At 33.7% G+C, this 57,671-nt stretch carries 55 protein-coding genes and 1 pseudogene (1 of these 56 running past the window's edge); 21 read left to right on the top strand and 35 right to left on the bottom strand.

Annotation, left to right across the window (positions count from 1 at the left end; genetic code table 11):
* The 4 genes in view from ABZC13_RS07275 to ABZC13_RS07260 are tightly spaced (at most 45 nt apart) and all read right to left on the bottom strand, a layout consistent with a single transcriptional unit that may run on beyond the window.
* A protein-coding gene (locus ABZC13_RS07275) for a carbon-nitrogen hydrolase family protein (protein WP_373001924.1) crosses the window boundary here: on the bottom strand, positions 1–428 show its 5' portion. The gene continues 325 nt to the left of window position 1, outside the view; 428 of the gene's 753 nt are visible here — the first part of the coding sequence; its start codon is at positions 426–428; its stop codon lies beyond the left edge, outside the window.
* 45 nt (positions 429–473) lie between these two features.
* Positions 474–1,277, bottom strand: coding sequence for a peptide deformylase (locus ABZC13_RS07270; protein WP_373001844.1), 804 nt, complete (start codon positions 1,275–1,277; stop codon positions 474–476).
* 25 nt (positions 1,278–1,302) lie between these two features.
* Positions 1,303–1,746, bottom strand: a complete 444-nt coding sequence (locus ABZC13_RS07265) for a DsrE family protein (RefSeq protein ID WP_373001842.1) — start codon at positions 1,744–1,746, stop codon at positions 1,303–1,305.
* On the bottom strand, positions 1,746–2,276 hold the full coding sequence (locus ABZC13_RS07260; RefSeq protein ID WP_373001840.1) for a carboxymuconolactone decarboxylase family protein: 531 nt from the start codon (positions 2,274–2,276) through the stop codon (positions 1,746–1,748). Before ABZC13_RS07260 ends, ABZC13_RS07265 begins: the two co-directional genes overlap by 1 nt.
* A gap of 112 nt (positions 2,277–2,388) precedes the next feature.
* On the opposite strand from ABZC13_RS07260, the gene ABZC13_RS07255 reads away from it, so the two are divergent.
* The gene (locus ABZC13_RS07255) at positions 2,389–3,072 is read left to right on the top strand and encodes a MerR family transcriptional regulator (RefSeq protein WP_373001838.1); all 684 of its coding nucleotides are present in this window, start codon (positions 2,389–2,391) and stop codon (positions 3,070–3,072) included.
* Here the strand turns inward: ABZC13_RS07255 and ABZC13_RS07250 are convergent.
* Entirely contained in the window at positions 3,069–4,091 is a 1,023-nt protein-coding gene (locus ABZC13_RS07250) for a ribonucleotide-diphosphate reductase subunit beta (RefSeq protein WP_373001836.1), read from the bottom strand. The two genes, ABZC13_RS07255 and ABZC13_RS07250, sit on opposite strands and share 4 nt — an antisense overlap.
* 89 nt (positions 4,092–4,180) lie before the next feature.
* Between ABZC13_RS07250 and ABZC13_RS07245 the strand changes: the two genes are divergently transcribed.
* From ABZC13_RS07245 to ABZC13_RS07225, 5 genes and pseudogenes are all read left to right on the top strand, one after another.
* The gene (locus tag ABZC13_RS07245; RefSeq protein WP_373001834.1) at positions 4,181–5,155 is read left to right on the top strand and encodes a hydrolase; all 975 of its coding nucleotides are present in this window, start codon (positions 4,181–4,183) and stop codon (positions 5,153–5,155) included.
* A 216-nt stretch (positions 5,156–5,371) separates the two neighbouring features.
* Positions 5,372–6,223, top strand: coding sequence for a bifunctional methionine sulfoxide reductase B/A protein (locus ABZC13_RS07240; protein WP_373001922.1), 852 nt, complete (start codon positions 5,372–5,374; stop codon positions 6,221–6,223).
* A gap of 84 nt (positions 6,224–6,307) precedes the next feature.
* Positions 6,308–8,092, top strand: a complete 1,785-nt coding sequence (locus ABZC13_RS07235; protein ID WP_373001832.1) for an EAL domain-containing protein — start codon at positions 6,308–6,310, stop codon at positions 8,090–8,092.
* Positions 8,093–8,275: 183 nt separating this feature from the next.
* Positions 8,276–8,941 (top strand): annotated as a pseudogene (locus ABZC13_RS07230) (methyl-accepting chemotaxis protein); the annotation flags it as partial.
* A 42-nt stretch (positions 8,942–8,983) separates the two neighbouring features.
* Complete coding sequence (locus tag ABZC13_RS07225) at positions 8,984–9,370, top strand: CZB domain-containing protein (RefSeq protein WP_373001920.1); 387 nt, start codon at positions 8,984–8,986, stop codon at positions 9,368–9,370.
* Between the two features lie 55 nt (positions 9,371–9,425).
* Here ABZC13_RS07225 and typA read toward each other — a convergent pair whose 3' ends face one another.
* Complete coding sequence (gene typA / locus ABZC13_RS07220) at positions 9,426–11,228, bottom strand: translational GTPase TypA (RefSeq protein ID WP_373001830.1); 1,803 nt, start codon at positions 11,226–11,228, stop codon at positions 9,426–9,428.
* Positions 11,229–11,491: 263 nt separating this feature from the next.
* Between typA and ABZC13_RS07215 the strand changes: the two genes are divergently transcribed.
* Entirely contained in the window at positions 11,492–12,742 is a 1,251-nt protein-coding gene (locus ABZC13_RS07215) for a CCA tRNA nucleotidyltransferase (RefSeq protein WP_373001829.1), read from the top strand.
* Here ABZC13_RS07215 and ABZC13_RS07210 read toward each other — a convergent pair.
* The 6 genes from ABZC13_RS07210 to dnaA form a co-directional block, all read right to left on the bottom strand.
* The gene (locus ABZC13_RS07210; protein WP_373001827.1) at positions 12,729–13,199 is read right to left on the bottom strand and encodes a hypothetical protein; all 471 of its coding nucleotides are present in this window, start codon (positions 13,197–13,199) and stop codon (positions 12,729–12,731) included. The two genes, ABZC13_RS07215 and ABZC13_RS07210, sit on opposite strands and share 14 nt — an antisense overlap.
* Before the next feature lie 41 nt (positions 13,200–13,240).
* Positions 13,241–13,618, bottom strand: coding sequence for a preQ(1) synthase (gene queF / locus ABZC13_RS07205; RefSeq protein ID WP_373001825.1), 378 nt, complete (start codon positions 13,616–13,618; stop codon positions 13,241–13,243).
* A 15-nt stretch (positions 13,619–13,633) separates the two neighbouring features.
* On the bottom strand, positions 13,634–15,043 hold the full coding sequence (locus ABZC13_RS07200; RefSeq protein WP_373001823.1) for an EAL domain-containing protein: 1,410 nt from the start codon (positions 15,041–15,043) through the stop codon (positions 13,634–13,636).
* A 25-nt stretch (positions 15,044–15,068) separates the two neighbouring features.
* Entirely contained in the window at positions 15,069–17,378 is a 2,310-nt protein-coding gene (gene gyrB, locus ABZC13_RS07195) for a DNA topoisomerase (ATP-hydrolyzing) subunit B (RefSeq protein WP_373001821.1), read from the bottom strand.
* A gap of 142 nt (positions 17,379–17,520) precedes the next feature.
* Complete coding sequence (gene dnaN / locus ABZC13_RS07190) at positions 17,521–18,588, bottom strand: DNA polymerase III subunit beta (RefSeq protein ID WP_373001819.1); 1,068 nt, start codon at positions 18,586–18,588, stop codon at positions 17,521–17,523.
* Positions 18,589–18,766: 178 nt separating this feature from the next.
* Complete coding sequence (gene dnaA / locus ABZC13_RS07185) at positions 18,767–20,074, bottom strand: chromosomal replication initiator protein DnaA (RefSeq protein ID WP_373001817.1); 1,308 nt, start codon at positions 20,072–20,074, stop codon at positions 18,767–18,769.
* A 177-nt stretch (positions 20,075–20,251) separates the two neighbouring features.
* On the opposite strand from dnaA, the gene ruvC reads away from it, so the two are divergent.
* The 3 genes from ruvC to ABZC13_RS07170 all read left to right on the top strand — a co-directional run bounded on the left by ruvC (position 20,252) and on the right by ABZC13_RS07170 (position 22,161).
* The gene (gene ruvC / locus ABZC13_RS07180; protein ID WP_373001815.1) at positions 20,252–20,728 is read left to right on the top strand and encodes a crossover junction endodeoxyribonuclease RuvC; all 477 of its coding nucleotides are present in this window, start codon (positions 20,252–20,254) and stop codon (positions 20,726–20,728) included.
* A gap of 126 nt (positions 20,729–20,854) precedes the next feature.
* On the top strand, positions 20,855–21,811 hold the full coding sequence (locus ABZC13_RS07175) for a DUF438 domain-containing protein (RefSeq protein WP_373001813.1): 957 nt from the start codon (positions 20,855–20,857) through the stop codon (positions 21,809–21,811).
* A gap of 38 nt (positions 21,812–21,849) precedes the next feature.
* A complete protein-coding gene (locus ABZC13_RS07170; RefSeq protein ID WP_373001811.1) occupies positions 21,850–22,161 on the top strand; it encodes a pyrimidine/purine nucleoside phosphorylase in 312 nt (103 codons plus the stop codon).
* Positions 22,162–22,178: 17 nt separating this feature from the next.
* Here the strand turns inward: ABZC13_RS07170 and ABZC13_RS07165 are convergent, their stop codons facing one another.
* The 7 genes from ABZC13_RS07165 to purB form a co-directional block, all read right to left on the bottom strand.
* Positions 22,179–23,459: a citrate synthase gene (locus ABZC13_RS07165; protein ID WP_373001809.1), complete on the bottom strand. Its 1,281-nt coding sequence runs from the start codon at positions 23,457–23,459 to the stop codon at positions 22,179–22,181.
* A 35-nt stretch (positions 23,460–23,494) separates the two neighbouring features.
* A complete protein-coding gene (gene trxC, locus ABZC13_RS07160) occupies positions 23,495–23,917 on the bottom strand; it encodes a thioredoxin TrxC (RefSeq protein ID WP_373001807.1) in 423 nt (140 codons plus the stop codon).
* Positions 23,918–23,926: 9 nt separating this feature from the next.
* Positions 23,927–25,282 (bottom strand): trypsin-like peptidase domain-containing protein, encoded by a 1,356-nt coding sequence (locus ABZC13_RS07155; RefSeq protein WP_373001805.1) that lies wholly within the window; start codon positions 25,280–25,282, stop codon positions 23,927–23,929.
* An 85-nt stretch (positions 25,283–25,367) separates the two neighbouring features.
* Positions 25,368–25,754: a flagellar assembly protein FliW gene (gene fliW, locus ABZC13_RS07150; RefSeq protein ID WP_373001803.1), complete on the bottom strand. Its 387-nt coding sequence runs from the start codon at positions 25,752–25,754 to the stop codon at positions 25,368–25,370.
* A gap of 11 nt (positions 25,755–25,765) precedes the next feature.
* On the bottom strand, positions 25,766–26,131 hold the full coding sequence (locus ABZC13_RS07145; protein WP_373001801.1) for a hypothetical protein: 366 nt from the start codon (positions 26,129–26,131) through the stop codon (positions 25,766–25,768).
* Position 26,132: 1 nt separating this feature from the next.
* Positions 26,133–28,496 (bottom strand): ribonucleoside-diphosphate reductase subunit alpha, encoded by a 2,364-nt coding sequence (locus ABZC13_RS07140; protein ID WP_373001918.1) that lies wholly within the window; start codon positions 28,494–28,496, stop codon positions 26,133–26,135.
* 220 nt (positions 28,497–28,716) lie between these two features.
* Complete coding sequence (purB, locus tag ABZC13_RS07135) at positions 28,717–30,048, bottom strand: adenylosuccinate lyase (RefSeq protein WP_373001799.1); 1,332 nt, start codon at positions 30,046–30,048, stop codon at positions 28,717–28,719.
* Positions 30,049–30,242: 194 nt separating this feature from the next.
* Between purB and ABZC13_RS07130 the strand changes: the two genes are divergently transcribed.
* Positions 30,243–31,169: an RluA family pseudouridine synthase gene (locus tag ABZC13_RS07130; RefSeq protein ID WP_373001797.1), complete on the top strand. Its 927-nt coding sequence runs from the start codon at positions 30,243–30,245 to the stop codon at positions 31,167–31,169.
* Between the two features lie 444 nt (positions 31,170–31,613).
* On the opposite strand, the gene ABZC13_RS07125 is transcribed toward ABZC13_RS07130, so the two are convergent.
* The 4 genes from ABZC13_RS07125 to hisF all read right to left on the bottom strand — a co-directional run bounded on the left by ABZC13_RS07125 (position 31,614) and on the right by hisF (position 34,522).
* Positions 31,614–31,856, bottom strand: a complete 243-nt coding sequence (locus ABZC13_RS07125; RefSeq protein ID WP_373001795.1) for a hypothetical protein — start codon at positions 31,854–31,856, stop codon at positions 31,614–31,616.
* Between the two features lie 286 nt (positions 31,857–32,142).
* A complete protein-coding gene (gene rlmN / locus ABZC13_RS07120) occupies positions 32,143–33,219 on the bottom strand; it encodes a 23S rRNA (adenine(2503)-C(2))-methyltransferase RlmN (RefSeq protein ID WP_373001793.1) in 1,077 nt (358 codons plus the stop codon).
* The gene (locus ABZC13_RS07115; RefSeq protein ID WP_373001791.1) at positions 33,219–33,761 is read right to left on the bottom strand and encodes a purine-nucleoside phosphorylase; all 543 of its coding nucleotides are present in this window, start codon (positions 33,759–33,761) and stop codon (positions 33,219–33,221) included. Before ABZC13_RS07115 ends, rlmN begins: the two co-directional genes overlap by 1 nt.
* Before the next feature lie 2 nt (positions 33,762–33,763).
* On the bottom strand, positions 33,764–34,522 hold the full coding sequence (gene hisF, locus ABZC13_RS07110; protein ID WP_373001789.1) for an imidazole glycerol phosphate synthase subunit HisF: 759 nt from the start codon (positions 34,520–34,522) through the stop codon (positions 33,764–33,766).
* A gap of 199 nt (positions 34,523–34,721) precedes the next feature.
* Between hisF and ABZC13_RS07105 the strand changes: the two genes are divergently transcribed.
* From ABZC13_RS07105 to fliI, 5 genes are all read left to right on the top strand, one after another.
* Positions 34,722–35,186: a CZB domain-containing protein gene (locus ABZC13_RS07105; protein WP_373001787.1), complete on the top strand. Its 465-nt coding sequence runs from the start codon at positions 34,722–34,724 to the stop codon at positions 35,184–35,186.
* A gap of 76 nt (positions 35,187–35,262) precedes the next feature.
* Positions 35,263–36,039 carry a 16S rRNA (adenine(1518)-N(6)/adenine(1519)-N(6))-dimethyltransferase RsmA gene (gene rsmA, locus ABZC13_RS07100; protein WP_373001784.1) on the top strand — a complete coding sequence of 259 codons (777 nt, stop codon included), beginning with the start codon at positions 35,263–35,265 and terminating at the stop codon, positions 36,037–36,039.
* Positions 36,040–36,054: 15 nt separating this feature from the next.
* Entirely contained in the window at positions 36,055–38,010 is a 1,956-nt protein-coding gene (locus ABZC13_RS07095) for a ribonuclease J (protein WP_373001782.1), read from the top strand.
* 23 nt (positions 38,011–38,033) lie between these two features.
* Positions 38,034–38,618 (top strand): GTP cyclohydrolase I FolE, encoded by a 585-nt coding sequence (gene folE / locus ABZC13_RS07090; RefSeq protein ID WP_373001780.1) that lies wholly within the window; start codon positions 38,034–38,036, stop codon positions 38,616–38,618.
* 7 nt (positions 38,619–38,625) lie between these two features.
* A complete protein-coding gene (fliI, locus tag ABZC13_RS07085) occupies positions 38,626–39,942 on the top strand; it encodes a flagellar protein export ATPase FliI (RefSeq protein ID WP_373001778.1) in 1,317 nt (438 codons plus the stop codon).
* Here fliI and ABZC13_RS07080 read toward each other — a convergent pair.
* The 6 genes from ABZC13_RS07080 to ABZC13_RS07055 form a co-directional block, all read right to left on the bottom strand.
* Entirely contained in the window at positions 39,929–42,052 is a 2,124-nt protein-coding gene (locus tag ABZC13_RS07080; protein WP_373001776.1) for a WD40 repeat domain-containing protein, read from the bottom strand. The two genes, fliI and ABZC13_RS07080, sit on opposite strands and share 14 nt — an antisense overlap.
* 79 nt (positions 42,053–42,131) lie before the next feature.
* A complete protein-coding gene (locus ABZC13_RS07075) occupies positions 42,132–42,455 on the bottom strand; it encodes a cytochrome C (RefSeq protein ID WP_373001774.1) in 324 nt (107 codons plus the stop codon).
* Between the two features lie 165 nt (positions 42,456–42,620).
* Entirely contained in the window at positions 42,621–44,111 is a 1,491-nt protein-coding gene (locus ABZC13_RS07070) for an NAD(P)/FAD-dependent oxidoreductase (RefSeq protein WP_373001772.1), read from the bottom strand.
* Positions 44,112–44,405: 294 nt separating this feature from the next.
* Complete coding sequence (locus ABZC13_RS07065) at positions 44,406–45,821, bottom strand: DUF3373 family protein (protein WP_373001770.1); 1,416 nt, start codon at positions 45,819–45,821, stop codon at positions 44,406–44,408.
* A 127-nt stretch (positions 45,822–45,948) separates the two neighbouring features.
* The gene (recJ, locus tag ABZC13_RS07060) at positions 45,949–47,538 is read right to left on the bottom strand and encodes a single-stranded-DNA-specific exonuclease RecJ (protein WP_373001768.1); all 1,590 of its coding nucleotides are present in this window, start codon (positions 47,536–47,538) and stop codon (positions 45,949–45,951) included.
* Entirely contained in the window at positions 47,528–49,147 is a 1,620-nt protein-coding gene (locus tag ABZC13_RS07055; protein ID WP_373001766.1) for a CTP synthase, read from the bottom strand. The genes recJ and ABZC13_RS07055 overlap by 11 nt, the downstream gene beginning before the upstream one ends.
* A gap of 122 nt (positions 49,148–49,269) precedes the next feature.
* On the opposite strand from ABZC13_RS07055, the gene ABZC13_RS07050 reads away from it, so the two are divergent.
* The gene (locus tag ABZC13_RS07050; RefSeq protein WP_373001764.1) at positions 49,270–50,892 is read left to right on the top strand and encodes a cation:proton antiporter; all 1,623 of its coding nucleotides are present in this window, start codon (positions 49,270–49,272) and stop codon (positions 50,890–50,892) included.
* A gap of 9 nt (positions 50,893–50,901) precedes the next feature.
* On the opposite strand, the gene ABZC13_RS07045 is transcribed toward ABZC13_RS07050, so the two are convergent.
* The 4 genes from ABZC13_RS07045 to secG all read right to left on the bottom strand — a co-directional run bounded on the left by ABZC13_RS07045 (position 50,902) and on the right by secG (position 52,978).
* A complete protein-coding gene (locus tag ABZC13_RS07045; protein ID WP_373001762.1) occupies positions 50,902–51,210 on the bottom strand; it encodes a hypothetical protein in 309 nt (102 codons plus the stop codon).
* Positions 51,211–51,236: 26 nt separating this feature from the next.
* Complete coding sequence (gene pyrE, locus ABZC13_RS07040; RefSeq protein WP_373001760.1) at positions 51,237–51,845, bottom strand: orotate phosphoribosyltransferase; 609 nt, start codon at positions 51,843–51,845, stop codon at positions 51,237–51,239.
* A gap of 117 nt (positions 51,846–51,962) precedes the next feature.
* Positions 51,963–52,520, bottom strand: a complete 558-nt coding sequence (gene frr, locus ABZC13_RS07035) for a ribosome recycling factor (protein WP_373001758.1) — start codon at positions 52,518–52,520, stop codon at positions 51,963–51,965.
* A 119-nt stretch (positions 52,521–52,639) separates the two neighbouring features.
* On the bottom strand, positions 52,640–52,978 hold the full coding sequence (secG, locus tag ABZC13_RS07030) for a preprotein translocase subunit SecG (protein WP_373001755.1): 339 nt from the start codon (positions 52,976–52,978) through the stop codon (positions 52,640–52,642).
* Positions 52,979–53,108: 130 nt separating this feature from the next.
* On the opposite strand from secG, the gene ABZC13_RS07025 reads away from it, so the two are divergent.
* Genes ABZC13_RS07025 through ABZC13_RS07010 form a run of 4 tightly spaced genes read left to right on the top strand, consistent with a single transcriptional unit; the run spans position 53,109 to position 56,292 of the window.
* Positions 53,109–54,041, top strand: coding sequence for a metal ABC transporter substrate-binding protein (locus ABZC13_RS07025; protein WP_373001753.1), 933 nt, complete (start codon positions 53,109–53,111; stop codon positions 54,039–54,041).
* Positions 54,038–54,802, top strand: a complete 765-nt coding sequence (locus ABZC13_RS07020) for a metal ABC transporter ATP-binding protein (RefSeq protein WP_373001751.1) — start codon at positions 54,038–54,040, stop codon at positions 54,800–54,802. Before ABZC13_RS07025 ends, ABZC13_RS07020 begins: the two co-directional genes overlap by 4 nt.
* 9 nt (positions 54,803–54,811) lie before the next feature.
* Complete coding sequence (locus ABZC13_RS07015; RefSeq protein WP_373001749.1) at positions 54,812–55,609, top strand: metal ABC transporter permease; 798 nt, start codon at positions 54,812–54,814, stop codon at positions 55,607–55,609.
* Positions 55,606–56,292, top strand: coding sequence for a methyltransferase domain-containing protein (locus tag ABZC13_RS07010; RefSeq protein ID WP_373001747.1), 687 nt, complete (start codon positions 55,606–55,608; stop codon positions 56,290–56,292). The genes ABZC13_RS07015 and ABZC13_RS07010 overlap by 4 nt, the downstream gene beginning before the upstream one ends.
* Here the strand turns inward: ABZC13_RS07010 and ABZC13_RS07005 are convergent.
* Both ABZC13_RS07005 and ABZC13_RS07000 read right to left on the bottom strand, forming a co-directional pair.
* Positions 56,279–56,692, bottom strand: a complete 414-nt coding sequence (locus ABZC13_RS07005) for a thiamine-phosphate pyrophosphorylase (protein WP_373001745.1) — start codon at positions 56,690–56,692, stop codon at positions 56,279–56,281. The two genes, ABZC13_RS07010 and ABZC13_RS07005, sit on opposite strands and share 14 nt — an antisense overlap.
* Positions 56,682–57,380 carry a Bax inhibitor-1/YccA family protein gene (locus ABZC13_RS07000; RefSeq protein ID WP_373001743.1) on the bottom strand — a complete coding sequence of 233 codons (699 nt, stop codon included), beginning with the start codon at positions 57,378–57,380 and terminating at the stop codon, positions 56,682–56,684. The genes ABZC13_RS07005 and ABZC13_RS07000 overlap by 11 nt, the downstream gene beginning before the upstream one ends.
* Positions 57,381–57,671 lie beyond the last annotated feature (291 nt).

The raw sequence follows: 57,671 nt of genomic DNA, 5'->3' as shown, positions 1-57,671 counted from the left end.
ATGCCATCAACTTCGACTATCTCTATAGGGTCATCAGTTCCTTCGCTCATGTACTTATGCTCATCACCAAAACGAAAGAGTCTCGCTTTTGCTCTCTCATAGACTACTTTACCATTGTGAAAGATCTTAGCAAAGTTAAAAACCTCACCATCACGTCTCTCCATCATTGTTAAAATGATTATTTTATTGTGTGACGCTTTTTTTATCGCCTTATTAGCTACATGAGCAAATTCTAGGGCTTCATCAAAATTATCGTAGTCGTAACTTGTAAGACAGACTTCAGGCGCAACGATAATAGACTTCTCAGATGCTTGATCTATAAGTTTTAGTAGTGTTTGCAGGTTAGTGTTATAGTCAGGGGTTACTGTATCAAAGAGAAGTGAGCAGAGTTTGTGCCCGCTCTCTTTATTTGCGTTATTTGAGTTAATAATCTTTCTCCAAAAATAAATTTAGATTACAATTATATCTTAACTCTATAGTAAAAAATAACTCGCTAAAAACAAGGCTAACAGTTTTAATAGTGAGACTATACAAGTACCGATAATATTTCCTATCTGACAAGATGTACAATGCTTATACTGTCTACCTTCATATTGAGCATAAAAGAAATAGATAACAATAAGACCAAGCATTGAAGCCATGATATAGTTCTCAGTACTTACTAAAGTCGCTAAGTTCTCCTCGCTCACAAAAAAGCCGGCTATAACTCCAAGAAGTCCAAAAACAAAAAGAAACTTAAAAATTTGAAGTATTTTATCTCTCTTAAAGACTGTAGGGCAGTCATTTTTAGTAATAGCGTCTGTGCCAAACTCCAGTTTTGAGTCAAAAAGTTTTTGCTCCTCAGGATCTAGTCTAAATCTAAAGTGAGAACCGAATGTATAGTCTACTTTTCTCTGAAGTGTTATAGCTAACTCACCTTCAGCTTCTAAAAACTTTTGAGTAGCATCTCTATCTTCATACATCAGAATTATCTTCGCATACCTCTTTGTCTTGGCACTCATTCCAGGAAAGTAAGCAGTAGTCTCTACAGGTTCAACACTGCCTTCTCTTTTTAAGACTCTTGGGTTAATAAGCTCTAAAAATTCTCCACCTTTTTTAACTACAATGATACTAAGAGGAGAACCTATCTGAAATGCTGCAAGTGCATCTAGGCTGTTCACTTCTATCGTGTCTTTTAGGTCTTGAATCAATGTGAATAACTCATCATTAAAAAATCTGACATTAGCACCAAACTCTAAACTTGGTGTTGTTGGATATTTTGTAATCTCTTTTACCATTTGTGACCTTCTTAATATAAAAAATTTACTTAAATGTCATAAGCGCGTAACCATCGTTTTGCAAGCCGATAGTATCTATGAAGCTATTAGGTGAAATATCAACGAAATCAACTACATCTTTTCTAGCTATTGCATTAGATGCTAGACTCATCGCACATACAATGACCTTAACACCTCTTTTTGTTACCAAATCTTTTAAATAATCATGTGCTTTTTGTGTATCTTCAAGATCCTTATCGGGAACTATAAAATCAAACTCTTTAGATATCATAGGTATGCAAGAGCCATGAAGCGTGATGGCAAAAGTTGCTTTGTCTCCGCGTTTTTCTATCATAGTCATAGTCTTGTCAATAAGCCACATACGAGTTTTTATATAGTGAGCATCTCCTGAACTACAATCAAATACTGCCTTGTACTCCCCAGCTTTAAGGGTTCCAAAAAGCATAAAAAATATGAAAATATACTTCATTACTGACCCAATGCAAAAACGTTTGAGAGAGTATTTATGTAGTTAAAGTAACCTGTAATAGCTACGGCTTCAATTATCTGTTCATCACTGTAACCCATATCTTTAAGAGCATCTATCTCTTCTTTTAAAACTTTATAGTTATCTTTTTTAGAAGCTCTTATACAGAAGTTTAAAAGTGCTTTTTCTTCATCACTAGTGTGAATGGCATCTACACCTTGAAGGACTTCTGCAATTCTCTCATCTGAGAGTCCAAGCATTTTTGCAATTCCCTTATGTACATCTACGCACATCTTACAGCCGTTCTCTACAGAGATCAGAAGTGCTATAGACTCTTTTATATCATAAGAAAGGTGTGTCTCATCCAAAAGATATTTTTGAATCATTACATCAGTTGCAAAATATACTTTTTCATCAATCGCTAAAAGTTTAAATATCTCACCAAGTTTTCCTGTCTTTTCAAGTATAGGTCTTGCTTTATCTCTAATCGCAGGACTCATATCTTCAAACTCGGGTAAATTAATATGTGCCATTATTTTCCTTCTTATCTTTTCATATGTTATATTCTGTTTAAAACGTTAACGTTAACTTAACGTTTTAAAATTATAGGATATAATTCTTATATCAGTATTAATAGGACTTATATTGGAATATAAAATATCAGAATTAGTAGCCCACACAGATGTACCAAAATCTACCATTTTGTACTACATAAGAGAGGGTCTGCTTCCAGAAGCTAAAAAACTAAAATCTAATGTTCACCGATACAACGAAGAACATATAGAGTTAATTAAATATATTAAATATATGAAGCAAGAAATGGGTAGCTCAAACGAGCAGATAAAGACAGCTTTGCAACACAAAAATCAGTCTCTCTCTAGCTCATTTTCGATGCTTGCACCGCTAATGCAGACTCTTAGTGATATTCCTGCGGGTACGAAACACTATACAAAAGAAGAGTTTTTAGAGCATTACGGCTTTGAAGGCGCACTCTTGGATCAACTCTTAGAAGAGGGCATACTTATGCCATTAAGCAGTGATGATTTTACAGATAAAGAAGCATCTATCATTAGACTAGTAGAGAAGTTTCAAGAAGTCGGAATTGAGTGTAGTATCATTAAACAGTATGTACACCACGCAAAAGCTCTATCGGAACTTGAACGTCAGATACAAGGTCAGTTATGCAGTGTAAGAAGTGATGAAAACTTTTCAACACTATGGAAGATTATGCTGGATACACTCTTTAATGCTAAAAAGTATATCTTTAGTCGCTACACCCATAAAGTACTATTTCAAGCACTTAAGGATGAGATAGCTAAAAACGACTAAAAGTCGTCATCGAAACTAAGACTACCTTTTGAGTAGTTAGTTACAGTTCCTTCAAAAAAGTTTGTTTTTTGGTCATTAAATTTTGCGAAGTCATCAACCCATTTGATCGGGTTTTCAACATTGTAAAGTTTTTCGAATCCTACAGAAGTAAGTCTGTCATCTGCTAAGAACTTGATATATTGCTCAACAATACTATCTGTAAGACCAAGAATCTGACCCTGAGTAATATATTTACCCCACTCAGCTTCTAATTTTACAGCCTCTTTAAACATTTCTATAACTTCTTCTTTTAACTTATCTGTAAAAAGGTCCGGTCTCTCTTTTCTAAGAGTATTAATAAGATTTTGGAAAAGTACAAGGTGTGTAACTTCATCTCTTTGGATAAAACGAATCATCTGAGCAGATCCAAGCATCTTACCTGAACGTGCCAGAGTATAGATGTAAGTAAATCCACTATAGAAGTAGATTCCTTCTAGAATCTGGTTTGCGAAACATGCTTTTACAAAGTTATGCTCTGTCGGGTTAGCCGCAAGTTCTAGATAAACTCTTGCTATAGCATCATTTTTACCCTTAAGCATCATATCACGACGCCAAAGATCATAAATCTCTTCAGAATTTGTTGAGATACTATCAACCATAACAGCATAAGATTGTGAGTGAAGAGCCTCTTCAAATGATTGACGGACCAGAATAAGGTTGATCTCCGGAGAAGTAATATAAGGATTTACATTGTCAATAAGATTATTTGTTTGCAGTGAGTCCATAAAGATTAACTGTGAAAGTGCTTTATCATAAGCTGTTTTTTCATTCTCTGTTAGATTTTTGTAATCATTTACGTCACGAGTCATGTCTACTTCTTTTGGGAACCAAGTATTATTTAGCATCATCTCCCAAAGATTATATGCCCACTGATATTTTATATTATTTAACTCAAAAATACCTGTTGGGTCTCCACCAAATACTTTTCTGTCATTTACATTCTCTGTTGAGTCTGGATTATATATATTTTTTCTGTTCATAATGACCACCAATTTTATAAAGTCTATCATTATAGCCATCTCAATATTTCGTTTTCATAAATTTTATAAATGTTAGATATTATTTCAGTATGAGCAACTTATTCACACCTACTTTTTTACTAAAAAACAAACATGTACAGACTCTGTATATGTCTCTATTTAGAAAAATTCCTACTCACAGTTTTGATATTCAAAAGTTTGAACTTAGTGATGGTGATTTTATAGAGTGTTACTGGTATAACAAAAGAAAAGCTGAGTCTAACAAACCAATTGTTTTACTTTTTCACGGCCTGACAGGTTCTTTCAAATCTCCTTATATATTGGGGACAATGAAAGAGTTGGACAAAAACGGTTACGATAGCGTAGTTGTACATTTTCGAAGTTCTTCGGGAGTTATGAATAAAAAACCAAACACCTACCACAGCGGTAAAACTGATGATGCAATGGAGTTTATAAAGAGTCTACAAAACAGTTATAGCAACTCAAAAATCTTTGCTATTGGTTACTCTTTAGGCGGCAATGTTTTACTAAAATTATTGGGTGAAACTGCAGATGCTTCTCCAATAACTGCAGCCGTTTCTATTTCTGCACCATTAGAGTTAGATATTTGTTCAGACAAAATGAACCGTGGATTTTCAAGAGTTTATCAGCATCTACTTCTAAAAGATTTAAACAGATCACTGGAACAAAAATATAAAACACACGATATGAAATCCTTAATCAATCTAGATAAAAAGGATGTTAAAAAACTCTCTACTTTCCGAAAGTTTGATGATGCTTATACTGCACCAATTCACGGCTTTGCATCTGCACAAGACTACTACACAAAATCAAGCTCAAAACAATTTTTAAAATATATCAGAACTAACACACTTGTTATTCACGCTATTGATGATCCTTTTACTACACCAAAAGTACTTCCTAATAAAGATGAACTTTCACAGTATGTAAAACTTGAAATTTATCCAAACGGTGGACATGTAGGTTTCATAGAAGGTAGCTTATTAAAACCTAAATACTGGCTTGAAGAAAGAATCATCAATTATTTCCATGAGTTTGTTTAATCCTATTTCTTTTATAATAAACGGATACACAAAAACAAGGGAACCACTTTTGCAAAGCAAAATATTTCTTTAGTCGCCTTAGCGGCACAAGCGAAGATAGAGGTTCCCTTAATTTTATAAAATAAAATTAAGGAGCAAAGTATGAAAATGTTTATATCTTTCATACTATTAATCACTACTATGAATGCAATGGATTTAAAGCCTTGGAAAGGCAAGATAGACCAACTTAGCGAAAGAGAAAAAAATGTACTTATTCACAAAGGTACAGAACCACCTTTTAGCGGTAAGTATACAAATGAAAAATCTAGCGGTGTTTACACATGTAAGATCTGTGATACGCCACTTTATAAATCAGGTGACAAGTTTGACTCAAACTGTGGTTGGCCAAGTTTTGACGATGCAATCCCTGGAGCTGTAAAAAGAGTTCCGGATGCTGATGGAAGACGTGTAGAGATAGTTTGTGCTACATGTGGCGGACATCTTGGTCATGTTTTTGAAGGAGAAGGTTTTACTGCTAAAAACACGAGACACTGTGTAAACTCTATCTCAATAAAACTAGACACGACACCTGAGAAGAAAGATGACACAATGAGTTATGCATATTTTGCTGGTGGATGTTTTTGGGGAGTTGAATACTACTTAGAAAAACTAGACGGTGTAAAAGAAGTACACTCTGGATTTATGGGCGGACATGTTAAAAACCCTGGCTACTATGATGTTGTAGCAGGTAAAACTGGTCACCTAGAAGCTGTTGAAGTTATCTATGACAAAAGTAAGATTTCTTTCGAGCAGGTTGCAAAGACTTTCTTTGAGATTCATGATCCAACTCAGACAAATGGTCAGGGTCCAGATATAGGGTCACAGTACCTATCAGCTGTTTTTGTAAATAATGATAATGAGAAAAACACTATTCGTAAACTTATAGCTCAACTTGAAGTAAATGGTTTTAATGTCGCAACAAAGATACTAGACAAACAAGAATTTTACAAAGCCGATGAAGGTCATCAAAATTATTACAACAAAAAAGGCTCTCTACCATACTGTCATGGTTACAAAAAGAGATTTTAATATATAAGTTTGAATAATATAGTTTCAATTATTTAATAATTATTGTAGAATGTCTTTAAAAGCGCTTTCTGGAGACATTCTACTATGCCATTTAAACTCTCTGACCTCAAAGAACACAACTCAGAATTACTAAAACTTTTAACTCAACAACTGCCCGATATGCTATGGGTTAAAGACTTAAATGGTAAATATCTATATGCTAACAAAGCAATATGTGATGGTCTTTTAATGGCAAAAGACACCGATGAACCTATTGGTAAAGGCGATGTCTTTTTTGCCCTAAGAGAGAGGGAATCTCATAGTGACAAACCAAATTGGCATACATTTGGTGAGTTATGTTTTAACTCTGATCAAGTTGTCATAGAGAATGGTGAAGCTATGAAGTTTGAAGAGTATGGCAATGTTAAAGGTGAATTACTCTATCTAGAAGTGTATAAAGCCCCTTTTTATGATGTAGATGGGAAAACAATTGGTACAGTGGGTGCCGGTCGCGATATTACAAATCTCAAAAAAATACAACTAGATCTAGAAAAAAATCTCAAAATACTTGATGAACAGAGAGAACAGTTAGAATATCAAGCTAACCATGACTCACTAACTGATCTACCAAACCGTGTCCTATTTATGGATAGGCTTCAACAATCAATCAATTTAGCGCAAAGATACGATAATAAAGTAGCTGTATTATTTATAGATTTAGATCACTTTAAAGAGATAAATGACTCTTTAGGTCACGGCGTAGGTGATAAAGTTTTAATTGAAGTAAGTCGCAGAATAAAAAATCAGATGAGAAAGTCTGATACACTCTCAAGACTGGGTGGAGATGAATTTTGTATCATACTTAATGATATTATCGACATAGAAGATATGTCAGATATCATTTCTGGCGGCATGGAGATTCTTAAAAAGCCTATAGAAATTGATGGACATACTTTATATATAGGTATGAGTATAGGTGTTTCTGTTTATCCAAGTGATGGCAACAGTGCATCTACTCTTTTAAAAAATGCAGATGCAGCTATGTATAAGGCCAAAGGTGATGGAAGAAATACTTACTGTTTTTATGATGAGGCAATGACCGAGAGAGCTTTTGAGAGAGTATTTTTAGAAACAGCACTTAGAAAAGCTCTTGAGGAAGATGAACTTGTTGTATATTTTCAGCCACAGATAGATGCTAAAGAAAATAAATTAGTTGGTATGGAAGCTCTTGTTAGATGGGAGCATCCAACAATGGGCTTTATCTATCCGGATAAATTTATTCCTCTTGCTGAGATTACCGGGATGATAGTAGAGTTAGATAGAATAGTTATGAAAAAAGCACTTACTCAATTTAAAAAATGGGATAAAGCTGGTCTCAATCCTGGAAAACTTGCACTAAATTTGGCTATAAAGCAGATAGAAGAAGATGATTTTATAGAGTTTGTTGAAAATATACTTGATTGTGAAGAATGCTCATATAAAAATATAGAGTTTGAACTAACAGAAAATCAGATTATGAATAACCCTGAAGCCTCTATAGAGACTCTACAAAAACTGAGTGACTTAGGAATTTCTATTGCTATAGATGACTTTGGAACGGGCTATTCTTCACTAGCTTACCTTAAAAGACTCCCTATTAACAAACTAAAGATAGACAGATCATTTATTAAAGATCTACCTCAAGATGCTGATGATACAGCGATAACAAAGACTATTATCAGTCTTTGTAGCAGTTTGAACCTCAAGGTAATCGCTGAAGGTGTAGAGACTGAGGAACAGAAAAATTTTATCTTGAAAAACGGTTGTCAGTTTATTCAAGGTTATTATTATTCACGTCCTTTATCTATAGAAGATATGACGAAGTTTTTAACAAACAAAGATACAAATTAGGATAGTTATAGTCCCATTTTCTTATCATTCAATTGTAGCTATATTGTTCTTATTTTGAGAAGATTAAATATATAATATAAGTTATACTTATCGTTATTTAATATTTCTTTTATCACATGTTAGATAGAATCATTAATAAAATATATTTATCTTTCTATAAGAAAGTGATTAAAAGGATATTAGATGGGATTATTTTCAAACTCTGGTGTACCAGTAGCCGACTATGACAAGTTAAAAGAAGCCAATGAAACACTACACAATGACAATACTGCTTTACATCATCGTATAAAAGAACTTGAGAATGAACTGCATTCTAAATCTAAACAATCAACAAGAAGTACCGCAGATAGCCTTATGGAGATGCAAAATGAGCATCTAAGATTAAATCTAATGGACATCCAGGGAAATATGGCTGAATCTGTAAGTGCATCTAAGGAATCACTTAACAATACGGATAGTTTGGTTGAAAGTATTTCTGACATAAGTGAAAAGACAAATAACGTTGTTGCAACTCTTGATAGATTAAATGAACTATCAGACACCTCTATGCATACTGTTCACGGATTAGCAGCAAGAACAGATGATATTACAACTATTTTAGCACTAATTAAAGACATTTCAGACCAAACAAATCTTCTAGCACTTAATGCGGCCATAGAAGCAGCTCGAGCAGGAGAACATGGTCGTGGTTTTGCCGTGGTTGCAGATGAAGTTAGAAAACTTGCTGATAGAACAGATAAAGCTGTTAGTGAAATTAATATATCTCTTCAGAGCATGAAACAAGATGTAGATAGTATGTCAGAGCAGTTTACAGAGATTCAAGAAGGTATAGGTGGTTCAAACGAACTTATTACAGAGCTAAATTCTTCTCTTGAAGATGATGCAACGCAGATGAAAGAATCATTTAAAACAATAGGCTTTACAACAGATCGTATCTTTATGTCTTTAGCAAAACTTGACCATATACTATGGAAAACAAATACGTACTACTCTGCCGCTACTAAAGAAGAGAAGTTTAAATTTGTTGATCATCACAACTGTCGTTTAGGTAAGTGGTACAATGAGGGTGAAGGTAAAGAGGTATTCTCTCAAACTCCATCATATCCTAAACTAGAGACTCCTCATGCTACAGTACATAACGGTACACATAAAGTTTTTGATCTAATAGCTGAAGAGAATATTGATACAAATGCATTAGTGGCGGCATTTGCTGAGATGGAGAAAGGAAGTAATGAAGTATTTGCAATCTTGGATAAAATACTTCACGACAAAGATTAGTCTTTAAATATATTTTCATAGGTTTGAAACCTATGAAAATATAGAAAGATAGCTACTATTTACGAGAGTTTCTTTTTCTCTCATTCTCAGTTAAGAATTTTTTACGAATACGAACAGCTTTAGGAGTTACTTCTAGAAGCTCATCATCTTCAATCCACTCTAACGCACGCTCTAATGACATATCTCTAAATGGAATAAGCTTGATAGCTTCATCAGCTCCAGAAGAACGTACATTTGATTGAGCTTTACCTTTAATAGGATTAACAACTAAATCGTTTGAACGTGAATGCTCACCAATTATCATACCTTCGTAAACCTCAGTTTGAACACCTATGAAAAGTACACCACGATCTTGAATACTAAATAGTGAGAATGCCAAAGTAGAACCAGGAGTCATAGAGATAAGTGCACCATAAGATCTTGATTCAACTGTACCACTAAATGGACGGAACTCTAAGAAAGAGTGATTCATAATACCTTCACCCTTAGTATCTGTTAAGAATTGTCCACGGAAACCGATAAGTGCACGAGCAGGAATTTCAAACTCGATTCTTTGGAAACCTTGACCCATTGGAAGCATTGATTTCATCTCAGCTTTACGTTTACCAAGACGTTCAATAACACCACCAGATAATTCTTCAGGAACATCAATAACTAAATGTTCAAATGGTTCACATTTAACACCCTCAATCTCTTTAACAATTACTTCCGGACGAGAGATTGAAAATTCAAAATCTTCACGACGCATATTTTCAGCAAGTACTGTAATTTGAAGTTCACCACGACCTGAAACTTTAAATTTACCTTCGCCAACAACTTCAAGTTTCATCGCAACATTTGTATTCATCTCAAACTCAAGTCTCTCTCTAAGTTTGTTAGAAGTTACATGCTTACCCTCTTTACCAGCAAGTGGAGAATCATTTACAGCAAAAACAACTGTTAAAGTCGGCTCTTCGATGTGCATAGGGTCAAGTGGCATTGGATTAGCCGGATCACAAATAGTATCTCCAACATCAACTGTTTCCATTCCAGCAAATGCAACAATATCACCAGCTTCAGCTTCTTGAATTTCCATACGGTTAAGACCAAGAAAACCAATAAGTTTAGAAATTTTACCCTTAACAAATTCACCATCAGCTTTTGCAAGCATGATATTGTCACCTTTTTTTACCGTACCGTTGAAGATACGAGAAATCCCTATCTTACCAACATAATTATCATAGTCTAGTGTAAATACTTGTGCTTGAGTATGATTATCTTTGTCACCTTCTGGTTCAGGAACATGCTCTAAAATAGCATCAAAAATACACTCGAAGTTTCCATCAGGATCACTCATATCCATTTTTGCCATACCATCGCGTGCAGCTGCATAAATAACTGGGAAATCTTGTTGATCATCAGTTGCACCCATTGCAGCGAAAAGGTCAAACATTTCATCTACAACACGTTCCGGATCAGCAGAAGGTTTATCAATTTTGTTAATAACAACAATAGGTTTTTTACCTAACGCTAACATCTTTTTTACAACAAACTTTGTTTGTGGCATAACACCTTCATAAGCATCAACAAGTACTAAAACACCATCTACCATTTTAAGTACACGTTCAACTTCACCACCGAAGTCAGCGTGACCCGGAGTATCAATAATGTTAATCTTGTGATCTTTATAACGTATAGCTGTATTTTTAGAAAGAATCGTAATACCACGCTCTTTTTCTAAATCATTACTATCCATAGCTCTTTCATCATGTGCTTCATGAGCGCCATATGTTCCTGACTGCTCTAGTAGTCCATCAACTAGTGTAGTTTTACCGTGGTCAACGTGTGCAATAACTGCAATATTTCTAATCTTTTGCATTAATACTTCTCCATAGATACTTTTCAAACTTTATAAAGAAGTAATACACACTTCCTATTTATATGAAAAATTTTCGCGATTATACCTAAAATAATGTTATATCTAGCAAAATCTATTAATATACTTTTAAATATCTACACATGTTATAATAAATATACTCATATAAATTGATATAATATATACATAAAGTTTCATTAGTCAAATAAATACTAAAATATGCTTTATGTCATATTAATAGTATAAATCAAATAATTGAGTCAGATATGATTGAATATCCAAATTTTTTAAATAAAATCTTTGATAAACTAGAAAAAAATAATGCTAGAGTAATCATTATTGGTGGATTTATTAGAGACTTTTTACTAAATATTGAATCAGACGACATAGATATTGAGGTATATAATATCTCTTCTTTTGAAAAATTGGAAAATATTTTAAAAGAATTTGGAAGTATCAACAGAGTAGGAAAAAGTTTTGGAGTGTGCAAACTAAAAATTGAAAACTATGTTTTGGATTTTACTCTTCCTAGAATCGATTCAAAAATAGCATCTGGACACTCTGGTTTTGATATAAAAATCCAAAAAAATCTCGATTTTATAGATGCTTCAAGAAGAAGAGACTTTTCTATGAATGCAATAGGCTATGATGTTCTAAATAAGACTTTAATCGATCCATTTAATGGGATCAATGATTTAAAGGAGAAAACCCTAAAAATGGTAGATGCAAAGACTTTTGTAGAAGATCCATTAAGAGTTTTAAGAGCTGTTCAATTTTGCTCCAGGTTCAATTTAAAGATGGATAAAGAGCTATTTCTGCTTTGTAAGCGAATGATAGAAAAAAATATGCTCTCAGAACTTGCTAAAGAGAGAATTTACGAAGAGATAAAGAAAAACTTACTAAAATCCAAGAAGCCGTCTTTAGGTTTTACGCTCCTCAAAGAACTAGGTGCTTTAAAATATTTTCCAAGTTTAGAAATGTTAGAAGACGAGAATTGGTCACGTTCTATGAATGCTATAGACAAAATTGCAGGATTAAAAATAACTAACAAGCGAACAAACGAAGTTTTAATGTTAGCATCTCTATGTTATGGGTTCACTTCATCTGAAGTTCAAGATTTTATATCTAAGCTCTCAAATGATAAAGCCCTATTAAATAGCATTATAATACTTCAAGATAATTTAAAGACTATTGTAAAAATTTGCTCAAAAGAGATTAACGATTATGATCTTTACAAACTGGCTACTAAGGTAAATATAGAAGAATTGGTAGTCTTGTCTGAAGCCTTATTTGGAATTGGAAAAATAATTGCAACCAGAGCACAAGAATTAAATATTATAAATAAAAGACTACCTGCTATTTTATTAGGAAGAGATTTAGTTTCATATGGAATAAAGCCATCTAGTGAATTTTCTGTAATACTAGATTCGGCATATGAAGCACAGATGCATGGAGAATTTTTTTCTAAAGATGAGGCTATAAAATGGTTAAATAATTATCTACTTAACCACCAATAAAATCCATTTTTCTTTGTAATTCACTTTTTGCATTCATATTATCAATAGCTAAAGTTATAGAATCTTTAAATTTTGTACAATATATCTGCTTATTTTCTTTGTCATATTTTTGAATAATATCTCTTGATTTATCTAAAAATTCTGTTACCAGCTCTATACTGGTAACAGTGACTTTTTTATTTGTTAATACACTTATAATTAGATCAAAACCTTTTTTGATTTTACTGTCATTATCATCAATATCAATATATCTTTTAGATGTTTTTTCATCAACTTCTAATAATTTATGAAGAACTTCAATCAAACCTTCCTCATTTACCGGAAAGTTCGGTACTCTATTGTTTATATAGGCTCTCATATCTGTTAGATTCATTTTTGAAATTCTGTCAACTAACTCTCTATTTTCCTGATTATCAGATGAACTACTTTTCATCTTACCAAGCATTTTCGAAAACATTTTATCTTCTTTATCAGGTTGTTAGGAGGAAAAATACACTCCTATAATTTAGAACTATCTATTTCTATTACTGTGTGGACATTTCCACGTGGGTTATAATCGGCTACAATCTTCATATATTTAGGTTTTATTTTATTTTCTAGTGTTTCATATATCTCATTTGCGCTATTTTCATGTGATACATGTTTATCTCTAAAAGAATTTATATATAATTTCATCGCTTTTAATTCAACTACCCACTCGTTTGGCGTGTATTCGAGATATATTGTTGCATAATCAGGATATCCACTTCTTGGACAAAGACAAGAAAACTCCGGAAGAGTCATTTTTATAAGATAATCTCTCTTGTGTTGGTTTGGCCATATCTCCAAATCTTTATCTACATCAAAATCATTAACTATTTTTTCGCCATATTTCATACTGTTTCCTTTTGTTTAATTTTCATATTTTTTTTCAACAGGAGCCATAAAATTTCCCTGTATATAATCTATTTTTAGATTTTTTGCTTCATCTTTTATATCTTGTGATTCAACCATTTTTATCCATGTTTTAACACCTTTATTGTGTGCCATAACATTAAAGCCCTTTATAATGCTATTATACTTTTCATCTCTTATATCTTTTGTATAAAATGAGTCATATCTGACAATATCTATATCTAGGTCTCTTAGATATAAGAAGCTTGTATGAATAGCCCCTAGCCTATCTATGGCTATAATAACACCCATATCTCTAAGTATCTTTAAAGTAGAGTTGTATTTATTGATTTGTGGATAATAGTGTGATTCACTAAGTAAAAATATCAATCTGTTTTTTATATCTTTTTTAGATGCTAAAAGTTCTTTTGCCTTAAATATAAAACTTGGGTTTCTTAGTGAACTTGGGGATATATTCATGGCAAAAATTTCTTTAGAGTCTGCGCAGCAATTAACTATGTTTTGTTCTAATATCATCAAGTCAAAATCAACCATTAATCCAAGTTTATCAAGAACTTTCATATATGTTTTTTGATGGATTATTTTTCCATCAGGTGTTTTTAATTTTACAAAACACTCTTTTATAACACACTTCTCATCTTCAAAAACATCTTGAGTCATGACAATAAATGATTTATCTTTAATTGCATTTATCACAAATGATTCTTGCTTCTGTGGACTTATTTCTTCAGAATTTTGAAAAAGTAATTTTTGATTTCTATTTCTCTCTTGAACTTCAAAAAGCTTTTCTATTAGATACTCAAGTTCATCTGAAAAAGTTTTATCAGTTATTGCTCCACTGATTTTTACCTCTATGTCATCTACAATAAATTCATCACTCTTAAGACACAACAATTCCAATATAGTTTCATATTGATGCTTTGAACCTTTTAATCCTATAACAAAATCTCCACCTTTTATATGACCCATCGGAAAATTTGTTATATCTTTACTTTCAAGATATTTTCCCACCCATGAAACTACTTTTTTTAGTACTTTATCTCCATTTTTAATACCATAACGACTATTTATATCACTAAGATTATCTATACTTATTAGAACTAGTGTATATTCATTATTAGCCTTTATCTCTTTTTTTAAGTGCTCATATAAATATTCTCTTGTAAATGTTTTTGATACAGCTTCTGTAATTCTTATATCAAAACTTTTATAGATAATGTAAAAAATGAAGTATATGCTAAATGTTAAAAGTAAAATTACTTCTACATAAAATGATGTATCTAAGCTTTCATAACTTGTGATTAATCTATGTGAGACTAAGATAATAACTAATGCAAAGATGGGGAGTCCCATTCTAAGCGCTAGTTTAAAGCGGTACTCTCTTTCTTTAGTTTGTGGAAGTAACATTTGAGTACCGATCTGACTTTATACGTTAAACATCTAAGTGTTTAACATCTTTAGCATGAGTTTCTATATAGTTACGACGAGGTTCAACTTCATCACCCATAAATAGAGTAAATGCATCAGATGCAACTTCAGCATCATCAATTGTTACTTGAAGTAAAACACGATTTTCAGGTGTCATTGTTGTTTCCCAAAGTTGATCTGGATTCATTTCACCAAGACCTTTATAACGCTGGATATATGCACCTTTTTTAGCATATTCATTAATATCCTCAAGAACTTTTAATATATCATCTTCAAAACTTATATCCCACTCTTGAATTTTTCTAAAAACAAAACTTGCTTCATTAAAGTGAGGAGCTGCAAATAAATCATCATTTATAAGTAACTCTTCCATACCATCCTTTGTTTGAACAAAAATATGAATCGAATCATCACTTATACTTTTAGTTAATATATTATTTCCAGAATCAGTTAAAAAATTTTCAACTTCTGTATACATATTTTTGATATCTAAACCTATTAAGTCTGGATTTTCTATAAAATGACGAATTAGATCAACTAGTGCATATCTACGTTCTAATGCAACAAGTGAACCTCTATAATGATCAACCATTCTAAAGTATGAGATCAAGTCATTATTACCAACACCTTCAACTTCTAAAGATTCAATACCATTTTCAATCAGGTAGTCATTCATCTGACGATCATCTTTAAAATAGATTTCTTTTTTACCTTTTTTATAACGGTAAAGTGGTGGTTGAGCTAGGTATAAATAACCTTTTTCTACAACATCACGGAAATGTCTAAAGAAGAAAGTCAGTAAAAGAGTCTGGATATGAGAACCATCGACATCAGCATCTGTCATGATGATAAGTTTATGATAACGAAGTTTATCTTCATTATATTCTTCACCTATTCCACAACCCATAGCTGTAATCATATTAGTGATTTCATCAGATTTTAAGATCTTTTCTAATCTTGCTTTTTCAACATTTAGAATCTTACCTTTAAGTGGTAAAATTGCTTGGAATACACGGTCACGACCCATTTTAGCTGAACCGCCCGCAGAATCCCCTTCCACCAGATAAAGTTCACAAATACTTGCATCTTTACTTTGACAATCAGCTAGTTTACCAGGAAGAGTACCAACACTCATTGAATCTTTTCTACGAGTAAGCTCGCGAGCTTTTTTAGCAGCCTCACGACCGCGAGCAGCCATCAGAGATTTTGAAACTATAGCTTTAGCTTCTAAAGGGTTTTCTTCAAAATATTTAGAAAGTAATTCATAAGTCTGTTTTTGAACCAATGGTCTAACATATGTATTTCCGAGTTTACCTTTTGTCTGTCCCTCAAATTGAGGTTCGGGAACACGAGCAGAAACAATGGCAATAAGACCTTCACTTGCATCATCACCAGAAATTTTTATATCTTTTTCTTTTGCTGCACCATTTTGAGTGTTGTAGTTAGAAATAACACGAGTAAGCCCAGCTCTAAAACCAGCTTCATGTGTACCACCGTTTGGGGTACGGATATTATTTACGAATGATGCAAGTTTTTCTTCATAAGAGTCATTATACATAAGTGCAATATCAAATTCTATATCTTCAATTTTTGCTGAAAACGAATAAACTTGAGCTACTATCTCTTTTTTATTCATATCTGCAACATACTGAGCTATACCACCCTCAAAATGATACTCTTCTTTTTTATCTGTTCTCTCATCTTCAAAAATAATAGTTATAAAAGGATTAAGATATGCTAACTCTTTAAATCTTTTTGATAAATAATCGTATTCAAATGTTATAGTTTCCGTAAATATGCTTGGATCTGGTGAAAACTCAATTGTAGTACCAGTTTTACGAGTTTTTCCTACAATTGCTAATGCTTCTTGAGGAATACCTCCTTTAAAATTTTGTTCAAAAATCTCTTTTTCTCTGTGAATAGTCATTTTAAGATCAGCTGAAAGTGCATTTACAACAGAAACACCAACACCATGAAGACCACCAGAAACTTTATAAGTATCTTTGTCAAACTTACCACCGGCGTGAAGAACTGTTAAAACAACTGTAGCTGCTGACATTCCTTCTGTAGGATGCATATCTGTTGGAATACCACGACCATTATCAGATACTCTACAAGTTCCATCTTTAGTCAGTGTTACATTAATAGTATCACAATGGCCAGCCATTGCCTCATCGATAGAATTATCAATAACCTCATAAACTAAATGATGAAGACCTCTATGACCTGTATCACCAATGTACATACCAGGTCTTTTTCTAACAGCTTCTAAACCTTTAAGGACTTTAATATTACTAGCACCGTAATTTTCCATTAACATCTCCATATAGCCATTTTGGCATAATTGAGGATATTCTATCCAATGTTTACTAAAATAAAGTTTTATGAAATATTTTTTGTAGAAAATGTAGAGTATTTACTTCACAAAATGTGAAGTAAATTAGTTTTTTTTATATTTATATAACAATAGGCATAACAACTGTTTTAAAGTTATTATCAACTAGTAAAAAAGGTAAATTACCTTCATTTAATCCTATACTAAATTCTGAAGAATTTATACTATTTAAAAAGTCTAAAAGATATTTAGAATTAATTGCTATTACAAATTCTTCCGTAAAATTTGTGTTGTAGCTAATTTCTGTTTTTGCTTCTATATTATCATCACTTAATGATTCAAATGTTATAAAATTATTTAAAAAAGTAATTTTAACATCTGAAGATATTGTAGTTATTTGTTTAATAGAGTCAATCATAATTGCTTTTGGTAAAACTAATGTGTTAGAGACTTCTTTTGGAATAATTCTAGAATATTCAGGAAATTTTCCGTTTATTAGTTTTGTAAAAAAAGTATATTGTTCTGAATGAATTATAAGATTAGTGTCATCATAATAGAGTTCTATGTTATCAAAGAAAAGTTTTTGAATTTCTATAATAGCTTTTTTAGGAAGAATTATTGATAATTCACTAGCACTTTGATTTGGAATATTGACAATAGCTAATCTTCTCGTATCTGTGGATGCAAAGTTTATACTGTCTTGTTTTATATCTATAAGAGCACCATTTAATTCAAATTTAGGATTATTAGTGTCAATAGCCGGCGTTATCTTTTTAAGTGATTCTATTAATGAGTGAGATTCAATTGATATGCGAGATTTTCCTTCATAACTTGGAAACTCTGGAAATTCATTATAAGAAAAAGTAGGTAGTTTAAAGTTAGAGTGAGATTGTGAAATATATAACATTTCATTTTTAATTTCTAAATTTATTTCCCCATCTTTTAAAATTCTAATAATGTCTAATAGTTTTTTACCATTAGCAGTAGTACTACCAGTAGATATTATATTTATTTTATCAGTAGATACTTCTAAGCCTATTTCATAATCAGTAGCTTTTATAGTCAGTTTAGAATCATTTACATTTATATATACATGAGAAGTTATTTGTGAAGTATCTTTTTTTTCTAAAAATGGCTGAGTGTAAACTAGTATGTTTTCTATGATTGATTTAGAAACAGTAATTTTCATATTAATTCCTATAATTATATAATATTTTAGTATGTAGTAGTAGGAGGGTGTGATTATGTGAATATCACCTCTTCCTTCCTATTTTAAGAGCTTCTTGCATGTGATGAACCAAGTCAACTCTTTTCACACCTATTCACTTTTATGATTATATCTTTTTTTTTAATCAAATGTGTCACTTTTAAGAGACCGAAGTTATTTTATTAGTTAATTCTTCAATTTTTACTTTAAAATCTTCATCATTTTTCATCAGTTCATTAATCTTTTTAAGTGTGTGACTTATGGCTGTATGATCCTTCATTCCAAAATACTGAGCTAGTTGAGGCATAGTATTTTGAGTAAGTTCACGACATAGATAAATAGATATTCTTCTAGCATAAACCAGGTTTTTACTTCTACCTTTTGAACGAATTTCAGTCGGTTTTATATTTAGGTCTTTTGCAACATTATTTGTAATAGTATCAAGTGTTAGATTAGCGCGATTTTCTTGAAGCTGATCTTTTAATACGTTTTTAGTAAATGCCAAATCAATATCAATATGCATGAGTTGTGAATATGCATGTAACTTTGAGAGGATACCTTCTATTTCACGAACATTACTCTCTATAACAGTTGCTATATAGTTAATGATATCGTTTGAAAGTTTTACTTTATTGATCTCACATTTTTTCTTTATGATAGCTATTTTTGTCTCAAGTTCAGGTGGTTGAATATCTGCTACTAGTCCCCATTCAAATCTGCTTTGTAATCTTTTTTCTAAGCCGCCTATTTTCTTTGGATGCTTGTCAGCAGTTAATATAATTTGTTTTCCAGAACCTTTTAGAGCTTCAAATGTATGGAAAAATTCTTCTTGAATACCCTCTTTATTACTTAGAAATTGAATGTCATCTATAAGTAATACATCACATTTACGATATTTTTCTTGAAATGAAGGCATAGTCTTATTTCTAACATGACGTATAAAGTCATTTAAAAATTGTTCAACTGATGTGTATATAACACTTTTACCCTGATTTTGAAAAACATTTCCTGCAGATTGCATTAGGTGAGTTTTTCCTAAACCAACACCACCATATATAAAAAGAGGATTATAAACCTCGCCGGCTTTTTCACTAACACTCTTTACAGCTGCATAGGCAAACTGGTTAGATCCACCAACCATAAAATTGTCAAAAGTATGAGAAGGATTTAGTAGGGAGTGTTGTTGTTTTTGTTCAATTTTTTGTTTTTTTATTTTTGAATCTATTGAATTTTTAAGTGTTATTCTTACACTTACTTTAGAACCGCTCTTAACTTCAAACAGATGAGCTATCTTTTCACTATATTTACTTTTTATCCAGTTACTAATCAGAGCATTTGGAGCATAAAAAATTACTAAATCACTTGATGACTTTTTAGCATCATAAGTAAGTTGCTTAATATATCTGTTATATTGTACTTCTGTTATCTCTTCTTTCAGTAATTCTAAAACTTCTTGACCTATATTCACATAAAACCCTATTTAATTATTTATATGTGAATATTAGCACTCATTTACATAAAATAGGGTTAAAATTATGTGAATAACTAAAAAATATCAATGTGAATATCTGATAATTAATTTGTTTGAAGTGTATATTACATAGCTTTTTAATATAATGATAAAAAATTAATATATTGGCAGAAAATGACAATACTTGGAATTGACCCTGGAACAAGAAATATGGGTTATGCACTTATATCTTTAGAACGTGGAAAAATATCTCTTATAGAAGCTGGTCTTATAAAGATGAAAGCAGAAAATCTGCAGTTTCAGATTCCTCAGATGGTGGAGGGAATAGATACTATATTTAAAAAACATGAGATAGATGAAGTTGCTATGGAAGATATTTTCTATGCTCATAATCCGGCGACTACTATTAAACTGGCTCAGTTTCGTGGGGCTATTATGCTAAAACTTTTAGAAGTTCATGGTCAATTTCATGAATATACGGCACTTCAGGTAAAAAAAGCTCTTACGGGAAAAGCAAAAGCTGGTAAAGAACAAGTAAATTTTATGGTTAAAAGACTTCTAAATATAAAAAAAGAGATCAAACCACTTGATATCTCAGATGCTATGGCAGTTGCTATTACACACTCACAAAGAGTTACAATACGTAAGTAGTTATAGATAATTAAGCCTTCAATTTTTCATTGCTCTTGCGATATATCAAAAAATAAAAAAAGTAAAGAGAGTATACTTTCGAATTATTATAAGCAATAATATATGTTGCTTAGTCAAGGAAAAAATATGAATAATTTACCAGAAGGTCATCCGGTAAGAGTATACCTAGAAGAAAATCAACTTATTCGCGGTTTGATGGCTAGTATAAATAGTATCAATATAGTAGAAAACAATGAAGAGTTTAAAGAAAAATTTGCAAGACTCTGTTTAGTAGAAAAACACTTTGCTAGAAAAGAAAATCAACTTTTCCCATACTTAGAGCAGTATGGCTGGACATCTCCTTCACAAAATATGTGGGCTTTCCACGATGATATTCGTGCTATAGTTAAACAAGCTAGAAATCTTGCAGACACAAGTGAAACACAGTCATTGATGATGGTTTTACAAAATCTTTTTCATAATTTGGAACATATTATGCAAGTTGAAGAGGGAAGACTACTTCCAAGAGCTTTGGAAATGCTTCAAGAAGACGACTGGAAAGAGATGCGTGATGGTGATGAAGAAATAGGTTGGATGTTTGATGAAGCTCCTGCAGCTTATCCCGCACATGTAAAAGATGAATATATTCACCCCTCACAAGATACTAAGAAAAGAAAACTCCCCTTTTCACTTGATGGTAGAATAGATTTAGAACAAGGTCATATGTTACCGGAACAGATAAACTGGTTATTAAAATTTATGCCTGTAGATATCACTTATGTTGACGAAAATGACATAGTAATTTTTTATAATCGTGGTGATAATAGAGTATTTCCAAGAAGTGCAGGAATCATCGGACGTGAAGTTAAGTTTTGTCATCCACCAAAATCTGTTGATCAGGTACTAATGATTCTTAGAGAGTTTAAAGCCGGTCGTAGAGATGAAGCAGAATTTTGGATTACTTTTAAGGGTCAGTTTATTCACATTCGTTATTTCGCAATTAGAGATGATGAAGGAACTTATAAAGGTGTTATTGAAGTTTCTCAAGATGTTACTCATATCAGAGGGCTTGAAGGTCAGCAAAGATTACTTGATTGGGAATAGTGTATAATACGATAAATATCATTTAAGGAATAACTAGAATGGCAAAATTAGACAATGTTAGTGTAGTAAAAGAAGCAAACATCTATTACGATGGAAAAGTTACAAGTCGTACAGTTGAGTTAGCAGATGGTTCTATTCAATCTTTAGGAATCATGTTACCTGGTGAATATACATTTGGGACTAACGAAGCTGAGATTATGGAGATGCAAAGTGGTGATTTAGATATTAGATTGCCAGGTGAAGAGTGGAAGACTCTAAATACTCCTGAGACTTTTAATGTTCCTGCAAACTCTTCTTTTGATTTAAAAATCAAAACAGTTACAGATTACTGCTGTTCATATATCAAGTAAATATATTCCAGAGTATGTTAATACTCTGGAGTTCTATCTTCAGGTCCAATATATAGTTGACGCGGACGTGCAATCTTTATAGTATCTTGCTCTTTTAATTCAATCCACTGAGAAATCCAGCCAGGTGTTCTGCCTATAACAAATATAACAGCAAACATATCTTTAGGAATTTTTAAAGCTTGAAGAATAAGACCAGAATAGAAATCTATGTTTGGATATAAACCTCTACTAACAAAGTAATCATCATTTAGAGCAATATTTTCAATTTTATTAGCTACTTCTATCAGTTCACTATTTATACCAAGCTCTTCAACAAGATCGTTTCTGATTGCTTTAAGTGTTTTTGCTCGAGGATCAAAGTTTTTATAAACACGATGCCCAAATCCCATAAGTCTAAATGGATCATTTTTATCTTTAGCGCGAGCTATAAACTCATCCACTCTATCAACTGTACCTATCATCTCTAGTTGACGAATTACAGATTCATTAGCACCACCATGAGCACGACCCCACAGTGCACCAATACCTGCACTGATAGCAGCATAAGGGTGAGCATGTGTTGAACCAAGATTACGTACAGAAGTTGTTGAAGCATTTTGTTCATGATCTGCATGTAGGGTAAAGATTGTATCCAATGCTTTTATTTCAATAGGGCGCAGATCAACATAGTTGTGAGGATAAGCTCTCATCATATATAGAAAGTTTTCTGTGAAACTTTTTTCTATATCTGGGTAGATTATTGGTAATCCATTTGAATATCTATATGAAAAAGCTGCAAGTGTAGGCATCTTCGCAACAATGCGGTGAGCCATTTCCATATATTCTTGTGGAGTGTCAATATCCAAATGATCAAAATAAAATGTTGATAGAGCAGATACTCCTGCTGATAGAATAGCCATTGGATGAGCTTTATCTGGGAAAGAGTCAAAAAGTTTTTTCATCCCTTCGTGTATGAATGATCGTTTTCTTATCTCATCTGTAAAATCAATTAGTTCCTTTTCTGTAGGAAGCTCTTTATGCAACAAGAGATAAGTTGCGTCTAAAAAAGTCTTTTCATTTGCAAGGTATGATATATCATACCCTCTATACATCAGTTGACCTTTATCTCCATCAATATAAGTAATTTTGGAACGACAAGATGCAGTTGATGTATATCCCCTGTCAAAGGTAAACATCCCTGTCTCTTTGTAAAAAGTTGAGATGTCAACAACAGATGGTCCAACAGTACCGTCTAAAATAGGAAGTTCGTATGTTTTTCCGTTTCTATTATCTGTTAGTGTCATAGTATTTTTACTCATAATAATCCTTTATAGTTTTATTGTGAAATATTATATCATATAAATTGTGAAGCCAAATTATTTAGACTTACTTCATCTAAAGCACCAGAAGTTCTATGAACTTCTTTGCCATTTTTAAATACAATGATAGTTGGTATACTTCTGATACCAAACCTAGCTCCGAGGCTTTGTTCATTCTCTGTATTCACTTTTGCATAGAGTGCTTTTAGCGGAAATTTTGCAGCACTCTTTTCAAAGTTTGGTCCCATCATTTTACATGGTCCACACCAAGGTGCCCAAAAATCTACAATTACTGGAATATCACTATTTACTAAAACTTCATCGAAGTTAGAATCTGTTAGCTCGACAGGTTTTGTCTCTAGAAGTGAATTTTTACACTTTCCGCAATTGGCTTTTTTATAAGACTCTTTAAGTGGAATGTTATTAACGCTTTTACAATGTGGACAGATTACCCTCATCTTTTTCTCCTATAATACTATGGCAAATATATTGCCTCTTCTAAATAAATATATTCTTTTTTTATTTAGTGAAGACGTTGAAGTTTTGAAATCATCAATATTAAGTATTTCATTATCTTCTATCTGCACTATTATGTCATCTTTTATGATACCGATTGAGTATGCTTCACTATTAAGTTCTACATTATCAACTAACACACCACCTCTTATGTTAGCACTAGCTCTTAGTAATTTTTGTAGTTCTGTTGGTAGAGCTACAACATCCATACCTTTATAGTTTAGAGTTCCAGATGCTATTTGATTGTCTAATGAGCCCAGTTTAACATTTATAATATCTACTTTTTTATCTCTAAGGAACTTTATGTTTACAACTCTTGATGGCTGGAATGATCCTATAATGTTTTTAAGTCCACTTGCACTCTCTACCTTTTTTCCATTTATTGAGATAATAAGATCACCTCTTTTTAGACCAGCTTTACTTGCCGGAGAATTCTCTTCTACACTTATAATCAGCCCACCATATTTATTATCATAAAAGCTGCTCATATCTTCATTCACATTTGAGATACCTACACCTAAGTAGGCACGAGTATACTTCCCGGTGTCTATGAGTTGCGTTGCTATTGAAGTAACCATATTAGAAGGTATTGCCAAACCTATCCCAACATTTCCGCCGCTTCTTGATATGATAGCTGAGTTTATTCCAATTAGATGACCAGCTGAGTTAATAAGAGCACCACCTGAATTACCTGGATTTATAGATGCATCCGTTTGTATGAAGTCTTCATATTCAACAATACCGATGCCGCTTCTACCAGTGGCAGAGACTATGCCTTGTGTTATAGTCTCGCCAACACCAAATGGATTTCCAAGTGCAAACACAACATCGCCGACTTTTACTTTATCTGAGTTTAAAAATGTAACGGCGTTTAAATTCTTACCCTCAATTTTAATTATAGCAACATCACTTTTTGCATCTGTACCTATAAGTTTTGCACTGTACTCTTTCTTATCACCGGCAATACTGACCTTTATCTCATCTGCTCCGGCAACAACATGATTGTTAGTAACTATATAACCATTTTTGGAAATTATTACACCGCTTCCAGAAGCACCTTGAGGCATTTGCTCTTGTCTGTTGTTAAAAGGATTGCCATATGCCCTGCCACTGCTTATAGTTCTTCTTGTTGATATATTTACAACGCTTGTTCTAACATTTTCTAAAACATTGTTATATGATAGGATGAAGTTTTGACTAGTAGGATTTTTTCTCTGAGTGTTCTCATCAGCATAATTAAATTCTACACTATCTTTAGCATAAGCAAAAGTTAATGCAACTAAACATATTAAAATTATTTTTTTCATTTTGTTTCCTCCATGTGATAAACAAAGTTTATAACTTATTGGTTTACGAAGGGCTAATGAATAATAAATAAAGAGCTGAAGAGAGTTATTCTTTAAAAGATTTAATACTCTCTGTCATTCCAAAGTCTGGATGTCTTTTAGCACTTAAAACTGCTTGAGCTATTTTGTTGTTATCATTATTTACAACGATCGGAGCTAGAAAATTTATAGTAGAGTTCTCAAGAGGTTTTTGAATAACAACAACATTATAAACGCTAACGTTAGATTTTTCATTAATCTCTAAGATTACTCTTATGTCAGATGGTAAGTCAAATGAGTATTCTCTAAGTGTATAAGGATTAGCTATTGTAAAAGATATATCTTCATTTTCTGTATCTTTGATTGTTGAAAACAGTTCATCTATTTCACTTATCTCAACATTTAATGTGTCTTCAAAACCTAAGATATTTCCTATTACTTTATACTTTTTCATATAATTCTCCTTTAGAATGGGCCTTCTTCATATTTCATACTAGAAGATATTATGTAGCTTGTAGCATTTTTTATGCCAGATAGATTATGATAATCACCAATGCCAAAAGCAAAAGTGCTATCTTCATTTATTAGAGAGATTCCATCACTCATATCTACTAGTGATAGTTTTGATTCTTCCAGAAGTCTTGCATCTGATATAACACTGAACTCTAGGTTTAGTGTTAGCCAATTAAAACCTCTTGCAGTATCTTGACAAGCTATAAGTAATTGCATGATAGTTGGAGATATAATTTCTACTGAACGAATCTCAGCATCTACAAAGTTACCAAATCTTTTTACAAAATTTGGTAGATCTTTTGCAAGTAACGGTTTCATTCTATTGACAACCTACACATTCCATACTTCTATCTTCAACATCGTTAGCAACCTCTGGAGATTGTGAACGTAGATAATAAGTAGATTTAAGACCAAGTTTCCATGCTAGCATATAGATTTCATTTAGGTATCTACCGCTTGCTTTATCTAATGTAATAAATATATTTAGACTCTGACCTTGATCCAACCATTTTTGTCTAATTGCTGCTGCTTTGATTAATACAGTTTGATTAAGATCATATGCAGGAGTATAGTAAGACCAAGTCTCAGGAGAAAGGTTTGGAACGACCACAGGGATAAGACCACTTAGATTTTCTTCAAACCATTTTCTTTTAAATACAGGTTCAATAGCTTGAGTAGTACCAGTTAAAATAGAAATTGAACTTGTTGGTGCTATAGCCATTAGGTAACCATTTCTCATTCCTTGACTCTTAACCTTAGTTCTTAAGTCATCCCACTCATATGTAGATGCAAACAATCCACCGCGATCTACAAGGTTTCTAACTTCAGCGTTAGCATGATCCATCGGCATAATACCTTTGCTCCATTGTGAACCTTCAAAGTCTGGATAAGTTCCTTTTTCAACTGCTAAATCAGAAGATGCTGAAATAGTGTTAAAGCTAACAGCTTCCATTATCTCATCTATTTTATCAAAATGTTCTTGGCTTCCCCATGTTATACCTTGCTCAGCCAGCATCTGAGCTTCACCCATAACACCTAGACCAATAGAGCGGCTTTTCATGTTAGTACGTTTTACTTTTTCTATAGGGTAGAAGTTAAGATCTATAACGTTATCTAAACAACGAACAGCTGTAGGTACTATTCTGTCTATATCTTCTTTAGTATTAACGCGAGAAAGGTTTACAGATGCTAAGTTACAAACAGCAGTGTCACCGTTTATTTTTTCCTTCTCAACTACATAGATAGGTAGTCCGCCAAGAGAATCAAGTGCAGTTACTTTTTTCGCAGGTTTTTCCATACCGCTATCTACTTTCACAATCTCATCTTCTTCATAAGAGACACTCTCTCCATTTTCAAATATGAACTTTATCTTGTAATGGTTAGGGTTAGTGTTTTGGAAGATCTCAGTACAAAGGTTTGAGCTTCTGATAACACCAACGTGGTTGTTTGGATTTGCACGGTTTGCATTATCTTTAAAACAAAGGAATGGTGAACCGGTTTCAAAGTAAGAAGTTAAAATCTTTTTCCAAAGGTTTTTAGCTTTTATTTTTTCTTTGATGATGCTTTCATCTTCTTCTAGTTCTTTATAACGTTTGTTAAAGTCTTCACCATAAAGTGTAGCCAACTCTCTTACATCATAAGGATCAAAAAGTGTCCAGATTGCATCTTCTTGAACTCTTTGCATGAAAAGATCGTTTAACCACATTGCAGGAAAAAGATCATGAGCACGACGGCGCTCTTCACCAGAGTTCTTCTTAAGATCTAAAAAGTCATTTATATCTATATGCCAAGGCTCCATGTAAACAGCGATAGCACCCTTTCTTGTTCCCAGCTGATCAACAGCAATTGCAATATCATTTGTTATCTTTAAAAATGGAACTGTTCCGCCGGCTGCATTTTTATGTCCGTCAATAAATGAACCCATAGAACGTATACCAGTCCAATCCCAACCGATACCTCCACCAAACTTAGAAAGCATAGCCATCTCTTGGTAAGAGTCAAATATACCTTCAATGTTATCAGGAGTAGAACCGATGTAACATGAGCTTAGTTGGTGTCTTGTCGTTCTAGCGTTAGAGAGAGTTGGAGTTGCAAGCATAACTTGAAACTGAGATACCATGTCATAGAACTTTATAGCCCACTCATGCTTATCTTCTTCTCTTTGAGCTAAGAACATAGATATAGCCATAAACATGTGTTGAGGAAGCTCTATTGGATTATTTGCTCTATCTTTGATTAGATATCTGTCGTATAGTGTCTTAACACCCAGGTAGTTAAATAGCATATCTCTTTCAGGCTTGATATGTTTTTCAAGTCTATCTAAATCATACATATCTCCAAGACCTTGAAGAAGTCTGCCTTCTTTCTCACCCTTTTCAAAGTATTTTTTCAAAGAACCATAACCAGTAAAACCATTTACTTGATGATAAAGATTAAACATAAATAGTCTAGAAGCAACAAATGTCCAATTAGGAGCATCTATGTCTATCTTATCAACAGCAGTTTTAATTAAAGTTTTCTGTATCTCTGCAGATGTTATGCCATCGCGAAAGTGAATTTGTGCATCAACTTCAAGTTCGCTCTGAGATACATTGCTTAAGTCTTTAACTGCAGCAGAAGTATATTTTTGAATCTTAGTAATATCTAGTGGCTCCGTTCTGCCATTTCTTTTTATAATTGTTATCATTAATGTTTTCCTGAGGTCTGTCTTTTAATCATTTAGGTAATTATTAGTAAAATAATTAGATAAAAAATCATTTAAATTGTCTAAGATTTTATCTATACTAAACTTTGATAATGATGAATTTGATTAAAATATATTGTAGAAATTTTGAGCAATTTCAATGTATAATTGTGGATGATGTTTAGCATAACCATTATGGTTATACTAAATCATTTTTCACTTACTTTTTAAAGACTCTTTTGAAAATACCATCTACATTTTTCGTGTAGTAATCATAGTTAAAACACTCACGAATTGCTTCTTCGCTTAGTGAATTTCTAAGTTCTTCATCTGCCAGTAAGTGGTTAAGGTATAAAGATTCACCATCTTCATTTGTAGTAGCCTTTCCTTGCTGAATCTCTTCCCAAACTTTCATAGCATTACGCTGAACTATTCTATATGCATCTTCACGAGATACACCTTGTAGAGGAAGTTCTAAAAGAACACGTTGAGAAAATACAAGTCCACCAGTAAGGTTTAGGTTTCTCATCATGTTTTCTGGAAATACTGTAAGGTTAGCGATTACATTGTTCATGCGGTGAAGCATAAAGTCCATTGTGATAAATGCATCTGGTAACCAGAAACGCTCAGTAGAAGAGTGAGATATATCACGCTCATGCCATAAAGCAACATTTTCCATAGCTGGTGCTGCGTAAGCTCTGATCATTCTTGCAAGACCTGTTATATTTTCAGTAAGAATAGGGTTACGTTTATGTGGCATTGCAGAAGAACCTTTTTGACCTTTTGCAAAAAACTCTTCAGCTTCATATACTTCTGTTCTTTGTAAGTGTCTTACTTGAACTGCAAACTTTTCAACTGAAGAAGCAATGAGTGCTAAGGTAGTAGCAAGTCTTGCATAACGATCACGATGAACAACTTGGTTTGAGCAAGGCTCTGGATTTAGTCCAAGTTCTGCCATAGCATACTCTTCTAGTTCAAGTGGTGCATGTGCAAAGTTACCCATAGCTCCAGAGATTTGTCCTACAGCGATAACTTCCATAGTCTGCTCAAGGTTTGTCAGGTGACGAGCCATTTCATCATACCAAACAGCTAAAGTCAGACCAAAAGTAATAGGCTCACCGTGGATTCCATGAGAACGTCCTACCATTAAAGTCATTTTGTGTTCTTCGGCACGCTTCTTGATCGATTCCATTAACGTCTTTACATCATCAATAATAATGTTTAAAGAGTCTCTCATTTGAAGTGCAACACCAGTATCAACTGCATCAGAACTTGTCATACCATAGTGGAACCATCTTGACTCTTCGCCTAAGCTCTCTGATACACTTGTATTAAATGCAATCAGGTCATGCTTAGTAACTGCTTCAATCTCTTCAATACGTTCTACTGAAAAAGTTGCATTCTTTACAATCTTATCTGCGTCGTCTTGAGGAATCTTTCCAAGTTTTGCCCAAGCTTTTACTGCAGCCTTTTCTACTTCTAACCATGCAGCATATCTTGCATGTTGTGTCCACTTTTCTGACATCTCTGGTCTTGCATATCTTTCTACCATTCTCACAACCTTATCATTATTATTTGTGTATAATTTCGTTTATACAAAGTGCGTGATTGTACAAAAATGTACGTAAAGATATGATTAAATATAATAAGTAAACAAAGTTCTTTTATTGTAATTTTTTGAGCGCAATATTTTATAAGAATATAAATGCATTTACAAATCACGAACTTAACTCAAGGATATATAGTTTGCCGTTTATACTAAAGAATTTTTCTAGTCCCCAAAAACAAAGAGCCTTTAAATTTCTTATAAATGAATTAGGTTTATCTCAAAAAGAATCTCAGCGTCATATTGCTAATGGTAGACTGTTCATTAACGGAGAGGTAATGGCTATCCCAACAGCAGAAGTTGAAGGTGACTTTCAATTTTTAGTTTACGAGCCAAGTACGAGAGGATTAAAACCAACTTTTGTTGAAGAGAAGTTTGTTGTATTTGATAAGCCAAGCGGAGTGCTAATACATCCTCAAAATAGAAATACCGAATATTCACTTGTTGATGAACTTAAGTATCAATATGGAAGAGATGCCAATATAGCTCATAGAATAGATCAAGAGACAAGCGGACTTGTTTTATGTGCTAGAAATAAAGAAACCGAAAGAGATATCAAGATGATGTTTGAACTAAGAGATATGAAAAAGAAATATCTTGCACTTGTTCATGGAGAGTTAAAAGATAATATATGTATAGAAGCACCACTGCTAAGACGTGAAGATGAATGTGCAATAGTTAGAATGGTTGTTAAGGTTCATGAAGATGGAAAAGCTTCCAAGACAGATATTAAACCTTTAAAGTATTTTAAAGATAATGATACAACTCTTATAGAGTGCTCCCCCTATACTGGAAGACAGCATCAGATAAGAGTTCATATGTTTCATGTGAAACATCCAATAGTCGGAGATCCTATTTATGGACAGAGTGAAGAAGATATAATAAGGTTTTTAGATAAAGAGTTAGATGCTTATAGAAGAATAGAACTTAGTGGTGCATCAAGGTTACTTCTTCATGCAAATGAATTAGAGTTTGAGCTATACGATAGTGTGTATCATATAAAGAGTAAAGTTGATTTTGAGAAAATATGCCAAGAATCTATGGCTACTCATTCACAATGTGAATAACAATCTTAGATTTTTAAAAGACATTCAATTAACAAAATCCCATTATTGTGAGAATAGCTCTTAAAGCCCTATTTTAGGGCTTTAAGCTATGTGAAAGTATTGTGAATTCAGAATAAATTTATATAAAATTATTCTTAAAAAAATAAAGAATTTAGCAATTTATTTACCATAAAGCTAAAAGATATTCACAACTTAGAACAATGTGTGAATAATTCACATATTCAATAAATTTTAGAATTTCTTTTTTTTTATTATTTTTATTTAAGAGATTCTGGAAATATTTCGAGGATTATTTTTCTATAAGAAAAGTAGGGTATTATTACATTTATAAACGACCTCCCTGGTGTGTTGGTCGTTTTACTTCAATTTTGACTTTTACAAACTTGGTTAGCCGAGCACACAAAAGTTTTGATACTTTCCCGGCTAAATTTTACAAGTGACTTTTTATACGTCGTTATATCTTTTTATGATTTTTTTCACACGATTTTTTAAATTACGAAGTGCCTCAACACTTGTTTGACCATCAGCAGTTAAATTTTCAAAACCATCATCAAACTGTGCTTTTGCAATCCAACCAATTTTTTTGTGGTACTTAATACCAACAAAACGAACATCACCGAAGTGTAGTTGACAAAGGTCATATATTCTTTTAATACGTTCAGTATTAGTTTTTTTATTTTCAGCCATTATATTGCTCCTTAATTTTACTTTGTAAATTGAAGGCTTACCTTCATTTATTTGTCCGAGAAAGTTGCTAAAGCTCATTTCTCTTCGCTTTGGCCGCTTAGACCACTAAAGTTAGCCTCGTTGAGACTTATTATCTAGTTCTATTGGTATTTTATCATAAGTAGATTACAAGTAGTTTACTAGTCTTCTTTTTTGTCATCGTTTGTAGCAGCTTTTAAAAATCCAATTAAACCTACTGCAAAAACGGCGATTAAAAAAACTATTTGGAATATTTCAATGTAACTCATTATATCTCCCCTTCGCTTTTCTCTTTAAGTTGACCACAAGCAGCACTAATATCTATGCCCTTAGAGTCTCTTATAGTACATAATAAGCCATGTTTGATTAAATAGTCGGCAAATGTTACCATATCTTCTTTTGATGGCCTATCATAGTCTGTACCTGGATAGGGATTGAAGTAGATAAGATTTACCTTTGCTTTTATCCCGTGAAGAAGTTTTACAAGTTTCTTTGCGGAACCTAAATCATCGTTTTTACCTTTAATAACAAGATATTCAAACATAACTCTTTTTCTGGTATCTATTGGAAAGCGTTTTACAGCTTCTATAATAGAGTTTATGTTGTGAGCTTTGTTCATAGGTATAAGTTCAGTCCTAAGCTCATCGTCTACAGCGTGAAGTGATATAGCTATGTGAACACCCAAGTCCATTGCTCCAAGTTGATCTATTTTATTACTTAAACCGCTTGTAGATACAGTTTGACGTTTACCACCTATACAAAGACCATCATCCTCTTTAAATATTTCTATAGCTTTAGCCAGATTATCTAAGTTATCCAGAGGCTCACCCATACCCATATAGACGATATTAATCTTTCTATTGTGTTTATGGTCATTGTCGCGCTTTAGTGTAACAACCTGAGCTACAATCTCTCCAGGAGTAAGATCTCTTGTAAAACCACCTTTCGCAGTTAAACAAAAAGAACACCCTACTTTACATCCTACTTGAGTTGAGACACAAATTGTATACTTAGCCTCTTGTATTACTTCACCATTTTCATCAAGCTGAGTATCTTTCATCTTGAGCCAAACAGCTTCCATTGTTTTACCATCTTGCATCTGAAGAAGATATTTTATTGTTCCGTCAGTTGAGACTTCTTTATTCACAATAGTAAGAGGATTAACTACAAATTTTTCAGCTAGTTCTTCTCTTAATGATTTTGGTATGTTCTTCATGTCATCAAAACTTTCAGCATATTGATGATACAACCAGCCAAATATTTGGTTGACTCTAAAGCTAGGTTTGATTAAAGTTTGAAGTTCTTTTTTTGTAAAATCAAGTAATGATGGTTTTGTGTTAGTCATTATTTAGTTAGTTCCTTGATTCTATTTTTCACATGTGCACTTAACAGTTCTTTAGCTTTTTCATGGTTCTTTAAAAAGTCTTCATGAGCATTTTCGTTTGTGTAGTTCGTTATACAAAATACTCCTCCAGCCGGAATATTAAACTCCTCTGCTATCTTTAAAACACTGAAAAATTCCATGTTCTCTATTCCCACGCCAAAGCTTAAAAACTTTTTTGTAAGCTCTTTATTTGTGGATATATAGTTAGATGAATTTACTATAACATCTTTAACTCTGTTATCTATGTTAGTAGAGACAACGTTGTCTAATGGAGTATAAGCATCTGATGTTAAAAAACCAAGTTCAATATTTGAAGCTGTTTTAGATTCTACTATATCGAAGATGTTATGATCTCCATAACTGCCTGCACTTCCTACAAAAAGTAGAAACTCCGGTTTATCAAATAGACATAATCTTGTAAGATTCATAGCTGTCTCAATTAGCCCTACTCCCATGGGTTGAGCAAAGTCAAAAGTCTCGTTGTTTCCTGCACAAATTATCATTGTTATAGTCTTACCGGTATATTGTTGTCATGTAAATAATGCTTTAGATCCATTATATCTATCTCTTTATAGTGGAAGATACTAGCTGCAAGTGCCGCGTCCGCACCACACTCAAAAGCATCTTTTATATGCTCCATTGTCCCTGCCCCGCCACTTGCAATTACGGGTACATTTACAGCTTTTGAAATCTGCTCAGTAATATTAAGTTCAAATCCTGCTTTTGTACCATCTGCATCCATGGAAGTGAGAAGTATCTCTCCACTTCCGCGCTCTACAACTTCCTTTGCCCATTCTACTGCATCTATCCCAGTGTCAACTCTGCCGCCGTTTAGGTATACGTTATATCTATCGCCTGTCTTTTTAACATCTATTGCAGTAACAATACATTGAGAACCAAAACGTTTTGCACCTTCATCTATAAGCTCAGGACGTTTAATTGCTGCTGAGTTTACACTTACTTTATCACAACCAACATTTAGTAGTTTATAGATATCATCAAGTTTTCTGATTCCACCACCAACTGTCAGTGGTATAAAAACTTCACGTGCAACTTGGGCAACAATATCTACTATAGTATCTCTATTATCACTAGAAGCTGTAATGTCTAAAAATGTGATTTCATCAGCACCTTCTTCGTTATATCGTTTTGCAACTTCAACAGGATCACCTGCATCTCTAAGACCGACAAAATTTACACCTTTTACAACGCGTCCATCTTTAACATCAAGACAAGGGATAATTCTTTTAGCAAAATAATTCATGATAGTTAGAACCTCTTATAATATATCGCAATTATACAGTTTACTGCTTATATTTAAATATGATTAATAAACAAGTTATATGTTTCACATGAAACATTGTCCTGTTAATATCTAATAAATTTGATTATTAATGTTCATTTTATTAAAAATCGTTATAATAGTGGGACAAAATAATCTAAAATATATATAGGAAATTCTTATGGATAAAGAACATATTCTTGAACATCTAAGAGCTGCTAAATCTGCTCACATAAAATGGGTACAAAAAGCAAAACTTCTTATAAATGGCATTGATGTGAAAGAGGACTCTATTCCTGTTGATTCAACAGAATGTAAGTTTGGTCAATGGTTTTATGCTGAAGGGCAAATATTAAATGCTCTATCTAATAATCCTGTAGAGTGTATGGTTAAGATAGAAAGACTGCATTTTAATCTACATGATGTTTATATGAACATATTCAATATATATTTTAATAGACCAAAAGGTGGGTTTTTCTCAAAACTTTTTGGACAAAAAACTACTGTAGAAGATTATGAAGCAGATAAGGCTAGACAGTATTATGCTAATTTGGAAATTATTTCTAAAGAACTTGTAGAAGAATTAAATAGATTAGAGAGAAGATTGATAGCAGTCCCGGAAGAAAGAATTAAACAACTGATTTAGTGTTATTTTAAGTGAATAGTAAAATTTGCTTAGAATGTTAACTTATTCTAAGTAAAATTACTATACACTCCTATTCATGAATAAAGATAGCGTAGTAGCTAAGAAGAAATTCGGACAGAATTTCCTAAAAGACGAAGCAGTATTAAGAAAAATAGTCGAAGCGATGCCCAAAAACGATAATAAAATCGTAGAAATTGGCCCTGGCTTAGGTGATTTAACTAAATTTTTAGTTGATGTCAAAAGTGTAGAAGCTTTTGAGGTCGATACCGATTTGTGTAAACTGTTACAAAGTATATTTAAAGAAGAGATTGTTACCAAGCGACTCCACATAAATTGTGGGGATGTTCTACAAGCTTGGCAGAGTAGCCTTATTGATGAGCCATATGATTTAGTGGCAAATTTGCCATATTATATTGCAACAAACATCATATTGAAAGCACTCGCAGATCCAATGTGTAAAAATATACTTGTAATGGTACAGCTTGAAGTAGCAGAGAAATTTTGCGCGACAGCCGGCGAGAAGGTATTTGGATCTTTGGGTGTAATAACTCAAAGTATTGGGGAAGCACACATTGTCGTGCAAGTTCCACCAACTGCTTTTGAACCTCCGCCAAAAATAGACTCCGCTGTTTTTCTTATACGAAAAAATGCTGATAGAAATAATGAGGATTTTGAGGACTTGCTTAGAGTTGCATTTAAGCAACCCAGAAAAACCCTTATGAAGAATCTATCTGCAAAGTATGAGAAAAGTCTACTTCAAGTAGCTTTTGAGGAGCTGGACCTTACACTTACGATTCGTCCACATCAAGTTTCTACCGACGACTATCACCAACTCTATAAAAAAATAATATAAATAAAAGGAGTTTGGATGGAAGAAGAGAATCAAGGGAATCAGGAAACTAACCCTCAATCAGACCGCAAACCAAATAACAACAGAAGACCTAATAACAACTCTAACAGAAATAACAACGCTGCTAAGCCAAATGCTAATGCTAACAATAGTGACAACAAAGGCGCTAAGCCGAGTAACCCAAATAAAAATAAAAGTCGTAATCGTCATCGTAGACAACCTGCACCGACTGATGAAAATTTAAAAGCATTTGTAGCTAAAAATCAAGAAGCACATAAGCAAAGACTAAACCCGCACTATAAATTAGATTTAAATTCTAAGTCAAAAGTACGTGTTACACCACTCGGTGGACTTGGTGAAATCGGTGGAAATATTACAGTATTTGAAACTGACAAAGAAGCTATTCTAGTTGATATTGGAATGAGTTTTCCAGATGAAGATATGCATGGTGTAGATATTCTAGTACCAGATTTTACATATCTACGTCAAATCAAAGATAAGATTAAAGCCGTAATAATCACTCACGCTCACGAAGATCATATTGGTGCAATGCCATATCTTTATAAAGAGATGCAATTTCCAATTTATGCAACACCACTCCCTTTAGCGATGATTGGTAATAAGTTTGATGAGCACCATATTAAAGAGTGTAGAAAATACTTTAACCCAGTTGTAAAAAGAGAAGTTTATGATATTGGTGAAGATTTTAAAATCGAGTGGATGCACATGACTCACTCTATTTTAGACTCATCTTCATTAGCGATTACTACAGATGCCGGAACTATTATTCACACTGGTGATTTTAAAATAGATCATACACCGATAGATGGTTATACAGCAGACCTGCATAGACTTGCTCACTATGGTGAGAAGGGTGTTTTATGTCTTTTAAGTGATTCAACAAATTCTTATAATCCATTGCCAACTCCATCAGAGTTAAGCGTTGCGCCTGCATTAGATAGAGTTTTTGCTAAGGCTGAAGGTCGTGTTTTACTTTCAACTTTTAGTTCAAACATTCACCGTGTTTTCCAAGCTATCCAGTATGGTATTAAATATGGTCGTAAGATTTGTGTAATCGGTCGTTCAATGGAACGTAATATTGAGATTGCTATGCAGTATGATTATATAAAACTTCCAAAAAGTGCTTTTGTAGAACCAGATCAGGTTTCACACATGAATGATAAAGAAGTTCTTATAGTTACTACAGGTTCACAGGGTGAGCCAAGTTCAGCACTATTTAGAATGTCAATCGGTGAACACAGACATGTTAAGATTAAGCCAACGGATTTAATCGTTCTTTCTTCTCGTGCAATTCCTGGTAACGAAGGTTCAATCTCTGGTATGTTAAATCATCTGCAGCGTGCAGGAGCAACAATTTCTAGAGAAAAAGACATACACGTATCTGGTCACGCTTCTATTGCAGAACAAAAACTTATGCTTCGTCTTACAAACCCTAAATTCTTTTTACCAGTTCATGGTGAGTACAATCATGTTATGGCACATAAAGAGACGGGGATGATGTGTGGTGTTCCTGAGAGAAATATCATGATTATGACTGATGGTGATCAGATAGAAATCGCTCCAAAATATATGCGTAAAGTAAAAACAGTTAAGACTGGTAAAACATATATTGATAATCAAAACAATCACCAGATTGAAGATGATATCGTTCTTGATCGTCAAAAACTTGCATCTGACGGTATCGTTATGCTTGTTGCTCAGGTTGATGGAAAGCATACTAAGATGCTTGCAAAACCAAAAGTTACTACATTTGGTATTGTTGCAGACAAACAAGATAAAGCTTTTGCAAAAGAGATGGAAGATATCTTAGAAAACTTCTTACTGCATGTTAAAGATGGACAGATTGAGAATCCAAGAGCACTGGAAAATGATCTTCGTCAAATAGTAAGAAAACATATTTTTAGAAAAATGAAGAAATATCCGTTGATAGTTCCTCATGTTTTAGTATCGTAGGATATATCTTTAAAGGCAATACTTTGAATAAAAACGAAGATATAGAATTTGAAAACGCTGTAAAAACAATGATGCTTCATGTGAATGAAGACCCGAATAGAGAAGGGCTCTTAGAGACTCCTTCTCGGGTCAGAAAAGCATATGAATTCATATATGGCGGATACAAAGAAAACCCAAAAGAGATTTTAGAAAAAGCACTCTTTACAAGTTCTAACGATGAAATGGTACTTTTAAAAGATATAGAGTTTTACTCTACTTGTGAGCATCATTTACTGCCTATTATTGGTCGTGTACATGTTGCTTACATCCCAGATGGAAAAGTTGTAGGACTCTCCAAGATACCAAGAGTTGTAAATGTATTTGCTCGTCGCATGCAGATTCAAGAACAATTGACAGAGCAGATAGCAGATGCTATTATGGAAGCTATTGCACCAAAGGGTGTGGCAGTTGTAATTGCCGCTCGTCATATGTGTATGGAAATGCGTGGTGTTGAGAAGATAAACTCTACAACTACATCTAGTGCACTTCGTGGTCTTTTCAAAAAAGATGAAAAAACAAGAAGTGAATTTTTCTCCCTGATTAATTCACCTACAGGTACGAGATACTAAACTCATTATGCCATTTAAATCACTAAAAGATAAAATCTCATCTAAAAACTACTCAGTAGCATTTGGTGAGGTTGTAAAAATCAACGCTACAGTTATTACTGCTACAGGGCTAAGTGTAAGCATTAGTGATATGGTAAAAATAATTTCTAATACTACTGCTCAAGAAACTGTCGGTATGGTTACCGAGATTGATGGACCTACTTTTTTTATTACTCCATTTAGTTTTGTAGAAGGATTTTGTTCCGGTGATAGAGTTTTTTTAGACCAAGCAGGTATGAATATTCCAGTTGGAAAATCTCTTTTAGGTAGAGTGGTTGATCCATTTATGCGCCCAATAGATGAAAAGGGTAGTATTAACAATTCAATAATGTCACCAATTATTAAGGCTCCGATAGCTGCGATGAAAAGAGGGATGATTGATGAGATTTTTAGTGTTGGTGTAAAGAGTATAGATGGACTTCTTACTTGCGGTAAAGGTCAGAAACTTGGCATCTTTGCCGGTAGTGGTGTTGGTAAATCAACCCTCATGGGTATGATTGTAAAAGGATCAAATGCTCCGATTAAAGTTGTAGCACTTATTGGTGAGCGGGGCAGGGAAGTTCCAGAGTTTATAGAGAAAAATCTGGGAGGTGATTTAGAGAACACTGTAATTATTGTGGCAACTTCTGATGACTCTCCACTTATGAGAAAGTATGGTGCTTTTGCAGCCATGAGTGTAGCGGAGTACTTTAAAGATCAAGGCTTAGATGTTCTTTTTATTATGGATTCTGTTACGAGATTTGCTATGGCTCAAAGAGAGATTGGTCTGGCTCTTGGTGAACCGCCTACTTCAAAAGGTTACCCTCCTTCATCCTTGACACTTCTGCCTCAGTTGATGGAGCGTGCAGGAAAAGAAGACGGGAAAGGCTCTATAACAGCTTTTTTTACTGTTTTAATAGAAGGTGATGATATGAGTGATCCAATTGCTGATCAATCCCGTTCTATCTTGGATGGACATATAGTTTTATCGCGTGAACTCACGGACTTTGGCATCTATCCGCCTATTCATGTTTTAAACTCTGCATCTAGGGTTATGAATGACATTATCTCCAAAGAGCACTTGAAAGCAGTTATGAAATTTAGAAGACTCTACACTCTTTTAAAAGAGAATGAGATGCTGATTCGTATAGGTGCCTATGTTAAAGGTACAGATTCAGAACTGGATGAAGCTATGAATAAAAAAGAGGGCATGGAAAAGTTCATGTCTCAGGACTCTGATAAGCAGATAGGTTATGAAGATAGCTTGGAAGAACTTATGGCTCTTATGTCTTCTAATCAACTATAAGTTTTGAACTCAGCCAGCTGTCTCTAGACACTTTTTCATCTTGAGGAAGTGTTATAGCTAGCTTTTTACCTGTAAGAGCCTCAAATTTAGCCATTAAAGAGCTTATCTCACTATCTTTAGTAAAGATATCTACATAAGAATAAATAACGCTCTGAGCACTCTTAAACTTCTTCTTTGATAGAAAATATTTTATCTGTACTTGAAAACTAACTCTAAGTAAATCACCAATTCTGTCTTTTCTACCATTCAATGTGATAAGTTCCCCTAAAACAGCTTTGATGCTTTGTATATTTCCTTTAAGTGCGTACTCTTCACATTCATCCATAAGTTTTAGCCAGTATTTTTGTAGAAGTTCCCCAAGTTCACTAAAGCTTAGATGAGGGAATGTATCAATAAGTTCATAACAGGCGTAGAAATCATCTTTTTCATATACTTCTTGTAGCTTCCGCATATCATCACACATAGAGTAAAGTTGTTCTACTTTCTTGTCAAAACCTGGGGTCCCTTCTATCTTTAACAAACTCTTTTTAGCTAGTTCAATTTTATTCTTTTTTATATAAACTTCTATTCTAGTTATAGACTTTTGAATATCGCCCTCTAATGTTTCATAGATTGGCATCTGAGTAAATAAAATATTTTGACGTGCTATTTCATTTACTCTTTTAAAATCCTTTTTGTCCAGTGCCCTTAGAAAGTCTATGAAAAGGTCATTGTGTTTTAGTATAAGTTGTATAATTGGTCGTTTGGCAATTACTGTAATGTACTCTTTTAGTAGAGCTTTTGCATAATCCGGTTTGCCAAGCAGTATATGTCTTTGAGCATTAGTAAAAGTCTCTTTCCATCTACTTTCCATACTCTCGTATTGTGTGGTTATTTTTAGTGCTGGAAATTTACTGCTCATTGCATAAGCAAGAGCATATTTTTTTTCCATGTAAAGAGTCTTAAATCTGTTATAGTTTGCAAAGGATTGAAACAGTAGTCTTATTGATTCTTGTTTGGAGTCAACATCTTCATATATCTGCATTAATTGATTTGCTAACTCTTTATTTTGATTTATTAGAGCCTTAGCAGCACCTAAATATGCTTTATCATACATTTTTTCCATAGATCTATGCTCTAATGTATCTTGCAGCATAGGTTCTCTTGCAATAAGCTCATATGCTGCATCTAAAGAGTTATGAAGAATAAGTGAACTTAATCTTTCACGACTTGGCAGCTCAACATATAGGATTCTTTGATTTTTTAGAGATACTACCAATGTTTTACTGTCTAGAGCTTCTATCGCATGAATATCATCTTCAAACTCTATGTAATTATTATGAATAATTTTGTACTCTTTAGAGTCAATAATAATCATTATATTTGTATTTGCATGTACTATTAAATATTTTGTATTTGGTATAGATATTATTTGGTTAGTTTTTCTAAATGGCAGACTTATAGACTTAATAATATTATCATTAGGTATTGATATGAGTTGTAAATTACCTTCATTGTCTCCACTTATGATAGTTTTTTCATTTAAAAAATATAAAGCACTTTTACGTGAGGTTCCATGAAGATGTACACTTTTGTTAGCTCCTGAGTATATATCAATAATAAAAATGGCACCTCCATAACCACTAACTGCTAAAAGGTTCTTATGAAATGTAATGGCACTTACGAAGTTCTTTTTAACTCTTGTTTTTGGTCTTTGGTAAGGGAAAGAACATAATCTAGCCAGTTGAGAACTAGAATTATATTTAAACAAAAGAACTCTACCTTCGCTATTCCCAGCAATAATGTATGTAGAAGATAGATCAAAAGATAATATAGTTAAATTTTCATTATCAAGGAAGATACTTTTAATAATCTGTTTATTTTGCATATTTGCAATGTGAAGGTGTGTCTTTGTTGCAAAAGCGATTAATTTTGCATCTGGCGAGAAGCAGACAGCCGTTGCGTTAAAGTTAAGATTTTCATTTTTATAGCTAAGTTCAACACCACACCCTTCTTTGGTAATGATTTTCGCACCATGATACTTTGTTGAGTAAGCAAAGGAGCTATCATTGAATTTTGTAAAGGCTGCTATCTCTGAACGAGCTTGTTGACAATCATTGATTATAGGCATATAAAATTATAGATAAAAAAAGTAGTTTAGAGGCTTAAACGAAAGGGGTTTGAGTCACGAGAGTGACTCAAGGGTTAAATTAGCAAGATGGAACGTTACCGCTATCGTTAGCATATTCAAAAAAGAAATCATAGTAATGTTCAAGATATTTGTCTTGTAAAGCTTTGCTTGGAGCTTTTGGACAGATTTTTTTAAGTTCATCTGCAAGCTTACCTTCTTCTTTTAAAGTTTCCCACTCACTTTGAGAGTGTTGAGAAGCCATTTTGGCACCATTCATGCCACAAGAACCTTTTAGTTTTTTAAGATAAAGTTTTTGTCCCTTTGCAACATCTGCATTTAGTGTAACAGAACTCATACCTAGCATTAACATAGCAGCAAGTGCGATTTTTACAATTTTATTCATTGTGTCTCCTTATTTTGTTTGTACATTCTAACTAAGATTTTATAAAAATTATATATATTATAAAAGTAAAATATAATATTTAGTATTTATGTAACATAATAGAAAGAAAATTTGGGTTTTTTTGGAAGAGGATAAAGTGAAGCTGATGCTTCACTTTAAAAATTTTTATGCTCTACCTGAAAGCATACCATAGATAGTCATTGGTTTAAGTGCATAAACTTTTAATAACCACCAGATCCATCTCTCTTTAGTTGGGTCAAGTGGGAATGAAGCAGCATTTACACCACTACCTGGTTTCTTAGAAGCCCAGTTAAACTCAGCAAGCATAACAGTACCGATACTTGTGATAAGTGGACATACTGTATAACCATCGTATTTACTTGGTAATGATTTACCTTCCATTGTTGCAATAAGATTGTCAACAACAACTTTGTATTGTTTACGAGCAGATCCACCAGTTTTACCCATTGGTACAGCAGCAACATCACCTAAACACCATACATTTTCAAATTTAACGTGTCTAAGAGTTTCTTTATTTACCGGAACCCATCCTTTACCAGAACCAACAGCTGATTTACCAACAACATCTGGAGCTTTCATTGGAGGAGTAACATGCATAAAGTCATAAGGCACTTCAACACGCTCGTGCTTAGTTACCATTTTGTACTCTGCTAAATCTTCATCGAACTCACCTTTTTCTTTCCAGTGGTGATCAAATACAGCAACTTTATTAGCAGTATCTACTTCTACTAGATTATGCTTATAGTGCCATTTGAAACCTCTATCTTTGAACTGTTGAACGATTGCAGTATGGTAATCTTTAATACCAAACATTCCACCACCATTTGGATAGAAAGTTAATTCAACTTTATCTCTAACACCAGCTTCTTCAAGACGAGCGTTTGTAAGATACATAATTTTCTTCGGAGCACCACCACACTTAATAGGTGTATTTGGATGAGTAAATACAGCTTGAAGCTTTTCAGGACCTGTATGAGCTTTAGCTTTAGCTATTAACTCTTCAATACCTTTCCATGTTTCAGCTGCACCATCTTGGAAATAGATAGAGTGAAGGCCATCTTTACCGATACCGCTACTTTTAACAGCAGCGTTGTCTTTACCAGATGATGTAATAACACCATCAAGACCTTTTACAGCCCCATAGTTAAGCATAAGACCAGTAGCAATAATCATTTGGTCATAAGAAACTTCTTTTGAACCATCAACAGTAACAGAGTTATTCTCTGGATTAAAAGCAGTAACACTACCTTTGATTAGCTTAACACCACTTGGTAAAAAATCATCTCTTTTATATGTGATATCTGAAAGATCCCAAAGACCAGCACCTACTAGAGTTTGACCTGGTTGGTAAGATACAGAAATTGGATCTGGTTCAATTACAGTTATATCAGCATTTGATAAAGTGTTGTTAAGTCTTGCAGCCGTACTCATACCAGCTAAACCACCACCAACAATAACAATTTTACCTTTTGCACCTGAAGCAGTTGCTGAAGCAGCACCTACTGTAGCACTAGCTAAAATTGATGCAGCCATTGGAGACACGCTTAAATATTTCATAGCTTCACGACGAGACATAATCTCTGGATGCTTATCTACTTCGTTTAGAATCTCTTCTAAGATTTCGTTTTTTTTCATACTACTTCCCCTGTATTTTGATAAAGTGAAATGATTGTACATGTTAGAGGCTTAATTTTTTTTTAAAAATCGTTTAAGTTGGTAAGTTTAGTGCCGTTTATCACAATAGAGTGATAAGATGTTTAGTTTTAGCATAATTTTTTATATAAATGTATCAAAAAAGTAAATTTATAAAAAGTGCTCAAATAGTGTAAATTAGGGGGTTTTGAGAGTTTATATTATAATTATTATAAGTTTAAATAAACTTTCTATAGAGGAAGCATAAAGAGCTCTAAAAGAGCTCTTTAACATTATTTAATATCTATATCTGAAATATACACGTATGTCTTGTGCTTTTTCAACAGGGTCACCATAAGTTGCTGGAGCTGATAAAGCAGTTGCCATACTTACAGGTGCACCACCATCTCCAAAGAAAGCATTTGAACCAGTGTAATCATACTTTAAGTATGTATATCTAATTTGCATAGAAAATACATCATCTATAATTGGTTGAGTCCAGTAAGCCTCATAAGCACTACCGCGAACAGCCATTTTTGAACCGATCATAGTATCTTCACCATAAGTGAATGGTCTCCAGTATTTTGAACCATGGTTATACTCTAAACCAAATTTACCACCAGTAAGATTCGGCATTTGTGTACCTATCCAGTAAGATGAACCAGCTTGTTTTTCAGCAGAGCCTAGCATTCTTTGAGTACCATCTGGTCTAGTTTGTGACCATGCAAATGAAGCAAAAAGAATAGTGTTATCCAAGAAGTCATTGATTTCATTACCAATACCTACTATTTGACCAGAGATAGCGGCACCGTCCATTTCACCATAAGTAGTCATTACCGGTGCAGCAGGCGTACCACCATTTTGACCAGATACATCATTACCGATTACATTAAATGCACGATAGTAATTCGTCATAAGAGAATATTGACCGTCATCATATGGTTTAAATATAACGCCGGTTAAATCCATATTGTCTAAAGCTGGACTACCAGCTTCTGTGTAGTCTAGACCAGCTTGGTCAAATCTTGCTTTAGCGTTTGTAATACCACGACCAAGACAAAGTTTAATATACATACCAGATACATATTTATCTAATTTTATACTACCACTCGCTCCATCAAATTCCATGTTGATGATATGACCTAGTGGAGACTTGGCTTTATCATCATCTCTATGATTGATTAGAAAACCATTTGTTGCAGGACGACGACCCACACTTAAAGTTGTTGGAAATCCACCAACAGTTGGAGTCCATAACCAGTATGCTTCTCTTACTTTTAAAGTATCATCAGTGAGGTTTTCATTAATAACCCAGTCAAACTGGTCATATCCACCTTTAGCACGTTGGTTGTAACTAGCACCAAAAGCTTTGTTAAAAGAGAGTTGACCTTTAAAAAGCATAGTATCTGTTGGAGCGTAACCCATACCTAACCATAGACGGTTTGAGTATAATGCATCGTTAGTATATTTATTTCCACCAACAGTTTCGTACTGTAAGTTATCATAAGAAGTTCTAAAGTCAATATCAAACTTGATATTATCTTTTGCAGCAAGTGAGTTTACCTTACCTATCTTCTTTGTATTTTTCTTCTGTGTTTTTTCTAACTTTTGAACTTTTTTTGTTAGTTCATCAATTTGTGCTTGCATATCTGCATTGGCATATAGAGCTGTACTTAAAAAAGCAACAGTTGATAGTGCGATTATTTTTTTCATGTGTTTCCTTTTTTATCATAAAAATATTACGCATTGTAGCATAATTATAATTATAAGTAAGAATTATAAGATATTATTATAATAAGTTATTTTGATAATTGTTGTCAGTGGTTTATTATAGTTAAGTTTAATAAATTTTATTTACGAGTAGTTGTAGTGAGACTCTTCCGTTAAATTCATTCTTTGCAATTGTATAACTGCAAGAGAGTTTTTTGTCAATCGGCATCTCTAAAACTTGTCTAAATAGAACCAGCTCTAAAGTATTTCTATCATGCGGGAATTGTCTTAGTGTAATTCTACAGTGTGATTTTTCTTTACCCATAGTCTTGATACTTACAACTTCTGCACCTTTAAGTAAAAAAGACGGACGATGATTAGCCTCTCCATATGGTTCGAAGTTTTGTAGTAAATGAAGTAGTTCGAAGTCTATGTCATCACTAGATAATATACCTGTTACTTTGTCTGTTGGTATAAAATCATTAGGATCTATATTTGAAGCACTTTTGTTTATGGCATCTCTAAAAGCTTCTATATTTTCTTCTTTGAGTCCTAGCCCAGCTGCCATTTTGTGACCGCCAAACTTAGTTAACAGCTGTTCATTCGCCTTTATCAGCTCGTAGATGCTTACATTTCCAATACTTCTGGCACTTCCCTTTGCCACCCCGTGCTCACAGCTCAAAACTATTGCTGGCTTACCAAACTTGTCCACAAGTCTAGCAGCAACGATGCCGACAACACCTTCATGCCAGTTCTCTTTAGCGACAACAATCACATTTGCATCTGGGTCAGCATCTTCTATGGCCTCTTTAGTAGCTTCGGCTTCAGTTTCTTTTCTAAGATCATTTAGTTTCCCCAGTAATTCAAACTGTTTGTATGCTTTGTTGGTGTCAGTTGCCGTAAAAAACTCTAAGGCTATGTGAGCATCTTCTAGCCTTCCTGCAGAATTTATCCTGGGAGCGATTTGAAATGCTATATCTTCAGATGTAATTGTTGATTTATTTAAAAAGTCTCTAATAATTATAGAAGCTGGTCTAGTTGAACTTATTAAAACTTTTAGTCCCTCTTTTACTAGAGTTCTATTTATATCTATCAGAGGCATAATATCAGCAATAATTGCAATAGCTAAGATATCTAAAAACTGTTTCATGTCTATAGAGAGGTTTAGCTCTTTTTTTACAAGTGCCAAAAGTAACCAAGCCACCTGTGCTCCGCATATTTCTTTAAAAGGATATTCGCAAGTTGGGAGTTTTGGATCTACTATTGCATAAGCATCCGGAAGAGAATCACCTGGAGTATGATGGTCTGTAATAATAAGGTCAATTCCTCTCTCTTTACAAATACGTGCTGCCTCAAGAGCTGAGATGCCATTATCTACTGTGATTACTAAGTCAGTATCTACTCTCTCTAAAACACTTGGACTAACACCATAACCATCTCTAAAACGGTTTGGGATGATTGCATCTAAAGGATAGGGAATTTGTCTGAAGAAGTCTACCATTATTGCTGTTGAGCTAACACCATCAACATCATAATCACCTACAAGAGTTATTTTTTTATTTTTTCTTATAGCATCTGCTATTTTTTTAGCGGATTTTTCGGCATCTTGAAGCAAGGCAGGATTTGGGATTTGTGATAGTTTTTTATCTTCACTCTCAAAGCGATTAGAAAGCAGTTCAAATAGAGCCTGCTTATCTAATGTTGGTATGTTACTCAGCACTCAATGAAGCTTTAACAAATGCCAGTATAGAAGGGTTTGGAGTTTGAAGTCTAGAAGTGAACTCAGGGTGAAATTGAACACCTAAGAACCAAGGGTGACCTTCTATCTCAACTGTTTCAATAAGACCGTTCGATTCACCGGTAACAATCATGCCGGCTTTTTCTAACTGCTCACGATATGCTGGATTTGCTTCATAACGGTGACGATGTCTCTCAAAAATAGTTTTTTCACCACTGTAAGCCTCTCTCAGAATAGAACCTTCTTTAGTATCACAAGGGTACTCTCCAAGTCTTAGAGTTCCACCCATCGGCGATGTATGCGTTCTTAACTGCATTCCTCCGCTTTGGTCTAAAAAGTTATCTATTAGATAAACCATTGGATGCGGTGTGTTTTCATCAAACTCTATTGAGTTAGCACCCTCAAGACCAAGAACATTTCTAGCATACTCAACAAGTGTTAGCTGCATTCCAAGACAGATTCCAAGATACGGAACTTTATTTACACGAGCATACTCGATAGCCTGGATTTTACCCTCAACACCGCGAGAACCAAAACCGCCTGCAACTAAAACAGAGTCACAGTCACCAAGAAGTGCCTCTGAACCTCTTTCTTCGATCTCTTCAGAGTCAACCCAGCAAATGTCAACTCTAGTATCAAGATGCGCACCACAGTGAATAAGTGATTCTGTTAAAGACTTATAAGCTTCTTTTAGTTCAAGGTATTTTCCAACAAAACCAACAACTACACGGTTCTTAGGTTGAACAATCTTCTTAACTAAAGAGTCCCACTCTTCCATATCTGGATCAAGTTCTCCAAGTTCAAGTTCTTTCGCAATTGGTTTTAGGATATTTTGTCTTAAAAAAGTTACAGGGATATCATAAATAGTTGCAGCATCCAGTGCTTCGATAACACTGTCATTTGGTACATCACAACTCATAGCAAGTTTTTTCTTGAAAGTTTTTGGAAGTGGTCTTTCACTTCTTGCAATAATCATCTGAGGAGTAATACCAATACGACGAAGCTCTTGAACTGAGTGTTGAGTCGGTTTAGACTTCATCTCACCTGCAGCTTTGATATAAGGGATAAGTGTTACGTGTATAAAGAAAGTTCCGGCAACTTCTTCATCATGTTTCATCTGACGGATTGCTTCCATGAAAGGAAGACCTTCTATATCACCAACAGTTCCGCCAAGCTCTACAACAAGTATATCGTGACCTTTTCCGGCAAGTTTTATACGATTTACGATTTCGCCAACAATGTGAGGAATAACCTGAATAGTCTGACCAAGATAACCACCGGCACGTTCACGTTCAATAACTGAAGAGTAAACTTGACCAGTAGTAAAGTTACTTGATTTAAGATATGAGCTATCTAGAAATCTTTCGTAGTTTCCGATGTCAAGGTCAGTCTCAGCACCATCTTTAGTAACAAAAACTTCGCCATGCTCCAGTGGACTCATAGTTCCAGGGTCAACATTGATATATGGATCGATTTTTAGCATGCCCACTTTTTTACCAGAGTGTTTAAGTAAAGTACCAACACTAGCAGCTGTAATCCCTTTTCCAAGAGAACTCAAAACCCCACCGGTAACAAAAATGTATTTAGTCATGCATAAACTCCAAAAAATATTTTAATAATCGCGAATTGTAGTATATAATCTCTTAAAATCTGTATAGTTGAATTTAGAAAATATAGTATATAATGGCTATAAATTAGTCAATAAGGGTTTAAATGGACACAGCACTACTTTATATCGTGATGGCCTTAGGTGTTTCTACAGTTTTAAACCTGTTTTTAAAGCGTCTTGGTGTCTCACAAATCATAGGGTATATTCTCACTGGTACAATACTAGTCTATGCGTTTGATCTAAGAGAGATGAATAACTCAAGCACTTTAGAACATATAGGTGAATTTGGTATAGTTTTCTTGATGTTTACTATTGGGCTTGAGATCTCTTTGAGAAAAATGAACAGTATGAAAACAGAGATATTCTTAAACGGTTTTATGCAGGTGGGATTTACCGCTTTAGTTGTTTATGTTATTACACACTATATATTTTCACTAGACGCGACTTCTGCACTTATTGTATCATTGGCTTTTGCTTTATCATCTACGGCAGTAGTCCTCAGTTATCTAAAAAGCTCAAAAGAAATATATAACCCTTATGGTCAACGTGCAACAGGTATACTTATATTTCAGGATATAATCGTTATACCTATTTTAATCTTACTTGGGTTTCTAACAAGCGAAGGCGATCAGTCTGTTGCAGTGATTTTGAAAGATACAATAGTCAGTGCTATAGTAGTAATGGTGCTGATGTTTGTTGTTGGTAAGAGAGTCATGACATGGCTTTTGCATTTTTCTGCATCTAGCGAAGTTGATGAACTATTTATGGGCTCTGTCTTGTTCATTGTTGTAAGTGCTTCACTTTTAGCATCATTTATGGGTTTTACATACTCTCTTGGTGCTTTTGTTGCGGGTATGATTATTGCAGAGACTAAGTATCATCACAAGGTTGAGTTAGATATCGCTCCATTTAAAGATATTCTACTTGGTACATTTTTTATTGTTGTAGGTATGAAGATAGATGTCTTATATTTTATAGACAACATTGGTGTTATCGTTGGTATCTTTGTTCTTGTGTTGATTCTAAAAAGTATTATCATGTATCTTCTGCTTCGTATAACATCATCACATGTCCTATCACTTAAAACAGCTCTTGCGCTGTCTCAAGTAGGAGAGTTTTCTTTTGTAATCTTCGCCGTTGCAAGTATGGGCGGTCTTTTAGATAAAGAACTGGAATCTCTTCTAACTCTCGTGGTTATTTTCTCTATGATAGTGACTCCATTTTTTATATCTAGGATTAATAGATTGGTAAGTAGCATTACCCGACATGAGTATTTAGGTTTGGATACTTCTGATTTTATCTCAAGAGAAAATCATGTAATTCTTTGTGGGTACAGTATTGTAGGTAAGTTTGCAGCTAAACATCTAGATGCTATTGATGCCCCTTATGTTGTGATAGATAATAATCCAAAGCACGTTCAAGAGGCTTTATCGGAAGGTAAAGAAGCATATCTTGGAGATATGTCAAAGCTGTCAATGCTGGAGGCTCTTCACGCTGAAAGTTCGGCAGCTGTTATAGTTACACTTGACAATATAGATAAAAAACGTGCAATTTGTGAGGCAGTTTTAAAACATACAAAAGATATTAATTTGATTGTAAAAGTTGCTACTTTAGAAGATAAAGAGGCTCTCAGCGGTTTGGATATTACTGTTGTTGTGGATTCTAAGCTTGAAGTGGGTCGTATACTGGTAGAGCGAATGATGACTTGTCAGTTAAAATACAGCTAAGGCTGTATTTTATTTTTCTTCTTTTTGTTCTGCCACGAGCCAATGAAGATAGTTGATGCTCCAATCTAGATCGATAAAAGCTTCTTCAACACCCTGCTGAGGTATTTCTAGATGAGTACGAAGCTCTTTTAGTCTTTGCTTTAAATATTGAGCCATGGAGTAGTAGGTATTTAAGCACTCATCATCCTGCGCTTTGATGATAAGTTCTTCAAGAGTTTTTATTAGTTGGGTCTCATTTGGAAAAATATTTCCTGCTTTTCTGATAGTTCTTTGAACCTTTTGTAGGTGCTCGATATCTACTTTAAAGTTTTGTGACATTACATTTCCTCTTACGGATAAATAAATTAGTTCCCACGACTTCCCGGTTTTATAGCTTCACTGCCGTCTTTACACAAAGGACATGCATCTGGTGCATACATCTCAAAAGTAAAGTCAGCCAGTGCAAAAAATGGAATATCTTGTGGAAGTTTACAGTTTGGTTTAGTCTCTACATCACTATTCTCTCGTTTACAAAAACCACGGTTTGCAAGTGCTGCCGCACCAACGATCTCGCCACCAAGCTCTTTAACAACTGCTGCTGCTTCCATTGCAGATCCGCCAGTCGTAATGATATCTTCACACATTAAAACTTTTTCACCTTTGCTTACTTCAAAGCCTCTGCGAATGTTCATCACACCGTCAACTCTCTCAGCAAATATAAAACGAACATCCAATGCTTGCGCTAGTGCAAAACCAGCTATAAGACCACCAAGTGCAGGGGCACAAACTGTATCTATTTCAAGGCCACTTGCTTTAATTTGACAAGCGAGTTCATCCGCAAGTAGTTTAGCTGTTTTTGGGTCTTCTAAAACTTTTGCAGACTGTAGGTAATACTGAGAATGATTTCCACTGCTTAGTTTAAAGTGCCCTTCTAGAAGAGCATCTGCATCCATGTATATTTTTTTAACATCCATTTTAAATTCCTAATATGATTATTTAAGAGCACCAAGGGTGCGAGAGTCCTCTGCTAAAGAGAACTCAGTGTTAACGTAGTCAAAGGAATTAGTTCCTTTGGCATTCTAAATAGTAATCTAAACCTTTAGAATTTCAGCTTCTTTATCTTTTAAGATACTGTCGATGCTTGCTATGTATTTATCAGTAGTTTTTTGAATTTTTTCTTGAGCAGACTTTGACTCATCTTGAGTAATCTCTTTGTCTTTTTCAAGTTTTTTTATTTGATCATTTGAGTGTTTTCTATCATTTCTAATTGAAACTTTAGCATTTTCACCCATGCCTTTCATCTGTTTAACAGATTCTTGTCTCTGCTCAACTGTCATAGCCGGGAAAAATAGTTTGATTTGGTCTCCGTCATTATTTGGAGTTGCTCCAACATTTCCTGCTGAAATCGCTGATTCGATATCTGAAAGCAAGTTTTTCTCCCAAGGATTTACAACTATAGTCGTAGCATCTACAGCTATTACTGAGCCAACTTGATCAAGAGGTGTAGGAGTTCCATAGTAATCAATTTTTACATTGTCTAAAACAGATGTTGTAACTTTACCTGTTCTAAGTGTTTTAAAATCTCTTTGCATATGTTCTATGCTTGATTTCATCTTTGTTTCACATGCGTTAAATATTTCGTTTAGCATTTCTTTTCCTTGAGTGTTTGAAAAATAATTACGATATTGTAGCAAGAATTTTTTTAAATGATATAAAAGTGGTTGAAAAGTGGGAGTGTAGGGAGCTTAAAACAGTTGCAGTAATGCAACTATTTTGTAGCTGGAGTTTCGTCTTTAGCCGGTGCAGCAACTGGTGTAACAGCAGTTGGTGCTACTACATTTGTAGTCTCTATCATGTTGTCAACTACAGAAGTCTGAGCTGAGCTAGAGTAAAGGTAACCTAAAGTGATTGTATTTGAAACAAATAAAAAACCTATAAGAAAAGTAGCTTTTGCTAAAAAAGCACTTGGCCCTTTTGCTCCAAAAACAGACTCGTTTGAGCCACTATATGCGCCAAGACCAATGCTTGAGCTTTTTTGTAGAAGTACAGCTATTACTAGTATTACAACTAAAATTATCTGAACAATAAGTAAAAAACTAGTTGTCATTTATATATCCTAAGTTTGAAAAGTGGCGAATTATACCCAAAAAAATAGTTATTGCCAACCTATATTAACTTATTGACTATAAGCGAGTTGTAAAATTGGATATAATTTCAAAAAGATTTTTAGGATAATTATGAAAGATTTTAGAAATATTATATTTGTTTTGGTCGTAGCTACTTTTATTTTGCAAATGTATGTTTCAAAAAAAGATGCAAAAGCAGAAGTAAAGAACGAAAAACCTACAGTCTCCCTAAGCACCTTCTCCTTATATGATATCGCTAAAAATATTTCAAATGATAGTTTGGAATTAGTAATGATTTTACCTTTTGGCGTAGATGCTCACAGTTTTGAGCCGACACCAAAGTTAATGGCTAAAATTATGGGGAGTAATCTTGTTGTCTATAGTGGTGCAGGCCTTGAGCCATGGACAAGTACATTTGAGTTCAAGTCAAAAATTATTGATATGAGTAAGTCAGTTAAACTGCTAGAACCTAAAGATGAACATGAAGGACATACTCACCATGACCATGGACATGACGCAGTAGACCCACACTACTGGTTGGATATACAAAATATGATTAGTGCCACAAAGCTTATGAGTGTAGAGTTTATAAAATTATCTCCAGAGAATGAAGAGCTGTATAAAGTAAATACTCAAAAGTATATAGCAAAGTTAGAATCTATAGATGCTAAATACAAAAAATCACTTTCAAATTGTAAAAAAGATACAATCATCGTAAATCACAATGCTTTTTCATATTTAAGTAACAATTATGGCTTTCATGTCGAAGCGTTAAGCGGTCTGTCTCCGGATGCTCAGCCAAGTGCTAAAAATATGGTAAGACTAATAGAACATGTAAAAGAACATGATGTTAAAACTGTTTTTTTTGAGAGTTTTGTAAGTGATAAGGCAATGAAAAGTATAGCCCATGAAGCAAAAGTAAGTGTAGATGTGCTTCAGCCACTTGGAAATATAACGCACGATGAAGCAGAAAAAAATCTTAGTTATGAAGATATTATGCTTGATAATTTACAAAAGATATCCAAAGCCTTGGTTTGCGAATGAAATTTACACTACCGATCTTTGATGTAAAAAACTTATGCTTTAGTGCTGGAGATCAAGATATACTTTCAAATATTTCTTTAGAGATCTTTGGTGCTGAGTATATTGCAATCATAGGACCAAACGGTGGTGGAAAAACAACCCTTATAAGAGTGCTTCTTGGTCTTGAGCAACCAACAAAAGGTGAAGCTAGAATTTTTGGTAAGCGTGTAAAAGATTTTAAAGAGTGGCATAAGATAGGTTATGTCCCACAACGTGCAACACATGTAGACGCAAACTTCCCAGGAACTGTAGAAGATGTTGTAAATATGGGTAGAACTTCTCAGAGAAAATTATTTTCACGAATGAATGAAGAAGATAAAGCCTGTGTGTTAGACGCAATGAATAAGATGGATGTTTACGACCTAAAAGATAAAATGATAGGAACTCTCTCAGGCGGACAGAGACAGAGGGTTATGATAGCAAGAGCTTTAGCTTCAAAACCAGAGATTTTGATTCTTGATGAGCCTAATACCGGTGTAGATATGGTTTCTCAAAAAAGGTTTTATGCTCTTTTAAAGCAGTTAAACCAGGAAGAGAAGATTACTATAGTCTTTATTACTCACGATATAGGTGTAATAGCAGATGACATTGCAAGACTATTTACTATAAATCAAAAAGCGATAATCTGTAACAACCCAAAAGAAGCTCTGAGTTGTGAAGAGATGAGCGAGCTTTATGGAATAGAAGCACACCTGCTTCATAACCATAAGCATGAGCATTAGGAGTCATAGATGCTAGAGATGTTTGAATATGATTTTATGCAAAGAGCTTTTTTAGTAGGAATGATCATTGCAGTGTTAGCATCTGTTAGCGGTACTTTTATAGTCCTTCGTCGTTATTCTATGATTAGTGAGACACTTGCCCATTCCGCTTTAGTTGGGGTGGCAGTAGGTTTGGTAGCTGGATTCAATCCTCTTTGGATGGCAGTAATCGTATCAATACTCGCAGCTTGGCTCATAGAGTATCTTAGAGCTAATTTCTCACTATATTCTGATTCGGTACTGGCTATTTTATTATCAGGTTCACTTGCAATCGCTGTTATTATAGTTTCACTTGGGGGAGCATTCAACAACTCTCTTTTTTCATATCTTTTTGGGTCTATTCTATCTGTTAGTAGTGCAGATGTAATAACCATCTCAATATTTGGGACATTGTGTTTAAGTGTATTATTACTTTTTTCAAAAGAGTTTTACTTTATAGCCTATGATGAAGAGGTGGCAAAAACAAGCGGCATAAAGGTAAAACTACTTAACTTCCTTCTTGTTAGTATAGTAGCTGTTATTATAGCTTTATCTATTAGAGTTGTTGGAAGTCTATTGATTGGTGCTCTAATGGTTATTCCTACTGTATCAGCTCTTCAATATAGACAAGGCTTTGTTAGAACACTTTTCTTATCTTTGTTTTTCGCTTTACTTAGTGTGGCATCTGGAATGACACTCTCATTTTATTTCTCACTACCATCTGGTGCTACTATAGTTATTTCTGTTTTAGTAATCTTTATAATCTCATTGGTTGTTAACAAGAGATGAAGATAAGTTCGGAATTTTCAAAACATGCTTTACATTATGGTTCTTATAATGTTATTCAAAACAAAGTTATAAAGAGACTGTTAAAAGAAGTCAAATATAAACCTAAAAATATTTTAGATCTTGGTTGTGGAAGTGGAGCACTTTATAATAGTATTGACTGGAAGTATGAACACTTTACGGGTGTAGACTTTGCTCCAGGAATGCTTGAACTGCATCCAAAAGCAAAAAACTGTGAATGTATCTATGGTGACTTTAATGATAAAACACTCTTTGAGAATCTACTAACATATAAATATGATCATATTTTCTCAGCATCTGCTTTGCAGTGGGCTGATGATCTCGATATGGTCTTTAAAAATATCCAGAGTCTTAACGCTCCTATTTCTTTAGCAATCTTTAGTTCCAACACTTTTAAAACTTTAAATGAAACAGCGAATCTGACCCCATTGCTAAGAAGTACAGATGAGATAGATAAGCTTCAAAAGAAGTATTTCGATGCAGAATTGGGAGTAGTAGAGTATAAGCTGGAATTTGAAACTACTAGAGCTATGTTTAAGTACATAAAAAATAGCGGTGTTAGTGGTTCAAGAAAGGTATTGGATTATAAACAAACTAAGAAATTAATGTATGATTATCCTCTAAATTATCTAGAGTTTGAGGTGGTCTTTATCAACTCTCACTAAGTACTATCTCTTTTTCCAAGTTATACAGCTCGTATCTAATATATTTAAAGTCTTCACTATAAGTGACATTATGAAGTTTAAACAGTTCTTCTAAAACTCTTGAAGACTCTTGTGCCCTTTTAAAGTTCGCAATAATAATACTCTTAATGTCTGTGCGGTTAAGTTCACTCTCTGTTGTTGGACGAAGTACATCATTAATACTATCTCTATGTGTAAGCAGTTGATCTATTTCATCGATTCTAGATTTGTGTCTAAGTTGTTTGAGTTTAGTAGAGAAGTTTTTGTTATTGTCTCGATATCTCATGATATCTTCAACAACTCGTATGCCTTCTTTTAGGCGGTTTAGATTTGCATCTATCACCCGAAAAAGTTCAGGTGATAGTTTCTCGCTAGTCGTCATTTCCAAAAATGCCAAATAGGTGGAGTAGTGCAGTAAAGATGTTTAAGAAATCTAAGTAAAGTGCAATAGCTCCATCGATTGGAGTTTCATAAGCACCGCGTATAATATTTTGTGTGTCATATATAACTAAGATGCTAAATAAGAATACAACAGCACCAGAGATGATAACACTAAGCATAGGGTTACCTAGGAATATGTTAACAATCGAAAAACCGATAACTACAAATAAAGCAATCATTAAAGGCTTGCCATAACTTGTAAAGTCTTTTGTAGTTTTAATAGCAAAAAAGCTCATTGCACCAAACACAACCGATGTCATAGCAAATGCATTACCGATAATCGCTCCTCCGCCACTCATCCCAAGTGTTTGTGAAAGTAAAGGAGCAAGCATTAAACCTGTCATAAACACAAAAGCAAACATAACCATAAGGTTAATCCCAGGCTTATGCTTTACAAAATGTAGTCCTATAAGAAGACCAATCTCTAAAATAAACAGTGGTATAAACCAAGCTGCGATAGTTCCTGCAAGAGGAACACCAACATAAGCGCCAACTGCGCCAGCCATCATTGAGGCAGCAAACAGCTTGTATGTCTCTTTAACAAAAGAGATAATTTGTGTGTCACTTTTAGACGCACTTTCATAAGCAAAAGAGTTACCTCTTGCATAATCACGATCATAAAGTCCCATATTTTTTCCTCATAATAATATTGTTTGCAAGAATTCTATATATAAAGAGTTAATACATAGCAACAACTATTTAATTTTCTATATATATGTAAGGAAATAATAGCTTATGTTAAAAAGTATTGGGAAAAATAAACAACTTTGAAACTTCTCTAAAACTTCCCAACCGATTAAGAAACTTCTAAGCAACAACCCCCTATAATTCCCATCCACAAACAAAGAGACCTTGTTTAAAAGGCCTGGAGAGACTTCGAGTTGAAGCTTTTGAGATTGTTTGAGATCATTGAAAACTAA

It is taken from the genome of Sulfurimonas sp., assembly GCF_041563035.1.
Lineage (GTDB): Bacteria > Campylobacterota > Campylobacteria > Campylobacterales > Sulfurimonadaceae > Sulfurimonas.
Note: the sequence above shows the minus strand (reverse complement) of the source record. Positions and strands in the feature narration are given on the sequence as shown.

Bases quoted from the DNA above. Each gene is read 5' to 3' on its own strand.
- trxC (WP_373001807.1), bottom strand. From the start codon at position 23,917: ATGAGGGTAATCTGTCCACATTGTAAAAGCGTTAATAACATTCCACTT.
- secG (WP_373001755.1), bottom strand. From the start codon at position 52,978: ATGACAACTAGTTTTTTACTTATTGTTCAGATAATTTTAGTTGTAATA.
- ABZC13_RS07260 (WP_373001840.1), bottom strand. From the start codon at position 2,276: ATGGCACATATTAATTTACCCGAGTTTGAAGATATGAGTCCTGCGATT.
- ABZC13_RS07155 (WP_373001805.1), bottom strand. From the start codon at position 25,282: ATGAAAAAAATAATTTTAATATGTTTAGTTGCATTAACTTTTGCTTAT.
- ABZC13_RS07115 (WP_373001791.1), bottom strand. From the start codon at position 33,761: ATGATAATTTGTGCAGGAAACAACGAGACTTTTGACTTTGCTCAACCC.
- ABZC13_RS07105 (WP_373001787.1), top strand. From the start codon at position 34,722: ATGGATAAAGAACATATTCTTGAACATCTAAGAGCTGCTAAATCTGCT.
- ABZC13_RS07065 (WP_373001770.1), bottom strand. From the start codon at position 45,821: ATGAAAAAAATAATCGCACTATCAACTGTTGCTTTTTTAAGTACAGCT.
- queF (WP_373001825.1), bottom strand. From the start codon at position 13,618: ATGAAATATGGCGAAAAAATAGTTAATGATTTTGATGTAGATAAAGAT.
- purB (WP_373001799.1), bottom strand. From the start codon at position 30,048: ATGGTAGAAAGATATGCAAGACCAGAGATGTCAGAAAAGTGGACACAA.
- fliW (WP_373001803.1), bottom strand. From the start codon at position 25,754: ATGAAAAAGTATAAAGTAATAGGAAATATCTTAGGTTTTGAAGACACA.
- ABZC13_RS07265 (WP_373001842.1), bottom strand. From the start codon at position 1,746: ATGAAGTATATTTTCATATTTTTTATGCTTTTTGGAACCCTTAAAGCT.
- ABZC13_RS07270 (WP_373001844.1), bottom strand. From the start codon at position 1,277: ATGGTAAAAGAGATTACAAAATATCCAACAACACCAAGTTTAGAGTTT.
- ABZC13_RS07070 (WP_373001772.1), bottom strand. From the start codon at position 44,111: ATGAAAAAAAACGAAATCTTAGAAGAGATTCTAAACGAAGTAGATAAG.
- rlmN (WP_373001793.1), bottom strand. From the start codon at position 33,219: ATGACTAACACAAAACCATCATTACTTGATTTTACAAAAAAAGAACTT.
- ABZC13_RS07075 (WP_373001774.1), bottom strand. From the start codon at position 42,455: ATGAATAAAATTGTAAAAATCGCACTTGCTGCTATGTTAATGCTAGGT.
- ABZC13_RS07015 (WP_373001749.1), top strand. From the start codon at position 54,812: ATGCTAGAGATGTTTGAATATGATTTTATGCAAAGAGCTTTTTTAGTA.
- typA (WP_373001830.1), bottom strand. From the start codon at position 11,228: ATGCAAAAGATTAGAAATATTGCAGTTATTGCACACGTTGACCACGGT.
- hisF (WP_373001789.1), bottom strand. From the start codon at position 34,522: ATGAATTATTTTGCTAAAAGAATTATCCCTTGTCTTGATGTTAAAGAT.
- ABZC13_RS07055 (WP_373001766.1), bottom strand. From the start codon at position 49,147: ATGACTAAATACATTTTTGTTACCGGTGGGGTTTTGAGTTCTCTTGGA.
- ABZC13_RS07200 (WP_373001823.1), bottom strand. From the start codon at position 15,043: ATGTTACTTCCACAAACTAAAGAAAGAGAGTACCGCTTTAAACTAGCG.
- pyrE (WP_373001760.1), bottom strand. From the start codon at position 51,845: ATGGATGTTAAAAAAATATACATGGATGCAGATGCTCTTCTAGAAGGG.
- ABZC13_RS07165 (WP_373001809.1), bottom strand. From the start codon at position 23,459: ATGAGTAAAAATACTATGACACTAACAGATAATAGAAACGGAAAAACA.
- ABZC13_RS07005 (WP_373001745.1), bottom strand. From the start codon at position 56,692: ATGACGACTAGCGAGAAACTATCACCTGAACTTTTTCGGGTGATAGAT.
- ABZC13_RS07000 (WP_373001743.1), bottom strand. From the start codon at position 57,380: ATGGGACTTTATGATCGTGATTATGCAAGAGGTAACTCTTTTGCTTAT.
- ABZC13_RS07175 (WP_373001813.1), top strand. From the start codon at position 20,855: ATGAATAATTTACCAGAAGGTCATCCGGTAAGAGTATACCTAGAAGAA.
- ABZC13_RS07250 (WP_373001836.1), bottom strand. From the start codon at position 4,091: ATGAACAGAAAAAATATATATAATCCAGACTCAACAGAGAATGTAAAT.
- ABZC13_RS07025 (WP_373001753.1), top strand. From the start codon at position 53,109: ATGAAAGATTTTAGAAATATTATATTTGTTTTGGTCGTAGCTACTTTT.
- ABZC13_RS07145 (WP_373001801.1), bottom strand. From the start codon at position 26,131: ATGAAACCGTTACTTGCAAAAGATCTACCAAATTTTGTAAAAAGATTT.
- frr (WP_373001758.1), bottom strand. From the start codon at position 52,520: ATGCTAAACGAAATATTTAACGCATGTGAAACAAAGATGAAATCAAGC.
- rsmA (WP_373001784.1), top strand. From the start codon at position 35,263: ATGAATAAAGATAGCGTAGTAGCTAAGAAGAAATTCGGACAGAATTTC.
- ruvC (WP_373001815.1), top strand. From the start codon at position 20,252: ATGACAATACTTGGAATTGACCCTGGAACAAGAAATATGGGTTATGCA.
- ABZC13_RS07095 (WP_373001782.1), top strand. From the start codon at position 36,055: ATGGAAGAAGAGAATCAAGGGAATCAGGAAACTAACCCTCAATCAGAC.
- ABZC13_RS07245 (WP_373001834.1), top strand. From the start codon at position 4,181: ATGAGCAACTTATTCACACCTACTTTTTTACTAAAAAACAAACATGTA.
- ABZC13_RS07235 (WP_373001832.1), top strand. From the start codon at position 6,308: ATGCCATTTAAACTCTCTGACCTCAAAGAACACAACTCAGAATTACTA.
- ABZC13_RS07125 (WP_373001795.1), bottom strand. From the start codon at position 31,856: ATGGCTGAAAATAAAAAAACTAATACTGAACGTATTAAAAGAATATAT.
- ABZC13_RS07210 (WP_373001827.1), bottom strand. From the start codon at position 13,199: ATGTTTTCGAAAATGCTTGGTAAGATGAAAAGTAGTTCATCTGATAAT.
- ABZC13_RS07080 (WP_373001776.1), bottom strand. From the start codon at position 42,052: ATGCCTATAATCAATGATTGTCAACAAGCTCGTTCAGAGATAGCAGCC.
- ABZC13_RS07020 (WP_373001751.1), top strand. From the start codon at position 54,038: ATGAAATTTACACTACCGATCTTTGATGTAAAAAACTTATGCTTTAGT.
- ABZC13_RS07225 (WP_373001920.1), top strand. From the start codon at position 8,984: ATGAAAGAATCATTTAAAACAATAGGCTTTACAACAGATCGTATCTTT.
- fliI (WP_373001778.1), top strand. From the start codon at position 38,626: ATGCCATTTAAATCACTAAAAGATAAAATCTCATCTAAAAACTACTCA.
- ABZC13_RS07050 (WP_373001764.1), top strand. From the start codon at position 49,270: ATGGACACAGCACTACTTTATATCGTGATGGCCTTAGGTGTTTCTACA.
- ABZC13_RS07010 (WP_373001747.1), top strand. From the start codon at position 55,606: ATGAAGATAAGTTCGGAATTTTCAAAACATGCTTTACATTATGGTTCT.
- gyrB (WP_373001821.1), bottom strand. From the start codon at position 17,378: ATGGAAAATTACGGTGCTAGTAATATTAAAGTCCTTAAAGGTTTAGAA.
- ABZC13_RS07045 (WP_373001762.1), bottom strand. From the start codon at position 51,210: ATGTCACAAAACTTTAAAGTAGATATCGAGCACCTACAAAAGGTTCAA.
- ABZC13_RS07215 (WP_373001829.1), top strand. From the start codon at position 11,492: ATGATTGAATATCCAAATTTTTTAAATAAAATCTTTGATAAACTAGAA.
- ABZC13_RS07170 (WP_373001811.1), top strand. From the start codon at position 21,850: ATGGCAAAATTAGACAATGTTAGTGTAGTAAAAGAAGCAAACATCTAT.
- dnaN (WP_373001819.1), bottom strand. From the start codon at position 18,588: ATGAAAATTACTGTTTCTAAATCAATCATAGAAAACATACTAGTTTAC.